The following is a 56133-nucleotide window of genomic DNA, read 5'->3' as shown; positions in this document are numbered from 1 at the left end:
AGGCTGGCGTCCCTGCCAGCAGCAACGAATTACTCTTTTTCGACGTCTTCGTAGCGCGCTTTGGCATCATGCGCTTCTTCTTCCGTTTCGTGCTCGCTGATTAAGGAATTTGGTTTAGGGTGGTCGGCACGTAACTCATAGGACGTGACTTTTTTACCCTCAGGACCCTTTTCTACAGGCACAACTTTCGCTTCACGTGGATACGGTGGTCTGGTCGGCATACTGTGTCCCTCTTATCTCAATAACATTCCACAGGACAGGCCGCTGCCTGTCATGAGGTAAGTATAGACAACACCCACTGAAGCGGGATCAAAGCGGGAAAAATCTGAGGGTTAGCTGGCGCGCGCCAGGGAGAGGGAGAGCAGGATCTCCTCGACCACACGCTCGGGGGACTGCATGGCATTCACCTGATGATGGGCGGCGGCCTGATAGAGATGCGCGCGTTCGCGCAGGACATCGCTCATCTCATCGGCAATCGGACGGCCGGTTAAGGTCGGACGCTGGGCCGCCTCTGGTTCGCTTTGCAGCCGCTCTGCCAGCACCTCCGGAGAGGCGCTGAGCCAGATCACCTGTCCCTGCTCCCGCATAAAGCGGCAGTTCTCCTCGGCCAGAATCATGCCACCGCCGGTGGCTATCACGGTGCGCGGCGCCGTCACGGCCCGCAGTGATTCCGTTTCACGGGCGCGGAACCCCTCCCACCCTTCTGCCGCCACAATCTCGGCCACGCTGCGCTGCGTGCTGAGTTGCAGATGGTGATCGGTGTCGGTGAAGGCGTAGCCCAGCGCCTGCGACAACGCCACGCCGACTGTGGTTTTGCCGCAACCGCGAGCGCCAATCAAAAAGATGGGTAGTGACATCAGGGCCGTTCCTCCGCCTGACCGCGCGATGCGGCTGCATGGTTAGCTGATTAATGCGACGCATCATAACTGGAAATTATTATGGCCTCCACCTGTCAGGCAGGTTTTACGCACTTTACTGCCCTGAATGGCGATAAGTCTTATCTTTTCAAGGGGAAATGCATGCATGATTTGTGCATCAGGGTCTCCGCTGCCCGGCAGAAATGGCGAAAAAGCGGGGCAAAACGGGTCTGGCAATATTTGCTTACCGCCACAGATTTACTTTTCTCTCAGCCGCCCACATATACTGATCACCATCGCCACAGGAGAGTCATCATGCAACGCGAAGAACAACAACTGATCGAAGGGCTGTTCACCCGCCTGAAACAGGCCGAAAGCCAGACCGCGGCACGTGATGCCGCTGCCGAACAACTGATTAACCAGCACCTGCAGGCGCAGCCTGGCGCACCTTACTACATGGCGCAGGCGATCCTGATTCAGGAAGCGGCGCTGAAAAAACTCAATGAGCGGGTATCGGCGCTGGAAAGTCAGCTGGCACAGCAGCAGCAACAGCAGCCCGCGCAGAGCAGTGGCGGATTCCTGTCAGGACTGTTTGGCGGCGGTTCACGTCAGCAGCAGCCTGCTCAGCAACAGCAGCAACCGTCACCCTGGAACAGTGCGCCTCAGCAACCGGCTCAGCCGCAATATGCGCCAGCCCCTGCGTCACGCGGCACCGGCTTCCTCGGCGGCGCACTGCAGACAGCGGTGGGTGTCGCCGGTGGTGTGGTGATGGCCGATATGCTGACCAGCATGTTCCACCACTCACAGCCGGAAGAGATTGTGAACATCATCAATGAGCCACCGCTGCCGGAGGTGAACGATAATCTCAACACCTTTAACGGCGGCGATGACAACCTCAACACCTTCAACGAGGGTAATGACAACGCCTTCCTGGATCAGAACAGCGGCTGGGATAACAATTTTGCCGACAACGGCGACCTTAACGATTTTGGCGGCGACGACTACGACGACGACAGCTTCGTTTAACGTCAGCGTTTCTGCTGTCTGAGCCAGCTATCCAGTTCATTTGCAAACTGCTGGCGGTCACGCGGACTCATTGCCGCGGGGCCGCCGGTCTGCACACCGCTTGACCGCAGGGTATCCATAAAGTCGCGCATCGTCAGCCGTTCCCGTATCGTCGCCGGTGAGTAACGCTCGCCACGCGGATTCAGCGCCGCCGCCCCCTTCTCAATCACCTCGGCCGCCAGCGGAATATCGGCGGTAATCACCAGGTCCCCTGGCTCAACACGTTTAACAATTTCATTGTCCGCGACATCAAACCCGGCAGGCACCTGCAGGGTGCGCAGATAGGGCGAAGGCGGCACACGCAGAAACTGGTTTGCCACAAAGGTGACCGTGGTGGCGGTGCGATCGGCCGCGCGGTACAGCACCTCTTTGATCACATTCGGACAGGCATCGGCATCGACCCAGATAGACATCATCACTCCTTACAGTCAGAGAAGTCTGCGATCTTGCCGGGTTCCCTTTAAATGGCAAATTTAATTTGCGGCACGCTTTCCAGGCTGCACGTGGCTGACTTGTTATTCGGGCTGACTGAAGTAAGCTAGCCGGAAGAAAACGCATAATGTCCTAAGGAGATGGCGATGCTGGCTAAGAAAATCGGGTTTATCGGCGGGGGAAATATGGCGAAAGCCATTATCGGCGGACTGGTCAACAGTGGCAAAATCGCCCCGTCTGATATTTTCGTTTATGACCGCAAAGCAGACACCAACCAGGCGCTGGCAGAGCAGTATGGCATCAACGCCGCAGAGAGTGCTGACGCGCTGGCGCGCGAGGTGGACATTCTGTTTGGCGCGGTCAAACCCAATGTCATCCTGAAAGTGTTAAAAGAGCTGGCAGGCAGCCTGAAGAAAGAGGCGCTGGTGGTGTCGATTGCGGCGGGTGTGACGCTTGATTCACTCTCTTCGGTGCTGGGTTATGACCGCAAAATTGTCCGGGCGATGCCTAATACCCCCTCGCTGGTGAGTGAAGGCATGACCTCGGTCACGCCTAATGCGCTGGTGGAGTCCGCAGAAACCGACGAAGTGGTCGCGATTTTTGAGAGCTTCGGCAAGGCGGCGGTAGTGGATGAGTATCTGATTCACTCGGTCGTGGGCGTCAGCGGGTCCGCCCCGGCCTACGTGTTCATGTTTATCGAGGCGATGGCGGATGCGGCCGTCTCTGGCGGCATGCCGCGCGCGCAGGCCTATCAGTTTGCCGCGCAGACGGTGAAAGGGGCGGCGCAGATGGTGCTGACTACCGGCAAACATCCGGCGGAGCTCAAAGATATGGTCTGCTCTCCGGGCGGCACCACCATTGAAGCGGTGAAGGTGCTGGAAGAGAAAGGGATGCGTTCGGCGGTGATTGAAGCGATGCAGCAGTGCATGGCGAAGTCAGAGAAACTGAGCCGCAGCTAGCAAGCCACGATGAGCAGGGCGGCCCGTCGGTCCGCCCTGCGTTCGGCCTACTCCATCGCTGCCTTGCAGTACGCCACGGCGTCGGCAAAGGTCATGGGTTGCTGCATCCGCTCCACCAGCTCAGCGGTCAGCGTATACATCCCGCACGAGCAGATCGCCGCCAGTTCACCCTGCTGTCCATAACACGCGATAAACTTTTTCTCCTCCAGCGAGCCGAGCAGCTGGAAATTATCCCACTCTCTGGCGTGGCCCAGATACTCATAACGGGTGCCATACTGGGTCGTCCAGAAAAAGGGCACACGTTCAAAGGCGACGTGCTGGTCCAGCATATTTCTGGCGACGGTCTGTCCCTGCTGATGCGCAACACGATAGTGCTCGATGCGCAGCGGCCCCTGCGCCGACGGATACGTCGCGATGTCACCCGCGACCCAGATGTTCTCAGCGACCTTCAGCTCTGCATCGGCCTGCAGGCTGCCATCTTCTGCCAGCGGCAGATCGTGGATAAAGTCGGTGGCCGGTTTCACGCCGGTGGCAAACAGGACGACGGTAGCGGGCAACTGCCGCCCCCCTTTAAGCTGCACACTGCTCACCTGCTGATCGCCCTGCAGGGATTCAATTTCGCCCTGCTCCCATTTCACGCCATTTTTCTGATGCAGCTGATAGAAATAGCGGCCAATCTGATCGCCAAACTGTTTCGCAAAGGGCAGCGTCTGGCGGGCAATCACCGTCACGTCAATGTCACGGTTACGCAGCGCCGACGCCAGTTCGGTGCCGATAAAGCTGTTGCCGATAATCACAATTTTATGGCTGGCATCTACCGCCTGAAGCAGCTGGTCGGTCTGGGCTTTGCTGCGCAGCAGATGCACCCCCTCCAGATCGCTGCCGGGTATATCGGGACGTACAGGTGCCGCGCCGCTGGCGATCAGGAGTTTGTCGAAGGCGAGGCTTTCACCATCCTCAAAGATCAGCCGTTGCTGCTGAGCGTCAAGGCGGCTCACACTGGCCTGAATGCGCTCGACGTGATCCATCACATCCGCTTTCAGCAGCTGCGGTACCTCGCTGATATCCATCTTGCCTGATGGCACAAATTTGGTCAGTGCAGTGCGGTCGTAGGGTGCGTCCGCTTCCCGCTCCACCAGCACCAGACGCCCTTTATAGCCCTCATGCCGTAACCGCCACAGCGCAGCACTTCCCGCCGCGCCGCCACCCAGCACCACGAAAACCGGTGCGTCTGCACCGCTGCCAATAGGCGCGGCGGGCGACATCGCCTCAGGATTGACCAGCACACGCCCCTCTTCAATCCGCAGCGGATACTGTTTGAGATCGGCCAGCGCCAGCGGTTCACACATTTTGCCGTCGGCCAGATTAAATGCGGCTTTGTGCCACGGGCAGACCAGCCGGTCGCCACAGATCGCGCCCTGCTCCAGCGGCGCGCCAGCATGCGGGCATTTCGCCTGGTAAGCACGAACGCTCTCCCCCTCGCGGATCAGTAACACTTCCACCTCACCCAGCGTTTTTTTAACCGGCTGACGCTGCGGCAGGTCTTTCAGATCGACGGTAAATTGATAGTTCACAACGTGGCTCCTTTGACTGTTCCGGTTGGGCGCCGCGCCGTCAGATCCTGCGCAGCGCAAATCCCCACAAACAGTAAGTGTGGCAAAGGAAATTAAAAGCCTGACGCGGAATGTTTGTCAGAAGCGTAACGGGCTGTTACAGCAGGGAATTTAAACGCAGGCCGGAAGGGAAACGGCCACCTGCGTGGCCGGGAGAAACATCAGCTTTTTTTCAGGCACTGGCTCATAAAGGTTTTACGTGCATCACCCGCCAGCTTTTTATCGCCAGCTTCGCCATTGCAGCTTTTCATTTTCATCTGCTGCGGAGACATCTGTGACAGCTTGCTCTCTTTTTTCAGGCATTCACTCATAAAGGATTTGCGCGCATCTCCCTTGAGATCCTGTGATTTGGCATGCTGGTTACAGATCGTCATTCTCTCCTGCTGCGGGGTCTTCTCCGCCGCATTTGCCAGCCCGCTGACCAGCAGGCCCGCCATCATCATTGCCAAAAAACCGACTTTCATCGTGTTATCTCCCATGTGGATGTGTTCTTTCTTATTCTGGCAGCGAATAAACAAAGCGGGAAATGTTTCCGGTCAGCGTGATGGAAAGATCCCATTCCAGAGTGGGACTGTACTGCACGTTTAGCGCGGCTCAACAAATCCATGGCCTGGCCCGCCACCCGGCCCGCCCCAGCCCCCTCCACCGCCGCCGCCAGGAGGCGGGAAAAGACATCCGCTCAGGACAAAACCTAATGCCACAACAGCCGCCAGCTTAACGATTCGTTTCATATCAACCTCAGGGTGAAAAAATCGGGCTGAGTGTATGAAGCCATCAGCGGGGCTGACAAGTGAGATTTCTCTGCATCCTGCCGCTATTCATCTTTGCTGACCAGACTTAACATTTTACAGTCAGTAAGCTGCTCTGTTCTCAACATCCCGACCGGTTTGCAGACGAAACTATTTGTGCAAAACGGGAGGGCGAACGCTTTACAGCCTGGCATTTTTTGCGCATTGTGAGCGCATCACATTTACAGGATACCGACATGACTCTCTCTCAGGCTGCTCTCAGTGACATCCTCTCCCGGCGCGACTGGGAAAACCCGGTAGTGACCTCGCTGCATCGCCTGGATGCCCACCCACCCTTTGCCAGCTGGCGCGATGAAGCAGCTGCGCGTGATGACGCCCCGTCCGCCTCACTGCGCAGTCTCAACGGTGAGTGGGGATTCAGTTACTTTGCGCAGCCTGAAGCGATACCCGCCAGCTGGTTACTGCAGGATCTGCCGGATGCCGGTACGCTTCCGGTGCCGGCCAACTGGCAGATGCACGGCTATGACGCGCCCATTTATACCAACGTGCAGTATCCGATCCCGGTCGATCCGCCGCGGGTACCGGCAGCAAATCCGACCGGATGTTACTCGCTCACATTCAGCATTGAAGCCGCCTGGCTGGAGACGGGACAGACGCGCATTATTTTTGACGGCGTTAACTCCGCCTTTCACCTCTGGTGCAACGGTCACTGGATTGGCTACTCCCAGGACAGTCGGCTGCCCGCCGAATTTGACCTGAGCGAGGTGCTGCGTCCCGGTAAAAACCGGCTGGCCGTGATGGTGCTGCGCTGGAGCGATGGCAGCTATCTGGAAGATCAGGACATGTGGCGCATGAGCGGTATTTTTCGCGACGTCACCCTGTTGCATAAACCCCGGGTTCATCTGGCTGACGTTCAGCTGGAAACCCGGCTCAGCCCGGAATTTTGCCGTGCGGATCTGCGCGCGCAGGTGCGTGTCGCGTTGCCTGCAGCCGTTACCTCGCGCTATCAGCTGCGTCTGACGCTGTGGCAGGGCGAGCAGCAGATTGCACAGTGTCAGCAGCCGCTGGGCAGCGCCATCATCGATGAACGCGGCCACTATCCCGAACGCGCTCTGCTCAGCCTGCCGGTGGAGCGGCCTGACCTGTGGAGCGCGGAGACGCCTCACCTCTACCGCGCCACGCTGGCCCTGCTGGATGAGCAGCAGCAGTTAATCGAGGTGGAAGCCTGGGATGTCGGTTTCCGCCAGGTCACTATCGACAATGGCCTGCTGTGCCTGAACGGCAAACCGCTGCTGATCCGCGGCACTAACCGTCACGAGCACCACCCTGAACGGGGTCAGGTGGTGGATGAGGCGATGATGCGCCGCGACATCATGCTGATGAAGCAGCACAATTTTAATGCGGTGCGCTGCTCGCACTACCCCAATCATCCGCTCTGGTACCGTCTGTGCGACCGGTACGGGCTTTACGTGGTGGATGAGGCCAACATTGAGACCCACGGCATGCAGCCCATGAACCGGCTCTCTGACGATCCGCGCTGGTTTGCCGCCTACAGCGAGCGGGTCACGCGCATGGTGCAGCGTGACCGTAACCACTGCTGCATTATTATCTGGTCGCTGGGCAACGAATCCGGCCATGGCGCAACGCACGACGCGCTTTACCGCTGGGTGAAAAGCAGCGATCCGACCCGTCCGGTTCAGTATGAAGGCGGCGGTGCGGATACCGCCGCGACCGATATCATCTGCCCGATGTACGCCAGGGTGGATCAGGATCAGCCCTTCCCGGCGGTCCCGAAATGGTCACTGAAAAAGTGGATTGGACTGCCGGGCGAAACGCGCCCGCTGATCCTCTGTGAATATGCTCATGCGATGGGCAACAGCTTTGGCGGCTTTGCGAAATACTGGCAGGCTTTCCGTCAGTTTCCGCGCCTGCAGGGCGGCTTCGTCTGGGACTGGGTGGATCAGAGCCTGACCCGCTATGACGATCAGGGAGAGCCCTGGCAGGCCTATGGCGGCGACTTTGGCGATACACCCAACGATCGTCAGTTCTGTATGAACGGGCTGGTGTTTGCCGACCGTACACCTCATCCGGCGCTCTATGAGGCGCAGCGCGCCCAGCAGTTCTGGCACTTCACGGTCGATCCCGACGATCCGCTGAGCTTTACGGTCAGCAGCGACTATCTGTTCCGCCACAGTGATAACGAAGTGTTGCGCTGGCGCATAGAGCAGGCCGGCCAGGTCGTGGCGCAGGGTGATATCCCGCTTGATATCCCCGCGCAGGGCCAGCAGCGGATCACCCTGCCCTCCCCGCCTCCGTTGCAGGGCGAATGCTGGCTGAATGTTGCCGTGCATCAGGTGCAGCCGACCCGCTGGAGCGAAGCTGGCTGGCGTGTCGCCTGGGATCAGTGGGCGCTCCCCTCCGCGCTGGCACTGCCTTCCCTGCCGGAAACCGGTGAGGCACCGCAGCTGCACGATAACGGCCGTGAGATTGTCGTCACCCACCGGCAGCAGCGCTGGCAATTTTCCCGTCACAGCGGCGAACTGGAACAGTGGTGGGTGGATGACGAGCCGACGCTGCTGACGCCGCTTCAGGCGTGCTTTATCCGCGCGCCGCTGGATAATGACATCGGCACCAGCGAAGCGGAACGGATCGATCCCAACGCCTGGTCGGAGCGCTGGAAAGCGGCGGGCTATGACCAGATGCAAAGCCAGCGGATAGCGATTGCGGCCGAAACGCTGACCCAGGCGGTGCAGATTGAGACGCTGCACAGCTGGCACGCCGGGGGTCAGCTCGCCTTTATCAGCCGGATACGTTTTCTGATCAATGCACAGGGGGAGCTGACGCTGCAGCTTTCCGTTGAGCAGTCCCGCGGTTTGCCACCGCCCGCGCGCATCGGGCTACGCTGCGCGCTGGCGACGATCCCGCAGCAGGTGAACTGGCTCGGCCTCGGTCCGCACGAAAATTACCCTGACCGCCAGCTGGCCGCACAGTTTTCCCGCTGGCAGTTACCGCTGGATCAGCTCTTTACGCCCTATGTTTTCCCGGGTGAGAACGGACTGCGCGGCGGCACCCGTGAGCTTGATACCGGCAGCTGGCAGGTCAGCGGGGATTTCGCTTTCTCGCTGAGTCGCTTCAGCCTGGAGCAGCTGCGGGAGACGTCACACCGCCACCTTCTGCGCCCGGAAGCGGGCTGCTGGCTGCATCTGGATGCGTACCACATGGGCGTGGGCGGCGATGACTCCTGGAGTCCCAGCGTCAGTCCTGAGTTTCTGCTGACTCAGCAGCGCTGGCAGACGGAACTGACGATTTGCCAGCCGACGCGGGCAGCACGGTCTTCGGACGACGGTAAACGCGCTTCAGAAACAGCACATTAATCAGCACCACCACGGCGGTGGCAAAAAAGACCCAGCGGAAACCTGCCATCGCCGACACCGCCCCGCCCAGCAGCGGACCGGCAACGTTGCCGAGATACATAAACGACTGGTTGTAGCCGAAGATCCGCCCCGTAATGTTGTCGCGTGAATGGCGCACCAGCAGGGTCTGCACCGCAGGCATCATCGCACCATCGGCGAAACCCAGCAGAAAGCGCAGCACGCCCAGCTGCGTTGCGCTGGTCACAAAGGACATGGCGATAAACAGCAGCAGCGAGATAGCCATCGTCGCCAGCAGAATACGCTGTGTACCAATGCGATCGCCGAGTCGCCCCAGCCGGGGTGCGGCCAGCAGAGCGGACACGCCGGGCAGCGCGGCGATCACCCCGCTGAGAAACGCGATGTTCTCCGCATGGGGCGCCAGCTCCCGCACAAACAGCGTCAGGATGGGGTTAACCGACCCGTTACACATCTGAATCACCAGGGTGGTAAAGAACAGGCAGAGCACCAGTCTGGGGTTATCCAGCGAGCGGAACACCTCACGTCCGCTGAGCTTCTCCTTTTTACTCACCGGGGTGTAGCCGCTCTCTTTAATCAGGAAGAGTGTGACCAGAAAACTGACCAGCAGCAGAGCTGCGGTGACCATGAAGACCATGCGCAGCCCCACCCCGTCAGCCAGCAGCCCGCCCAGCATCGGTCCCAGAATCACCCCGCCAATCTGGCCGGTGGAGACACAGCTCAGCGCCCAGCCGCTGCGTTCACGCGGCACCTGAGCGGCCACCAGCGCCATGGCGTTGGGGATATAGCCGGAGGTCAGCCCCATCAGGGCGCGCAGCAGCAGCAACTGCCAGGCTTCGGTGACGAAAGCCTGCAGCAGGATCACGATCCCCATGCCAGCAGCGGCGCGCAGCAGCATCAGTTTCCGCCCTTTGCGATCGGCCAGGCTGCCCCACAGTGGCGCAACGGCCGCTGAAATTACAAAGGTGATGCTGAACGTCAGTCCCGACCAGAGGCTCAGTGAGGTGCCGCCGGTGACGCCCAGCTGCTCAAGGTAAAGTGGCAGGAACGGAATAATCTGGCTGATTGCCAGTCCGGTAAAAAAACAGCCAAACCAGACCGAGATCAGGTTTATCTTCCAGGGTTCAATGATGCGTGGCATGGGCAGAGGAAGTGAAGAGAAAGAGGGCTGAGTTTAACCCAGGCCCGCTGCGCGTGACCGCCAGAACATGGCAAAAACGGCAAGCATCTTGATTCTGCGCAATTTACGCCGCCGTACAGGTCGCGGATCTGTCGCCTGCCGATCTCCATCCCCCCTCAGCAGGATGGAAAAATATGTCATTGTGTTACTGACAACTGTTTGCTTCGCTTCTATGTTTAAAAAACCGCCAGCCACGGCGGTATAGCGATCGTTCCGATCGGTGTGACGCCCTCCGCAAACAACGGTGCAGACCGTCCGGCTATGCTGAGGCGAACCCGCGTATTGAGTCGATAAACGCCCCTGCACCCGGGTGTAAGGGAGAGGTCTGGGGTTTAGCGGAGGTGGGAAATGAGAGTGCAACCGAACAGCGCCAGCCGCGCTATCACCGACTATTTCAATGGCCCGAACTGGCGGACGCCGCCCGAGTCCGATCTGCTGGCGGTGATTATGCGCGAGATGATGGAAGCGGGTCAGCCCGCCACTAATAAAGCGATTATTGCGCGGGTGATTGAGAAACTGGAAGTCGAAGGGGACGAAACGCAGCTGCAACGTTATCGTACCCTGCTGGCTCAGTTAATCGACGCGCCACCCCGGGCCTGAAGCGGTGGCTTATTTCACCCAGCGCAGCTTATCCGCTTCGCTGATGCTGGCCCGCCCGCTGCTGCGCTGAAACAGGCAGAGCTCCCGTCCACGCTTATTGTTCATCTGACGCTGAGGATAGCGCCCCTCCAGCAACAGAGCGCTGTATCCTGTGCTGTCGTCATACTCAATCGGCTCGCCCAGCACCCTGACTTTGCTCAGGTGACTGGCGTTAATGCAGGCCTGGGTCATCACCTGACGGCTCTGTTGCCAGGCTTCGGCACTGGAGGCCTGCGCCGCTGCACTGCTGAGTAAGGCTACAGAGAGTAGCGCGCCTTTCATCCGTTTCATGTTCGCTCCTGTTACCGCCCGCAGGCGCTAAAAAAATTCCCGCCGGGGCGGGAATAAACAAGACGAGCATTGTCAATCGCGTGATGAGAAGCGCATCGAAATGCAGCACCATTCTCGCCCGCCGTTATGACAAGGCTGTGACACCCAGGCCGTCAGCCGCAATAAACAGAGCTGATGTTGCCGTTTTTATCCGCCAGGAAGTTAAGCCGGTTGAGGTTAAAGTCCATGGTGACGGCAGAGTTATAAGGGATAGGACGCACCAGCTGATCGAAATGCTGTCCCTGCAGTGCGGTTAACGGTTTGCCGACATAGTGCTGAAACTGTGAGGCACCACAGCGATCATTCTCAGGATCCGGCTTCACGCTGGCCGTGTCAGAGTGGGAGGCGGATTGACAGGCGGTTAAGGCAAACAGACCCGCTACCAGCAGCGCTTTTCCATAAAATTTCACGTTTGATCTCCTGTTGGACGTGTAAAACCCTGTCCCCAAGAGTAGCAAAGCGTGCCGGCCAGGCTGAACTCTAAAAAAGTAAAGTTGTTACAGCCGCCGAAAACTGTAAGCGGTGGCGATCACAATTTAGGATTAATCGCACGCACTGCTTAAAAAAGAAACGCCCGGTGGCTACAATTAACTAAGATTATTCTTAGCTCCGGGAGTCCATAATGGAACTGATTATTTTTGTTGTCTGCGCCATGCTGATGACCGTCGTGGCGGTCAAAGTCCGTTAAGCGGACCCAGCCTGATTCTGCGCCGTTCTTTCCAGAAGCGTACTGAACGCAGCCAGCGGCATCGGACGACCGAGGAAGTAGCCTTGCCCCTCTTCGCACGAGAGCTGTTTTAACTGGTTCAGCTGCGCTTCTGTCTCAATCCCCTCTGCCGTAATGGTCAGCGCAAACGCGCGTGCCAGCGCAATAATGCCCGCTACCACTGACTGTGCCTGCTCCGACTCCGGAAAATCTTTCATCCATGAGCGATCGATCTTGAGGCCGTTAAAGGGGTAGGTTTTCAGGTAACCCAGCGCGGCATAACCGGTGCCGAAATCATCCACGGTTAACCTGACCCCCAGCGCCCGTAAGCCCTGCATCATCTCCAGCGCACGCTGCGGATGTTCAAAGGTGACATTCTCTGTGATCTCCAGCTCCAGGCGCGTTGCCGGCAGGCCGCTTCGGGCCAGCGCATCCGCCACCCGCTGCACCAGGTCGCTGGTGCGAAACTCCATCGGCGAGATATTCACCGAGACGTAGCGGTCGCCTCCCCACCCCAGCGCATCTTCACAGGCGCGCATCAGCACCCAGTCACTGATGGTGGCAATCAGTCCGCTCTCTTCCGCCAGCGGAATAAAGTGATCGGGTGTCATCCACTGATCCGGCGCAACCTGCCAGCGAAGCAACGCCTCGGCTCCCGCCAGCTGGCCGCTCAGCAGCTGATAGCGGGGCTGATAGTGCAGGCGAAATTCATTGTTCCTCAGCGCTTTCTCAATGCGGCGTGCCATTTCACGCTTATCCTCGCGCTGGCTGGCCATCTCGCTGGCATACCAGACCCACTGATTGCGCCCTGCTTCACGCGCTTCGGTGAGCGCGATATCGGCCATACGCAGCAGCGTTTCCGGGTGACTGGCATCCTGCGGGACGCAGGCAATGCCCATGCTGACCGTCAGATAGTGGACATGCTGGCCGGTGCTGATCGGCTGCTGAACCTCATGCACCAGCTGAGCACAGCGCTGATCGACCCGCTCGCGGTTCGTTTCACGCAGGACCAGCACAAACTCATCCCCGCCCAGTCGTGCCACCAGCTCCTGAGGCCCCGTGGCGCGCTTCAGACGCTGCGCGATCTGGCTCAGCACCTCATCGCCCGTCGCATGGCCCCAGGTTTCGTTGATCGGCCTGAACTGATCGAGGTCGAGCGTAATCAGCGTCAGCGGCACGATCCCTTCCGGCTGCTCAAGATGCTGGGTCAGAAACTCCTGCAGCTGCACGCGGTTCGACAGGCCGGTTAAGACGTCATGACGCGACAGGAACTGGATACGCGCCTCCGCTTCCATACTCTGCGTGATGTCTGAAACCGTGCCGCGGAATCCGATACGGCGCGTGTCATGCCAGATCGTTTTCGCCACCAGCTGGCCGATACGGCGGTTGCCCTGCGCCGACATAAACTGGCAGCGCAACGGCATCTGCTGCCCCTCCTCCTCCTGGCGCAGCAGCCAGGCGACCAGCGAATGGCTGGGATGGGTCAGCAGCTGATCGATGTGTCGCCCCAGCCAGTGTGACATGTCGTGGCCGGTGACATTTTCAAAGCGCGCGGACAGGTAGATCAGGCGGCCCTTCTCATCCGTCTCCCAGATCCAGTCTGACGCCGCCTCAGCGAGATCGCGAAACCGCGCTTCGCTGCTTGCCAGCTCCTGCTGGCTGATCGCCAGCATGGCGAAGCGCCGGTCTGAGAGGATCGCATTCGAAAGCGCATGGCGGCTGACGCGGCGGGTGATCAGACCAATGATAATCGCCATCAGCGTCAGCAGGGGCAGCAGAAACAGGATCAGGCCCATTCCCGGCATCTTCGGTGTCCAGCGCAGGACAATCGGTTCGCCGTGGGGCAACGGCTGCACCATGCGCGGCTCGCGCAGCGCATCCTCTTCACTGTCGGGCAGACGCAGCTCGCGCACATCCAGCGAGGCACCCAGCGCCTGAAGTTTGGCGGGGGTAAACAGATTCACAAACACCATCACGGATGGCGGCCCCGCCTTTGACGGCGTGTTATCCACTCTTCCGCTGCTGATAGGGGCGGCCACCACGATGGCGGGCAGATGATTGATCTCTGCATCCTGCGTCATGGCCCTGTTGTTCAGCTGACGCGCGGCCGCAATCAGGCCGGGCGTCTGCTGACCCAGCCACGCCTCCAGCGGCGTGTCCGTCAGCTGACCATCAATCACCGTGTAGGTGGTGTGACCTTTGCCATCCACCACGAACACGCCTTCATAGTGATACTCTTCATAAAGACCCGGACCAAAGTTCTCTTCGTCATACGCCCAGGCTTTGTTCACGCTGACGTGAAGATTACGCCACGCTTCTCCCCAGAAGGCATAATCCCGGATATCAGTGGCCATCGCCTCCTGACGACTCTTCCATGCCTGCTGCACCAGCAGCAGATCGTGCTCAGCCGATGTGCTGTTCTGCCGCTGGGCGATGGTCAGCACCATCACCATTGAGAGCAGCAGCACGCCAAACAGCAGCAGCGAAAGCGTACGCAGACTGCGGCGCGTAAAGCGCACAGTGCGGTCTTCAGCAGCCTGTCTGAATGGCGGTGAGGGCGGTGCCGGGGGGTTAAAATTCATTGAAAGTGCTCACTACACAACCAGGTTTTAGTCACGGGCCAGCCCCGTAATACGGGGGGCTGACCAGATAGTTTCCTCAGTTATCGGCCCGCCTGCTCCGGTGTTTAGTCTGCGGCAAAAATAAGCATGCAATATTGTCTCAAGGGCTGACTCGACAGCGATCAGGCGCATTGCTACTATGCGCTAACCTTCGCTGGCAGAGTCGCCTATGAACACCAATTCCGACAGAGTGACCCTGACGCTGTTCTACGTCGGCAGCTTTGTGGTTTATTACCTGGTTACCATGCTGATCACGCTGTTTCCCAACTACAGCGTGCTGCGCAATGACGGACTGCTGGTGCCGGTGCTCTGCCTGTTTGAATTTGCGGTCATCTACCCGCTGTATCGCTTCTACTGCCAGCGCCGCGCCGATCTGCCGCTGGGTGAACTCGGCATGCTGCAGACCCTGCTCTTTACCGGCGCGCTGTTTGTCCTGATGGCGGCCCAGATGCAGTTTATGCAGCCGGAAGGCTGGCTGGTGATGCAGGCCCAGCAGGGACGCAATTCGCTGCTGATTCTGCTGCTCACCGCCGTGCTGCTGGCCCCGGTGTTTGAAGAGGTGCTGTTCCGCGGATTCCTGTTGCAGGGCTTTCTGCTGTGGGCGCCGCGCAGCCGCTTCGCCTGTATGCTGCTGACCTCACTGCTGTTTGCGGTGATGCACACGCAGTATGTTCACTGGCAGACCCTGATCGCCCTGACGCTCTTTTCGCTGCTGCTCTGCTACGCCCGGCTGCGGAGTAACAGTCTTGCCCTGCCTATCTTTCTGCACACCCTGAACAATCTGATTGCGCTGCTGCCCGCCTGGTATTTCGCGGGCTGACGCCTCATCGCCTCTCTGCTGACGCACCGTTTTCCGGCCGTGTCGCGGGCCACCGCTCACACTGACAATGCTGCCCCGGCACGTTTGTCTATACTGGTGGATAAAAAGGGAAAAAAACGTCACAGTCCGGACCAGCAGACCGTGTAAAGGAGAAGAGCGATGTTGATAGGATTTGTGTTGTTAGTGAGCGCATGTGGATATGATGCCTGTGAGGCGCTACCCGTCTCGGAGCGTATCTATCCGACCAAAGCCGACTGTGAAACGATGGCGCACCGTATTCACAAAGTCAGACCGAACGTGGTCCTGCTTTGCGGTGAAGTTCATCGCTGATTCAGGGCCAGTCGCAATAAAGCCGCGCGGCAACATTGCAAGCTGGCGATTTAGCGTACAAAATATAAGCTGTTGTTCACCATTATCGTTGTGAATCCCATGAAAACATCACGTCCCCGTCGTCCTGCCGGACGCTGGGTTTACTATCTTTTGTATGATGGCATTCTGTGGCCCTGCCCTGTCCGCTGGGAGTGGGAGAGCAGTTATGGCGGCTGGCTGCCGTTTTACTACACGCCTACCTTTGAGTTTGTGGTGGGCGATCCGCGTAAGGCTCATCGCATTGCGCGCAGCGACGTGCGGGTCAGACGGCGCGAAGATGCCTTTGTCTGAGCGAAATCTACCGCCACGGCAGCCATGAGGCTGTCAGCAGGAAGTAAATCGCCTCCAGCACGATAATCACCATCAGTAAGATGCCCAGCGTGTGACGACCTGTTCCCTTCATCGGTTCAGGCCCAAATCATCGCAGCCCAGCGTATCAGCAGCAGGGCACCACAGATGCATAACAGCACCAGCACCCTCTTCCACTGTTTTCTGGCCGCCCGGACTCTCATCATCGCGGTTTCCTCTCTGTCAGAAAGCAAAGATGCGCCTCAAGGCGCATCTGTTTCGGTCAACAGCAGGACCGGTTGTGCATAGCGTCGCGCCAGGGCCGCCAGAGGGCGACCCATTACCGGCATCAGTTATTCAGCGTGTAATCCAGTGTGATTTCCGCATTCAGTAACTGAGAAACCGGGCAGCCCGCCTTAGCGTTGTTGATGATTTCATCAAACGCTGACTTATCAATGCCTGGCAGAGAGACGGTGCTGGTCAGCGCCACTTTGGTGATGGCAAAGCCGTCGCCTTTCTTGTCCAGCGACACATCGGCCGTGGTATCAATGCTTTCCGGCTTGTGGCCCGCATTGCCCAGCATCAGCGACAGGGCCATGGAGAAACAGGCCGCGTGCGCTGCACCAATCAGCTCTTCCGGGTTGGTACCTTTGCCGCCTTCAAAACGGGTGTTAAAACCATAAGGCTGCTGGCTCAGCACGCCGCTCTCAGTGCTGACGGTGCCTTTGCCTTTGATATCGCCTTCCCAATGCGCCGAACCTTTCTTATGAATGGTCATCTCATTCCTCCTGTGGGTAAAGAAGCTAAGTATAGACAATGCATTCATTTTCGCAGGCTTAACTCACCGCGCGCGGACGGGGTGAGGCGCTCTGCGGTTCCAGCAGCGCCCCGGCCTGCACCAGCGAATCGCGCGTGATATCCGCGATGGACTTCGCGCCGGTCAGGGTCATGGCAACGCGCATCTCCTTCTCAATCAGGTTCAGCAGGTTTTCCACGCCGCGCTGACCGTGGGTCGCCAGCGCATAGATAAAGGCGCGTCCCAGCAGCACGCTGTCTGCGCCCAGCGCAATCATGCGCACCACATCCAGCCCGTTGCGGATACCGCTGTCTGCCAGAATGGCGAGGTCCCCTTTGACGGCATCGGCAATCGCCGGTAACGCCCGCGCAGACGACAGCACACCATCCAGCTGACGGCCGCCGTGGTTAGACACCACAATCCCGTCGGCCCCGAAGCGCACCGCATCGCGCGCATCTTCCGGGTCCAGAATCCCTTTGATCACCATGGGCCCGTCCCAGAACTCACGGATCCACTCCAGATCGCGCCAGGAGATAGAGGGATCGAAGTTGTTCGCCAGCCAGCCGATGTAATCTTCCAGTCCGGTCGGCTTGCCGAGATAGGCAGAGATATTGCCCAGATCGTGTGGACGTCCCTGCAGGCCGACATCCAGCGCCCACTGCGGATGCGTGACCGCCTGCCAGTAGCGCCGCAGCGCGGCGTGCTGGCCGCTCATGCCGGAGTGCGCATCGCGATAGCGGGCACCCGGCGTCGGCATATCGACGGTGAAGACCAGAGTCGAGCAGCCCGCGGCTTTGGCGCGCTCCAGGGCGTTGCGCATAAAGCCGCGGTCGCGCAACACATAGAGCTGGAACCACATCGGGCGGTTAATCGCCGGTGCCACCTCTTCAATCGGGCAGACCGAAACCGTGGAGAGGGTAAACGGAATCCCTTTCAGGGCGGCCGCGCGCGCCGCCTGCACCTCTCCCCGACGGGCATACATGCCACACAGTCCTACCGGCGCCAGCGCAACCGGCATCGACAGGGTTTCCTTAAACAGGGTCGTTTCCAGGCTCAGTTCTGACATGTTCTTCAGAATACGCTGGCGCAGCGCCACGTCCGACAAATCCTCCACATTGCGACGCAGGGTATGTTCGGCATAGGCCCCGCCGTCAAGATAGTGGAACAGGAACGGCGGCAGGATACGTTGCGCGGCGGCGCGATAGTCACTGGCAGCTGAGATAATCATCAGTCAGATTCCTTAGGGTTGCGTGTGTCGTTATCCGGTAAGCGGGTGATGCGCGCCTGACGCGCTTCATCTTCATGCAGGCTTTTCATGGTGGTGTGAACAAACCCCAGGTGCTGCATCGCCGCCTGGCGGGCGGCGTCGGCGTCGCCCGCGAGAATGGCGTCGAGCAGCGCCTGATGCTGTTCCGTGAGGCGGGCAAAAATCGCAGGCTGGGTATACATCCGCTGACGACTCTGCATGACCGAGGATTGCAGCAGTTCAAAAAAGCCCCGCATGGTCTGCAGCAGCACCAGGTTGTGCGACGCCTCGGCAATCGCCAGATGGAAACGCACATCGGCCTGGGCGGCGAGATCGGGATCGTCACTCTCCTTCAGCTTCAGCGTGGCATCAAAGGCGTATTGCAGCCGCTCTCTGTCGGCGTCGGTGGCGCGCAGTGCCGCATGCCAGGCAGTGCTGGCTTCAATGGCGTGACGCGCCTCCAGAATGTCATAGCGGTAGTCGGGATCGTCATGCAGCAGCTGGCGAATCGGCTCCACGATGCGCTGTTCCGACCAGGGCGCCAGCTGCTGCCGGAGCCAGGTTCCGCCGCCGCGCCGGCTGATCAGCATCCCGCTGCTGATCAGCTGCTGAATCGCCTCACGCAGCGAGGAGCGTGAAACACCGAGTTCAGCCGACAGCTGTCGCTCGGCGGGCAGGCGCATGCCTGGCTCAAGTTGATGGTCGGTGATGTACGCCCGCAGGCGCGTCACCAGCGGGTCTGCCGGGTTTGTCATGGGATCATCCAGGGGAAAACGTAGGCCTGAAGCGTGGTAATGAGACCGACCATACAGGTAAAAATCAGGCTGTGTTTCACGGTAAAGCGGAACAGGTCGGACTCTCTGCCCACCAGCCCGACCGCCGCACAGGCGATGGCGATCGACTGCGGTGAGATCATCTTGCCGGTCACGCCGCCGGTGGTGTTGGCCGCCACCAGCAGGACATCGGAGACGCCAATCTGCTGCGCGGTGGTGGCCTGCAGGGCGGCGAAGAGCGCATTGGATGAGGTGTCAGAGCCGGTCAGGAAGACGCCCAGCCAGCCCAGAAATGGCGAGAAGAAGGTAAACGCGTGACCGGTGTGCGCGAGGGCCAGCGCCAGCGTGGCGGAGAGGCCGGAGTAGTTGGAGATAAAGGCAAAGGCAAGCACCATCCCGATAGAGTAGATGGGCAGCGCCAGCTCCTTCAGCGTGGCGGCAAAGGTCTGCAATCCGGCCCTGGGTTTCATGCGCAGGAAGATCATCGCCGCAATCGCCGCGATCAGAATCGCGGTGCCGGTGGCGGAGATCAGATCGAGCTTATAGAGGGCCGGATAAGGCGTGGCGCTGCTGACCACCGGCGGCACCCGCGCCACCAGCCCATTCAGTAGCGGAACCGGTATGTTCAGCACCCACTCATAGAGCGCGCCGCCCTGGGTGAACAGCGCCTTAAACGGCGGAATACTCCAGAGCGTTACGGTGGCGGTGAGAAACAGGAACGGCATCCAGGCGCGAACGATCTGGCCCAGCCGGTACGTCTGCGGCGGCGTCAGGGCGTCATCCTGCTTCGCCCCGGCATCAGCAAAGCGGAAGATGCGCACCGGCTTCCAGACCCGCAGGAACAGCGTCAGAGAGATCAGCGAGGCGAGCGACGAGATAATGTCAGGCAGCTCCGGCCCCAGAAAGTTGGAGCTGAGAAACTGGGCGACAGCAAAGGAACCGCCCGCCACCATGACTGCCGGCCAGGTCTCTTTTACCCCACGCCAGCCATCCATAATCGCCATAATCCAGAACAGCACAATCAGGGTCAGCAGCGGCAATTGACGTCCGGCCATCTGGCCGATGGCGAAGCTATCCAGCCCGGTGACCTGCCCCGCCACGATAATCGGAATTCCCATCGCGCCAAAGGCGACCGGCGCGGTATTCACGATCAGGCAGAGTCCGGCGGCATAGAGCGGGTTGAAGCCCAGCCCCACCAGCAGCGCGGCGGTAATCGCGACGGGTGCACCAAAGCCCGCCGCCCCTTCCAGAAAGGCGCCGAACGAGAAGCCGACAATCAGCATCTGCAGGCGCTGATCGGGCGTAATCGACAGGATAGAGGCGCGGATAATATCGAACTGGCCGGTTTTAACCGAAATTTTGTAGACGAAAACGGCGGCAACAATGATCCAGGCTATCGGCCACAGGCCGTAGAGAAAACCATACACCACGGCGGCCAGCGCCTGTGCCACCGGCATCTGATAGAGGAACAGAGCCACCAGCAGCGCCAGCACCACAGTCAGGGTGGCCGCCAGATAGCCCTTCATCTTAAGTTTAATCAGTGCAAAGAAGAAAAACAGGATCGGTATCAGTGCGACCAGGCTCGAAAGCCAGATGTTGCCCAGCGGATCGTAGTTTTGTTGCCAGATCTGCATGCCGTTATCTCCAGAGGAAAGATGAGGTGGAACACAGTCGCTGTGCTGCATTCCCTCAGCCCGCCGGATTGGTCAGACCACATCCGGCTTTCGGGGCCTTATGGCTGGAGATAGTTAATGCATTGTTAACTTGTGGCAACAAAAGTTGCGCGATTTTTCTGGTTGTGTGAACCAGGGAAAAATATTGCGCCGATTGGTCTGACCAAAATCAGGGGTTTTCTTCGGGAAAGGCGTGCGGATAACTGCGCGGATGGAAACGCAGATTCAGCGCAATCAGCAGCAGCGTAACCGCCGCCTGCAGAACCCACACGCTGCTGAAGTGGCCGGTAAGCGTGTGCAACTGCCCGGCGATAAACGGCATACTGCCCGCGATAATAAAGCCGACGCCCTGCATAAAGGCGACCAGCCGCGCACCCGCCTGCGGCTGCGCCAGATGATCCAGGGCCAGTACCAGCGCCAGCGGAAACGCCCCGCCCAGTCCTGCGCCCGCGATCCCCGCCCAGAGCCAGGGAGCCAGCTGCGGGGCAAACAGGAAGCCAAGCATGCCGCTGAGCTGCATCGCCAGCGTCAGCAGCAGCAGCGGACGGCGATCGCGCCCCCGCGCCATCAGAGGCAGCAGCAGCGCCCCGGTCACCTGACAGCCGATCATCATGCCGAGCAGTGAGCCGCCCGCCTGCGCAGGCCAGCCGAGCTGATGATAGAAGTCGGGCAGCCAGGCGACACAGATGGCGTAACCGCCGTTCACCAGGCCGAAACTCAGCGCCAGTGTCCAGGCGCGCGGTTTACGCCAGAGGGAAGGCAGCGCTGCCCTCTCCTGGCGGGCGACCGGTCTGCTAGCGATAAACAGCCAGAGCAGCATAGCCAGCACCACCGGCAGCGCCCAGCTGCTCAGCGCGCCCTGCCAGCCAAGCTGCCCGGTCAGCCACGGCGAGATTGCCGCACCGATGCCGCCGCCGCCCATCAGCGCCGCGGCCCACAGGCCGGTGACCCCGGCACTGCGCTGGCCAAAGCGCTGGCGGATCACTCCCGGCATCGCCATCTGCACGATGCCGATGCCCGCACCGCCCGGCAGGGTCGTCAGCACCAGTCCTCGCCCCTCCGTCACAAACAGCCGGCTCGCCAGGGCCAGCAGCAACAGCAGCAGCCCGCCCAGCAGCAGTTTGCGCACGGAAAAGCGCTGCATCAGTGGCGCACTGACGAGGGCAATCGCGCCCATCATCATCATCGGCAGCGCTGGCAGCAGCGACGCCGCCAGCGGTGACAGGCCAATGCTCTGGCGTAACTGGCCGAGCAGCGGGCTGACGGAGGTCATCAGCGGCCGCATATTCAGCCCGGCCAGTACCAGTGCCGCCAGCAGCAGAACGTTATCTCTCTTCATCGGCAATCCATACGTTTAAAAGTTGTCAGCCTGACAGCAGCCGATACTATTGGGAAATGAAATTTTACTCTGCCAGGTAGTGAAAAAATGAATCGTCAGCCGATGTTTACCCCGCAGCAGTTGCTCAGTTTTGTGGCCGTGTGCGAAACCACCAGCTTTACCCGGGCGGCCGACCGGGTGCACCTGTCGCAGTCCACCGTCAGCCAGCAGGTGCGGCGCCTTGAGGAGATGGTGGGAAAGGCGCTGCTGGTTCGCTCCTCGCATCAGGTGCAGATCACCGAAGAGGGCGAGAAACTTTTAGGTTATGCGCGACGGATTATTGCGCTGAACGGAGAAGCCCACGATGTCCTGAGCGATCAGTGGCGCGACGGCGTGCTGCGGCTGGGAGTGCCGGAAGATTTTGCCGCCCCCACCGCCGGTCTGCTGGCGCACTTCAGTCGCGCCCACCCTCAGCTGCGGCTGGATGTGATGAGCGGCATGCAGGTGGAGCTGAGGCGCGCTTGGCAGCGTGAAGAGCTGGATATCATGCTGATTAAGCAGCCCTATGGCGATCGTCCGCTGGCATCGCGGCCGGAACCGCTGCTGTGGCTCGACAGCGCAGAGTGGCCCTGCTTCGAACAGACGCCGGTGCCGCTGGTGCTTTTTCCCCAGCAGGGGCTTTATCGCGATGAGGTGTGTCAGACGCTCGATGCGCTGGGCCGAAGCTGGCGCATCAGTTACAGCAGCGCCAGTCTGGTGGCGCTGGCCGCTGCCAGTGCGCAGGGGCTGGGGCTGACGTTGCTGCCCGCCAGCTGTCGCCTGCCCGGACATCGGGTGCTGGGCCGTGAGCAGGGGCTGCCGGTGATTGATACTTTTGAACTGGCGCTGTTCTGCCGTCATCCACAGGATCCGTTGCAGCGCGCGCTGGCGGAATCACTGGCGGCGTTCGGTCAGCTGCGCTGGCAGTGAAATATCGAATAGTCACCAGTGAGAAATAGCGCAGCAGGGTAAGCCCGCCTTTGTCAGATTAATGGTCTGTTCCCCTGACTGGAGTTTTTATGCCTGTTTCCTCTTCATCGAGCCGCCGTAACTTTCTCGGAAACGGTGTCCGCTGGACCGCCGCAGGCGGCCTGCTCGCTGCGGGTCTCGGCCCGGCCAGTGCCGCGACGACCTCCGCCCCCTCCGTCTCCCACCCTGACACCCCCGCCCCGCTGCCTCAGCAGGATCGCTATCTGCTGCGCAATGTGCGGCTGGAGGAGGGATTTATTCGCGAGGAGGATGAGATCGTCGCCACGCGCACCGGCCGTTACGATATCAGCGTGCGCGACGGCAGCATTGATCGACTGACGCCCGCCGGTCAGGGTGATACGACTCTGCCGTCATGGGATGCGCAGGATGCACTACTGCTGCCCGCCACCCGGGATATGCACATCCACCTTGATAAGACCTTTTATGGCGGCCCGTGGCAGGCGCCCCGTCCCCGTCAGGGCAAAACCATCATGGATATGATTGCCCGCGAGCAGGTGCTGATTCCGCAACTGCTGCCGCACTCACAGGCGCGCGCCGAAGCGTTAATCGCCCTGCTGAACGCCAAAGGCACCACCCGCGCCCGCAGCCACTGCAATATCGATCCGGTCAGCGGCCTGCAGAGTCTGGAACATCTGCAGGCGGCGCTGGCGCGGCACCCCGACTTTCACTGCGAGATCGTGGCGTTTCCACAGCACGGCCTGCTGCACTCGCAGGTCGATGGCCTGATGCGCGAGGCGATGCAGCACGGCGTCGCAAAGGTGGGCGGGCTGGACCCCACCAGCGTGGATGGCGCGATGGAGAAGTCACTGGATGCGATGTTCCGGATTGCACTCGATTATCAGCGCGGCGTTGACATCCATCTGCATGAAACCTCCCCGGCTGGCGTGGCCGCGATCCAGTACATGATCGATACCGTCGCCAGTAACCCGGCGCTGAAAGGCAATGTGACGCTGAGCCACGGTTTTGCGCTGGCGACGCTGGAGGGGAGCGCCCTGAACACAATGATTGAAGGGCTGGCAGAGCAGCAGTTCAGCGTGGCCTCAACGCTTCCCCTCGGCAAACTGACTATGCCGATTCCGCAGCTGCAGGCGGCGGGCGTAAAAGTCATGACCGGCACCGACAGCGTTATCGATCACTGGTCACCCTTTGGCACCGGCAGCATGCTGGAAAAAGCGAATCTCTATGCCCAGCTCTATCGCGGATCGGATGAGTTTTCGCTGTCGCGGGCGCTGGGGATTGCCACAGACGATCGGCTCCCGCTTTCGGCTCAGGGTGAGAGACAGTGGCCGCAACCGGGCGATGAGGCGAGCATGATGCTGGTAGCCGCCAGCTGCTCCGCTGAAGCCGTGGCACGGATTTCACCGGTAGTCGCGACCTTCTCGCGCGGTAAACCCGTGTTTGCGCTGTCATCGGCCTAAAATCGCAGGGCGGATGCCTCGCGCTGAGCCTGCTTAGTCATAGCGGAGAGATCGAGCCTGCTTAGTCATAGCGGAGAGAGCGAGCCTGCTCAGGGAACAGGGTCAGATCGGAAAGTCGCTCAGGCCATCCATGGCCGCTCGGCCCGCGCCGTCCCTGGCGCGGGACGCTTTCCTCTTCTGACCCTGTTCCCTGCGCCTTATACTTCATCATTGCAGCCACAATCATCCTGCCTGTGATCTTACCGTCAATGTCAGTAACTGATGCGTCTGCCGGACGTAAAGCGAAGGGAGCATACGCCTGTAGCAAAGCATAGCGGGCCAGGGATGGCCCGCGCTGAGCCTGCCAGGGATGGCGGTTTTGCGTCTTTGCGGAGGGCGTATGCTCCCTGAAGCCTGCTCTGACAGGAAGCTGAGTGGTATCTCGAAATGGATCGCGCCTGCTCAGGGAAACGACTGCCGGACATACGCCTCCCAGAAACGACAGAGCCTCCACAGGGGAGGCTCTGCATTTACCTGAGCGGAGTGCGTGTTACGCGCTTTTGGCCCATTGTTGATTCGACATTAATTCCATTGCCAGCGCGTATAAGCGACGATCTTCCTGATCACAGGGCTCATCTTCCGCATAACACCCGATCATCGAAGCGATCTTATCCGCAGATAAGCTCTCTCCATGAACGTGAAGTGTCAGTACGGCGCGGCCTACTATTTTAAGCACATTTTCATGTGGTCCCTGGATGCTATTACTCAATGCAAATACCCTCTACCGGTCGTTGTACCAGGAATATGGCGCGCTAAATATAAAGCAATTAGCTCAGGATTTTTATCGGCACCAGGAGTGATATTTTTTAATGATTAATTCTATTACTGGAGTCATGACAAAGGATTTATCTGATTAACAATGAAATAAATTTTTAAAAACGGCAGCTTATAAACCTATGACTGGCCTCATGAAATACCCTTTTTTGATTAGTCGCCTTCGGCACCGGCCAATTAATTAAAAAAAACCACCATTTTCAGGCAAACTTCAGTCTATTCCTAAGCGATACGGCAGAGATAGATTCACCCAGCTAACCATCGAGGTTCCCGTTGCCGTCTGGCGTGCTTTCTGCCAGACTTGCCCCGCAATCATGCCCTACACTTTCAGCCTCAGAGGCCGCGCCCGTGACCGCTTTTTCTACCCTCAATTCGCTTCCCGACAGCCAGCTCGATAACCTGCGCGAGATGGGCTACACCAGCATGACGCCGGTCCAGGCCGCCACGCTGCCCGCCATTCTGCAGGGACGCGACGTGCGCGCGCAGGCAAAAACCGGCAGCGGTAAAACGGCTGCGTTTGGTATCGGCTTACTGCATCACATCGACAGCACCCGCTTTCAGACTCAGGCCCTGATCCTCTGTCCGACCCGTGAACTGGCGGATCAGGTAGGCAACGTGCTGCGCCAGCTGGCACGCTTCACCCGTAACATCAAAGTCCTCACCCTGTGTGGCGGACAGCCGATGAGCGCACAGCGCGACTCCCTGGTGCATCCGCCGCATATCGTGGTCGGCACGCCAGGCCGTATCCTCGATCACATCCATCGTGAAAACCTCAAGCTCGACCAGCTCAACACGCTGGTGCTTGATGAAGCAGATCGGATGCTGGAGATGGGCTTCCTGAATGATATGGAAACGATCATTGAAGCCACCCCCGCGTCACGCCAGACCCTGCTCTTCTCCGCGACCTGGCCTGACGGCATCACGGCTATCAGCACCCGCTTCCAGCGCGACGCGCTCAGCGTGGTGACGGAAGATGTCAGCGAACTGCCCGCTATTGACCAGCAGTTCTTTGAAGCGAGCCACAATGAAAAACTGGGCTTACTGATTGCCCTGCTCAGCGATCATCAGCCCGCTTCCTGTGTGGTCTTCTGTAACACCAAACGTGAATGCGACGATGTTGCCGCGGCGCTCAACGCACGCGACATCAGCGCCCTGCCGCTGCATGGCGATCTCGAACAGCGCGACCGCGAACGCGTCCTGATCCGCTTCGCTAACGGCAGCGGCCGCGTCCTGGTCGCCACCGACGTCGCCGCACGCGGACTCGACATCAAATCACTGGCGATGGTCGTCAACTATCAGCTCGCCTGGGACCCTGAAGTCCACCTGCATCGCATCGGGCGCACGGCACGCGCCGGTGAGCATGGCGTTGCGGTCAGCCTGGTGGCACCCGATGAGATGGCTCGCGCCCATGCGCTGGAAGATTTCCTGCAGCAGAAACTGCCGTGGATCGCGGCCAGCACGCTGAAAAAAGGCAGCAGCAAACCGCTGCCTGCGGCCATGATGACGCTCTGCATTGATGGCGGTCGTAAAGCCAAGATTCGTCCGGGCGACATTCTGGGGGCACTGACCGGTGAGGCGGGGTATCGCGCGGAGCAGATTGGGAAGATTGTGCTGACGCCGACCCATGCCTATGTGGCAATTGAAGCCAGTCAGGCAAAAGGCGCGCTGGTGAAACTCAAGCAGGGCAAAATCAAAGGCAAAACCTGCCGGGCAATTCTGCTGAAGGATTGAAAAAACGGGCGAGGAGAACCTCGCCCGTTTTTATTACGGCTCTTCGATTTGGGTCACGTGCAGCGTGGTCTTATCCCCTTTCCCCTGCACCTTGCCGCTGACCCGCACTTTGTCTTCCGCAGTGTAGGTCTTACCATCAAAGGTTTTCTTCGGCGCGATAATCGGTAACGTTCCGGTGTTGTCGCGGAACTGATAACGTTCACCCTGCTCTTTCTTCACGATGTAGCCTTCCAGCGTCACGTAACCGCCCTGACGGAAGTCGCGGATCTGATCGATATGCGTCTGACCGGTATCTTCAGAGCCTTTATAGCCCGCATCCTGCTTGTGCTGTGGCGGTGGCGTTTCGCCCGCTTTGTATCCACCCTCTTCCGCTGCAACGCCCGCGCTCACCATCACCAGCAATGACGCTAAAATCACTTTTTTCATTTCACACTCCTTTATTGGAAAGGTGTCCATGTTGAACCTTCAGGGTTAAGCCTGGCACATTAATTGGCGATCGTTTTATTTCACCCTTCTCTTCTCACCTTTTTCCGTTTGCTGCCGATAACCTTTACACACCCTATTTCACCAGCTGCGTTAACGCAGAGGCAACCATGGATAATTTTCAAAAAGAGATTGATGAAAGAGCGAACCTCGCGTTATCGAACAAGTTTGAGCTGCTGCTTTTTCGCTTAGGTTCCGATCAGCTGAAAGGCAAGTCCGAGCTGTTTGGCATTAACGTCTTCAAGCTGCGTGAAATTGTGCCGATGCCGGCCATCACCAAAGCCGCTGGCATGCGATCGCCGCTGCTGGGGATGGCGAGTATTCGGGGTCAGTTCATTCCGGTCATCGACCTGCCTGCCGTGGCCGGTTGTGTGCCGGAAACCGGCCTTAACCTGCTCCTGGTGACCGAGTATGCCCGCAACACTCAGGCGTTTGCCGTTGAGTCCGTTGAAAACATCGTGCGTCTCGACTGGAGCCAGGTTCACACCGCGGAAGCGGGTATCGGCGGTCGCAACATCACCAGTATCGCCTGTCTGGACAGTGACAAGCAGAGCAACGAACTGGCGATGGTGCTGGACGTTGAGCAAATCCTGTATGACATCATTCCGTCGGTGCGCGGCGTTGAGCCGGAAGCGGCCCGACCACGCACGTTCAACTATCGCCCTGGCGCCGTTGCGATTGTGGCAGAGGATTCCAAAGTGGCGCGTCAGCTGCTGGAACAGGGCCTGAAGAGTATGGGCATCCCGGCGCTGATGTATAACACTGGCCTGGAAGCCTGGGAAAAAATTAAGCAGATGAGCCAGGACGCGCAGGCAGCAGGCGAGTCGATCCATGACAAAATCGCTCTGGTGCTGACCGATCTGGAGATGCCGGAAATGGATGGCTTTACGCTGACCCGCAACATCAAGCGTGACCCGATTCTGAAGTATCTGCCGGTGGTGATTCACTCCTCCCTCTCCGGCAGCGCCAACGAAGATCACGTGCGCAAAGTCGGTGCCGATGGCTACGTGGCGAAGTTTGAGCTGAACGAACTGTCAGACGTGATTTTCAACGTTCTCGACGCGGCCCGCTAAGCGAACGCGGGCACATTCGCCCGCGTTTACGGCTCACCTGACAAGGAACCGACTATGCACATTGAAACCTTACCCGTTACCCCTGCTCGCCAGAAGCTGCTGCGTGGCCGTTTACGCCAGCTGGCATGGATTACCGCCGTTACTCTGAGCCTCGCATTCTGGGCTGGCCTCTACTTTTTGATTTTCTGACGTTTAAGCCATTGCTTAAACCGGGCTGTCAGCGTTTCTGCTGACAGCCCTTTTTTTTGTCTTAATTTCGCCGCTCAATCATTGTTCATTTTTTCTGATGCTTAGACCCGGTTATTTATTCACGCAACGTTATTACTTAAAAAATATTAAAGGTACACCTGCGTACTCCGATAACTGTATGCGCGAGCCCCCCTTTTTGTCTGCGGTCCTGGCCTCGGGCATCAGCAAGGCACTGCGCACAACGGCAAGGCACCTGATTGTTGATAACTCATTGATTAATATTAAGACGGGAAGAGATTATGTTCATTATCAGTAATATGAAGGTGGGAATACGGCTCGCTGCAGCCTTTGGTATTATTGTCACGCTACTGATCGTCATCGGCGTAACCTCGATAACGAGGATTAACAGTATTAATACGGCGATCGCCTCGATCGTTGACGATCGTTATGTAAAGGTCCGACTGGCCTTTGATGTACGCGACGGTGTTAACGATCAGATTAAATATCTGCGCGGCATGGTGATCGACACGCTGCACCCGGAAAAGAATGCGAAACGCTTTGGTCAGCTGGAAGAGGCGACACAACGCACTAACAACGCCATGAAGAAGATCGAGGCCATTCAGGTCACGCCGGTGGGTAAGAAAAAGATCGCCGGTCTTCTCGCTTCATCGCTGGCCTTCGAAAAGGTGAAAGCCGAGCTGATGGCGCTGGTACAGGCGGGTAATTTTGATGCTGCCAGCACCTATGTGCTGCAATCCATGACCGCCACACAGAATAAATTCCTGCAGGACGCCATCAATTTTGCCAACTCCCAGGACGCGCAGCTGCGCAGTGAGGGTCAGGGCATTATGGATAATGGCCAGTCGGCTATTACGGTCACGCTGATTTTCTCCGCCCTGGCGATTCTGGCTTCCATTGTGCTGGGCTACTTCCTGACCCGCTCTATCGTCCGTCCGCTGGTGGCGGCGGTTGACGTGGCTGAACGTGTTGCCGCAGGCGATCTGAGTTCGCAGATGCAGGTCACCTCGCGTGATGAGACCGGCATTCTGATGCAGGCGCTGCAGCGAATGAACGACAACCTGCTCTCTATTGTGACCGAAGTGCGCACCGGCTCCGACACGATCGCGGTGGCCTCGAATCAGATCTCCAGCGGCAACCTCGATCTCTCTACCCGTACCGAACAGCAGGCCAGCTCGCTGGAGGAGACCGCGTCGGCCATGGAGCAGATGACCTCGACGGTGAAGCACAACGCCGATAATGCGCGTGAAGCCAATCATCTGGTGTCGGCAACCTCCAGCGTGGCGCGTGAAGGCGGCGTGGTGATGGAGCAGGTGATTGAGAAAATGGAAGCGATCGCCCTCTCCTCACGGAAAATTGTCGATATCATCAGCGTTATCGACTCCATCGCTTTCCAGACGAACATTCTCTCTCTGAACGCGGCGGTTGAAGCGGCACGTGCGGGCGAGCAGGGTCGCGGTTTTGCGGTGGTTGCGACGGAAGTGCGCAATCTGGCGCAGCGTTCAGCGTCAGCGGCAAAAGAGATCAAAGTGCTGATTGAGGATTCTGTCGCGAAAGTCGATGAGGGCAGCAAGCTGGTCACACATGCGGGTTCTACTATCGGGGAGGTGGTGAACAGCGTGCAGAGCGTGGCGAACATCATGAGCGAAATCACTATCGCCAGCAGCGAACAGAGCAGCGGCATCAGTGAAATCAACCAGGCGATTACCCAGATGGAAGCGGTGACCCAGCAGAACGCCGCGCTGGTACAGGAAGCCTCAGCCGCGTCACAGGCGCTGCAGGATCAGGCAGAGCGGATGGCACAGGCCATGAGCGTGTTTAACACCGGTAAACTCTCCCTGCAGCCGGTACTGCGTTAACGCCCGAAGCGGCCTGCTGCGGCGGGCCTGTTTCCGAATCGGGCAACAGCAGAAACAAAAAAGGCTGCCAGAGGCAGCCTTTTATTACTGTAAATGCAACAACGCTATATGGCTCACTAGCCTGTCAGAGTGCGCGAGGCTGGCTCTGACTTGCAATCCTCGCCGTGTTCACCTGAACAACAACAGATTTGCAGAAAATGCATTTCGCTCCATGCGGATTGGCTCTTGTGACATCAAAATGTGATGTACGAAACTGTGAGCCATGACAGTGTGGACATTTAAAAGTAATGTTCAGTCCTTAGAGACCAACAACGTTCGCAGCAGCTGGGCCTTTAGCGCCATTTTCTACTGTGAATTCAACTTGCTGACCTTCGTCTAATGAACGGAAATCGGTGCCCTGGATTGCAGAGAAGTGTACGAATACATCTTTGCTGCCGTCCTGAGGAGAGATGAAACCGAAGCCTTTCTCTGCGTTAAACCATTTAACGGTACCGCGAATTTTGTTAGACATGCTTAAATCCTTAATATATCGAGCCTTCCGGCATAATGGCCTGAGAACAGATTTTAATCAGAATGTAAGAGAAGACTCAAAAAGAAGGGATGTCTCGCGACAGACTTAGAGATGAGAACTGCTTTGGTTACTTACTTTGATAGTGTCTGTTAATCAAACCGACGATTCATTAAGCCACACTTAACCAGGTGGCGCAAGCCGCAATTGAAATTAATCTCAAATTGTGCGGCTGCCCGTTTCAGCGGGCCGGCATGCGGGGAAACGTCTCAGCGATGCGTCCCGCATGCCACTCTTCTGCTCTGTCTGCCAGCGTGACTCAGGGTGCCAGATCGCCATTCAGCTCGCTCAGCAGGCTATTGCGCATCCCACCCTCATCAATGGGATCGAGGTTCAGCCAGGTCAGCGTCTGACGCCGGCTTTTCTCATCATAATCGGAGTAGACGCCATGAATATCGCCCTTCTCCGGTGAGTAGAGGATGGCAATCGTCTGCGCCGGACAGTTGTGTGGCTTACATCCCGACAACGCCTGATACTTCACCCCCTTAATGGTGACCTCCGTGGCCGGGGTACTGGTGCCGCCCTGCTTAACCCATGCCGGAAAAGCGTGTCCGGCGATCAGCTTGTGATACGCCTGGCCGGTCTGTTTGTTCTGGATAAAATCAAACAGATAGGTTGGGGCCGCGGCACTCGCGAACAGCGGAACGGCAGCCAGCACCGCCGCGATAACGCCTCTTTTCATCCTCTTTTTCTCCTCATATCTGGGTTTTATCTGCGCTGACCATGACCTTATCGGTTTTACCGCGCGCTGTCAGTATCGCCGGGGTGCCGTTACGGTTTCTGACGGCCGATCAAAAAAAGGGCGAGGCCGGAGCCTCGCCCAAAACATGCCGATCATCAATCGTAGTAAGGGACCTTGCGGTCAACGCCGTTGATATTGATCAGCACAAACCCCGTTGGCGCGGTCTTGTTGGCGGGTGTTCCCGCTGCGGTAGCGAGTGTAACCACGCCTTTTTCGTTGGCCCCGATGCCCGCCAGTCCGTTGTGCATGCCGAAGCGTGCCGCGGGTTTCAGGGAGCCGACTTTGGTGACGTCTGTCACCACGGACATGTCGGACTGGAACAGCGAGCAGGAGCCGGTGTCGAAACGGGTCGGCCCGGTGGTCTTCAGGTTGAACATCGTCTCGCCGCTGTTGGCTTTCAGCTTGACCCAGATAACGGCATAGGTGGTCCCTACCCGGCCATAGCGGATGTCCAGCACCGACGGCTGCCCCATGTGGTACGCATCGGCCCAGACCGTCTCCAGACGCTGCAGGTTGATCAGCGTCTTACCCGTACCGACGACGTTAACCGGCGAACCGGCGGTGCCGGAGGGCGTGGTGGCGTCCGCTTTCCCGATTAACTCCATCACCCACTGCTGGTTAGGCGCCGGGAAATAGAGCTGACCCAGCCGATACCAGTTATCGGTGTCGGTGTTGTTCACCACTTTATAGCCGCTGTAATAGCCAGCGCGCAGCGAACCGGTCAGGAAGGAGCCGTAGTTTTCATCCCGACGATAGCCATATTCAAAGGTCGACAGCCACTTATTGCCGGCCACGTCATTGGTGATTTTCGCCCCGGCCTGCAGGTTGATATGACGCATCAGGACGCGGGCATTGTTGAGATTGAGCGGCGTGCCGCAATCTTCAATGTTGAGCGTATCGATGGTCCAGCCGCCGTCCGACAGATCCCCCGGGTTGGTGGTGTGCTCAATCCAGACGTTGCGCATGATCCCCTGAGTCACGCGCGGCATATAGAGCGTGGCGTCGCCATAGCCCGACTGGAAGTTGGCGTTGCACAACTCAATCGCAGTTGAGTGGTCCCAGTTCCCCTTCGGTGTGTTTGACCAGCCAACATCAAACACGCGTGAGAAGGTGCTTGAGCTGTAGATCTGATCAAACTTGCTGTCGAGCGTATCCTGCAGCTTAAAGACGGTTCCGCCGGTGCTTTGCGCCTTGAAGCAGAAGATATTGACGATCTGGCCGCCCACAATCGTGTTTTCAAAGAACGGCTGAACGTTGCTGCACTGCTCTGGCGTGACGGTGACTTTGGCAGTGGTGTCGACGGTTCCGGCATTAGCCTGTCCATGCCAGCAGATGCCTTTGATAACGATCCGGCGCGCATTAACCTTAAACACCGTATTGGCGCTTTTGTTGGAAATGATGGTGGTCCGCGGTGACGATCCGAGATCGCTGTCATCTCCCTGGATACCAAAAAACGCCGTCTCCGTCGCGCTGAGATCGATGGGTGAAATCAGGAAGCGGCCACCCGGAAAACGCACCGGCAGCGATTTCACGTAGGTGTTATAGCTCTGTGTCCATGCCAGCATCCGCATAAAGGCGTCGGTATCATCGGTGACACCATCCCCTTTCGCGCCGAAGTGCAGAATATTCACTTCAGTGGGATCGTTGATGGTGCGCTTCCAGTAGAAACCGTTCCCCACCGCCACCGTACCCCCATCATCCTTCAGCGGGGTGGTGCTGAGGAAGCCGACAAAATCAGCGCCGCCACGGAAGCTGGAATCTTTGTCGTAATAGCGTTTCAGGCTCGCCACTTCACCTGATTTTGATGGGACTGTGGTACGCAGTTCAGCAAAAGAGTTAACTTCGATCATAGAATCCTCCTCAGGATTACCGGGATATCGCGCTGACCATCAGCGCACTACTTCGCCGCAGCCGGATGGCCGCAAAGGGTGTCCCACATGTCGTTGTGGGTGTTGATGGCGCGCACCGTACGAACGTCCATTTTTTGCGCGTCATCGCCGTAGGTATAAAGAGGGGAAAAAAGAACGCAGGCAGAGTCGGTGATCGCCACCGGCTCAGGGTTTGTGGTATTTCGACTGCTGCAGCTTGTCGCGAGCAGCAGCGTCATCAAGGCTGTGGTTATCAGTCGCCACACGGTTAGCCTCCTCGCGGTTATGTTGTTGCTGTTGCGCCACCGCAGTCACGCGGGCCGCCTCCTGTTGCGCGTTATCGACGTCGTTCCGCGCTTTTTGCTGCACTTTGCCCACTTTCCTGCCACCAAAATAAGTGGCCCCAAGGGCCGCAATCACGGCGGCCAGCGCGGCAAGCCAGTGCCAGCCGCCGCCCAGTAATGTTGTAATCAGCGTCATGGCTGCGTTCCTCCGGCCTTCTGCTTCTCGTTCAGCAGGTTTTTCTGACGAACAAACTGGGCGATGACGCCCATCGCCACCATGAAGGCGCCGACCAGCCCCAGATAGTTGTGCGGCAGAATCGTTTTGACGTCCTCCGGCAGCACGCTCCAGGCATCAACGGCGGCAGAAGGAAAGGATTGCGCCCAGGCGCTGAGCATCGATCCCAGCGACGCCAGCCAGACTGACCAGGTTCTGAAGAGCAGGCGGGCGTGCGAGACAAACTGGAGGGTGGTGAAACGCTGCAACAGCAGCAGGATGATGATCGCCGTCAGCACGGCGACCAGAAACATGAGCCATCTCATAGCAACCCCCTGTAAACCGCATAGGTTCCGCTGCGCATCATCTCGGCGTGACGTCTGGCCCGGCCCGGTGTCTGACGGGCCCACAGGCTGTTCATCATCGCGTCCGCCGCCTCATCAAACTTCTCAGCCACAATGGCGCTGAGCATGTTTTTAAACTGCATGACCCCGTCGACGCCCAGCTGATACGCCATGCTCAGCAACACATCGGTGCGGGCGTCATTGCACTTTGCCAGCGCGTTACGCAGCAGTTCCCGGCTCTGCATCTCCTGAATTTTGTTTTCGAGAATGCACTGCTTCCAGACATCTCCGACGCGCCGTGGCACCCGGAACGCATAGTTGTTCAGCGAGGCGCCCTTGGGTCCGATGCGGATGCCACCGGCTACCGTGGGGAACCCCAGCGTGTCGAGGTAAGGCGCGTCGACATACCCTTCTTCAAAGTTCAGTACTGCGATTATCTGGCTCATAACGACTCCTCAATGACGGGTTAAACCCATTCAGCCCTGTGAACAGAAATACATAACGCCCACTGATCATTACCCTGTCCGGCGCAGCAGAATGCCCTGCTCACCCTGCAGCAAAACTGAACAGTAATTCAGCAGATTACGCCCAGCGAAAGCTGGAGAACGCAAAGCGTTATCCGGAACGAAAAGGTGTGTTTTTTTGCGCTTCAGCTCACGGCGTAGAGATGGACGTGAGGCAGACAGCAGTTGTCGAAAGCGGGAGTCTCTTTGCTGATGATGCGGGGTGCAGTAATCGCGCGATCCACGCGCGGGATAACCTGACGCTGGCAGATTTGTTCTGCGCGCCGCAGGGCAGGTGTTTCAGCTGGAGAGTTCAGGGCCTGGTCGATACTCTGTTTCAGGCTGCTGAGAGGTTGGCGCCGCCGATGGCGACGAGTACGTGCGTTGCCCACAAAAACGCTTTTGCCATAGTGAATTATCGCCATAACTCCTCCTGTGAATGAGTCTTTGGCGATGGGGTGGCAGGCGCGAGCTTTCGGCGAACCGAACGGGCCCGAATGTCGCGATTCACGATCGCACGCTCGCCCCCCGGCTGCGTAAGCAGCCAGGTGGAAAGTAAGCGAAGGGGAAATAAACGGCATCTGACGACGCTGCATTTTGCGCATCCACCCCATCCCAAAGTTCACTGACTTTTGGGTGGTATGATTCGCGCTTGTGCAGCGCCTCAATTGTTTAAGAGCGGCTCATCCCTGAAAGAACGGCGTTGTTCATCCATATCCAAATTATTAACAGGTTCTTATGCATTATCAAACACTGTTGGTTAATTTTTTATTTACCGCTGGTTAAATTTATGAATTTATGCCGATTATTTTTTTGCGGCCCGCCTGAGAAACGCCATAAAGGCGGGCTCAGCCGAGGATTTGATACTGTCGCGCCTGGCTCATGATCACTTTTGCCAGAACCTTCAGGCTGGTGACGTCATCATGATTGAGATACCAGGTCTCATAACGTTTATTGTCTGATATTACAGCAATTTTCTTATGCTGAAGTTGCAGACGCTTGAGGTAGAGCTGCTCATCAAGGGTAAAGATGTAGATGCCGTCGCCATCAAACATCCGCACGCTGATATCGACAAACAGCTGATCGCGCGGCGCAAAGGTGTCCGCCATCGAGTCGCTGTTAATCGCGATTAACCGGATGTTTTCCGCCGGGCGACCGTTGAACAGCACCCGCGCCTCATCCGGACCATATTCAATCGCCTGGATGGTTTCGACAAACTCGTCCCGCGCGGGCAGGCCCGCCGCGCTGCGCTGACCAATGTCCAGACTGTCCACCCGGAACACATTTTTCCGTGCGGCAAACGTGTTCAGCGTCACCGGCTCTGCGGGTTGATCCATCCCATATTGCAGCCACTCCACCCGGACGCCCAGCAGCTCGCTGAGCGCCAGTAAGTTGCCATCATCAGGCACTGACTGCGCGTTAAACCACTTCCACACTCCCGGCGTTGAAATTTTACAGCCCTGCTTCTGCAGGGCGCTGGCAACCTGTTTGTTCCGTCCATGTCCGGCAATGCCGGCACTCTCACAGGCCGCTATCAGCCTGGCGGTGAAAGCTTGTTTTGTACTTTCTTTTTTAACCATTAGTTAATAATCAGCCATAGAAGAGATACTGGATGTTATTTTCATTATTGCTACCAGTTCATTTTATATTACCGCTCGTTTACTACCTAACCGCTTTATCAAGCGTTCCTGATTATCATTATCCGCCTCAGCCTGCGACGGGACAAAAAATATTGCCTCAGGCCGCATAGCGCCTTGTGTTTCAGGAATGTTCCGTAAGAAATTGCGTGAAATTCAGCCAGCAATCTGGCCTGCGATGAGGTGACCGGAACGGAATTGAAACTGAAGCGCAGAAAATCCTATCTTTCACTGGCCCGAAAAAGAGACGCTAAAAAAAACGGGAGCCTGTGAAAGACTCCCGTTTTGTTAAAAATTATCGCAATTATGAGCGGAGCGTATCGTCGCCCCAGGCTATCCATTTATAGGTGGTCAGCGCCTCTAATCCCATCGGACCGCGCGCATGCAGTTTCTGCGTACTCACCGCCACTTCAGCTCCCAGACCGAACTGCCCGCCATCGGTGAAGCGGGTGCTGGCGTTGACATAGACGGCTGACGAGTCAACCTGGCGTACAAAGCGCATTGCTTTGCGGGTGTCGCGGGTCAGAATGGCATCCGAGTGCTGCGTGCCGTGCGTGCGAATGTGATCAATCGCCTCATCCATATTCGCCACTAACCGGACGTTGAGATCCAGCGACAGCCACTCGTCGTCATACTGCTGCGGATTGACCAGCGAGACCGATGCCGGCCCCTGCTGCAGCTGCGTCAGCACGTTGCTGTCAGCATGCAGCGCGATCGCCTCCTGCGCCATACGCGCGCTGAAAGCGGGCAGGAAACGATCGGCCATAGCCTGATCCACCAGCAGGGTCTCCAGCGAGTTACAGGCGCTGGGACGCTGTTTCTTGGCGTTGACGATCAGATCAAGCGCCGGTTCGATCGCCATCGTCTCATCAATGTAGATATGGCAGACGCCGATGCCGCCGGTGATCACCGGAATGGTGGAGTTTTCCCGGCACAGCTTGTGCAGGCCAGCTCCGCCGCGCGGGATCAGCATATCGACGTAACGATCCAGCTTCAGCAGCTGATTCACCAGTTCACGATCGGGGTTCTCAATGGCCTGGACAATTGCCGCCGGTAGTCCGTGCTGTTGCAGCGCCTTCTGGATCACCCGCACGGTGGCCGCATTGGTGCGCCAGGTCTCTTTTCCGCCGCGCAGAATCGCGGCGTTACCGGTTTTCAGGCAAAGGCTGGCAACATCCACGGTGACGTTTGGCCGCGCCTCATAAATCACGGCTACCACACCCAGCGGCACACGACGACGTTCGATGCGCAACCCGCTGTCGAGCTGCCCGCCATCAATGAGCTGGCCAACCGGATCGGCGAGCTGGCAGACTTTGCGCACATCGCTGGCCATGCTGCTCAGCCGCTCCGGATTGAGCGTCAGCCGATCCATCAGCGCGGCGCTCATGCCATTCTGACGCGCATCGGCTAAGTCCAGCGCGTTAGCCGCCAGAATCTCAGCGCTTTCCGCCTCCAGATAGTCGGCAATGGTCATCAGCACCTGGTTCTTCTCTGCCGTCGACAGATCGGCCACGGTATACGCTGCGGCACGCGCCGCTTTTCCCATCTCTTCAAGCATTGTCCGCTCCTTAACTGACGATCATGTCGTCGCGGTGAACCGCCACCGGGCCATATTCATAACCCAGAATGTCGCTGATCTGCTGGCTGTGATGCCCGGCGATCATCCGCATTGCGTCGCTGTTGTAGCGTGAAACCCCATGGGCGATGTCCCTGCCCTGCAGGCTGCGAATGCGGATCACTTCACCGCGCGAGAAATTTCCCTGGATGGCGCGGATCCCTTTCGGCAGCAGCGAGCTGCCGCGTTCGATAATGGCCGCCAGCGCACCATCATCGACGGTCAGCTCACCGGCCGGGGGGGCCCCGAAAATCCAGCGCTTGCGGTTTTCCAGCGGCGATTGCTGCGCATGGAAGCGCGTGCCCACCGGTTTCCCCTCAATCACATCGCTGATCACGCCGGTGCGGCTGCCTGACGCGATGATGACGTCGATGCCGGCGCGGCAGGCCACATCCGCGGCCTGAAGCTTGGTTGACATTCCGCCGGTGCCCAGCCCGGAGACGCTGCCGCCTGCTAAGGAACGTAACGCGTCATCAATCACATGGACATCACTGATCAGCTCAGCGTCGGGATTATTGCGCGGATCGGCGGTGAACAGTCCCTGCTGATCGGTCAGCAGCAGCAGCTTGTCGGCTCCGCCAAGCATCGCCGCCAGCGCCGAGAGGTTGTCGTTGTCACCCACTTTGATTTCCGCGGTGGCGACGGCGTCGTTCTCGTTGATGACCGGCACAATGTGATTGTCCAGCAGCGCACGCAGCGTGTCGCGGGCATTGAGGAAGCGTTCGCGGTCTTCCATGTCGGCGCGGGTCAGAAGCATCTGGCCGATATGGATACCGTAGATAGAGAAAAGCTGTTCCCACAGCTGAATCAGACGGCTCTGCCCCACCGCAGCCAGCAGCTGCTTTGAGGCGATGGTCGGCGGCAGTTCGGGGTAGCCCAGATGTTCGCGTCCGGCGGCCATTGCGCCGGAGGTGACGATCACAATGCGGTGGCCTGCGGCGTGCTGCTGCGCACACTGCCGAACCAGTTCCACCATGTGCGCCCGATTTAACCGGCGCGATCCGCCGGTAAGAACGCTGGTACCCAACTTGACCACTAAGGTCTGACTGCCACTCATATTTCCTGCCGTAGTGAAAAATTTTTACGAAAGGACGTTTTAACAGGAGTCGATAAGGAAGCCAACAGCCAGCGGGGGAAAAGCACGAAATTAGGCGGACAGGGGCGTAGACCAAAAGTTCACCGTTAACAAGAAATCAGGAAAAGCGTCATAAAAAGTTCATCTCTGACGGGTAAAAAGTCGGTGCTTTACAAAAACTTTCATTTTTTTACGGCGTTCACACGGCGCTCACATTGGGATTGATAGCAAATGAAGAAAAGCACACTGGCCATGCTCCTCTCTACGCTGATGCTGGCTTCTGCCGCGCAGGCTGCCGAAATCTATAACAAAGATGGCAACAAGCTGGACCTATACGGCAAAGTGAAAGCGGAACATTACTTCAGCGATAACGCCAGCGCAGATGGTGACAAGTCCTATACCCGTATCGGCTTTAAAGGTCAGACACAGATTAATGACCTGATGACCGGTTATGGTCAGTGGGAATATCAGTACAACGTCAATAATTCCGAAGGCAGCGACGCCAACAATGGCAATAAAACCCGCCTCGGTTTTGCCGGTCTGAAATTTTCGCAGTACGGTTCGGTGGACTATGGCCGCAACTACGGTGTGCTGTATGACGTTGAGGCCTGGACCGACGTATTCCCGGAATTTGGCGGTGACGGCACGGCCCGTTCAGATAACTTCATGACTCAGCGCGCCACCGGCGTCGCCACTTACCGTAATAACAACTTCTTTGGTCTGGTGGATGGACTGAAATTTGCGCTGCAGTATCAGGGCAAAAACGACGCCACCAGCGCCAACAGCCGCACCGATATTAACCGTCAGAACGGCGACGGTTACGGCGCCTCACTGGGCTATGCGCTGGGTGATAGCGGCGTGAGCCTGATGAGTGCCATCACCTCCTCTGACCGTACCAACCAGCAGCAGGCGCGCGCCTATGGCGGCGGTGACCGTGCCGACTCCTGGGGCGCAGGCGTGAAGTATGATGCCAACAGCGTCTACCTGGCGGCGATCTACACCGACACCCGCAACATGACGCCCATCAGCGGCACCAACCGCAACACGGGCGCCTCCGTTGCGGGCGCAGCCAACAAAGCGCAGAACATCGAACTGGTGGCGCAGTATCAGTTCGATTTCGGCCTGCGTCCGTCTATTGGCTATGTGCAGACCAAAGGCAAAGATATCGAAAACGGTATCGGCGATGTGGATCTGGTGAAATATATTGACGTCGGTGCGACCTATTACTTCAACAAAAATATGTCGGCCTTCGTGGATTACAAAATCAACCAGCTGGATGATGACAACGCGCTGTCGCTCAACAACGATGACATCGTCGCGGTGGGGATGACTTACCAGTTCTGATGTGGCGGTTGTGGCACCGGGAGGCGGCACGCCGATCACAGCATAAAAAAAGGGCGGGTTTTCACTCGCCCTTTTGTTGTTTGCACGATCTGACTCAGGCTGCGGTGAGATCGAGCCCGCTCAGGGAACCGGGTCAGAACGGAAAGTCGCTTAAGCCAATCCCTGGCCGCTCGGCCCGCGCCGTCCCTGGCGCGGGACGCTTTCCTTTTCTGACCCGGTTCCCTGCGCATCAGGTTTCGTTATCGCGGCCAGTTTCACTCTGCTTCAGGCTTCTCAGCACGCTGACGACGAGGTCAGGCCGCCCTTTTCCGCTGACTCAGGCGCTCAGCTTCACCGGTTTCTCATCGAAGTCGCTGGCCGGAATAAGGTCCAGATCTAACTCCTTCAGCATCGCCTTCAGACGGGTATGGAAGTTACGTAAGGTCTCCTCCACGCGCGCCGCGTTCTCTTTGCCCTTGATGGTTGCCACCGACCAGTCACCCTCTTTATCGAACAGGCCGATGTGGTAGACATAGGTAAAGTGGTCAGCCTGCGCTTCCAGTTCCATCCACCAGCCCCAGAACTCACGCAGTTCCGGTGCGGGTTTCACATTAACGCAGGCAGCCAGGCAGTCGAAGAAGAAACGGGTTTCGCCACATTTCCCATCGCGAATATAAGGTCCAAGCTCGGTAAAACGCTTAAGCAGGCGACTGCGGGGATGACCACTTGGTAACGTCATGCTGATTCTCCATTGGTTTTGACCGCTATACAGCCCTGATTTCCGGGCAGCCCGGAAAAATTCCGCTACTAGTTGTAGCAAACAGTGAAAATTTTGCCAGTTACCTTTTTAAACGCTTCTCCAGCCAGTCGCAAATCTCATTCAGCGCTTTGTCGAAACTGGCCATCACCGGCTTCACCGGAATCAGCAGGGCTTTCCCGTCCGATGAGGAGCGGGCGATCAGCCTGCTCTCCTCCTCCGGGCTAAAGAGGTCGTTTTGCCAGTAGCCCGACAGCATCGGCGTGGGCGTGCGACGTCCCAGCAGTCCCTGAGTTTTCAGCGAATAGCGATTGAGTTCGGTGCGCAGTGCGCTGTCAGAGGCGGTGGCCATGCCGAGACGGCTCGCCAGCATGTCCATGTACATATCCGGGATCTTATCCTGCAGCGCCGTCTGCGTCAGCAGCGCGTGTACAATCGGCCCCAGACAGGCAACGCCCCGCAGCCGCTGCGATTCAAGATAGGCCAGCCGAACGGCCACGTTGGCACCAAAGCGGTAACCAAACGCCGCCACACGCGTATGATCGACCCAGGGCACAGTGGTCAGGTCACGCAGCACCTGCTGATGCAGGAAGCTGGTGTCCTGATTCAGCGTCCATTTCACCGAGTTACCCACGGACGGCACGTCAATGGTCAGCATCGCGATGCCGCGAGGTGCCAGATAATCATGGAAAAGACGGTAGTGATCGCTCTGTAACGAGTCGAGCGCGCCGCAGAACAGCACGGTGGGATAAGGGGCTTCGACGCCGGGCGGCATGTGCAGAAAGCCGGTGACCGGGCTGCCGCCCGCGATGGCGAAGGTCAGGGTCTTCAGTTCACCGGGCAGGCGCTGCGTCGCCTCTTCATAGGCGCGATTGGCCAGCGTCTGTGCCTGATCGGCCAGCTCATCCCCTTTTATGTAGGGATAGGCGGCGACGCTGTAAAGGTGCGCCGCATGCAGCCAGAAGTCGCCTGCCTCACTGTCGTCGCCAGATTCCAGCGCCTTCTGCTGCCAGATCCCCGCCTGTCTGCACCACTCGAAATGCCAGTTGCCGCTGCGAAAACCGATTACCGTATCGAGCAGCGTCTCATCGGTATGCTCAACCTTGCTGATGGCGATACGAGCCAGCACTTCGCTGATCTCCTGCGGCGTCAGGCCGCGCCAGGTCCACATCAGCTTATTCAGCATCCGATACCAGCCCCGCTGGCTCTCTCCGTCCAGCGTGGAGTGCACATCCGGGGTGGCATGATGCTGACGACGCACCAGGGAAGAGGTTTCAGGATGTTTGAAGCGGGGTTTGAACAGCTCCTCGCTAAGGTTTTTGCTCGTCATTCTCACTTCTCCTGCAACAGAAACGGCGATGGCTAAGTGTACTGTACGGCAATTCGGGGTGCGAGGCTCAGAAAGCACAACGCCCGGAAAACCGGGCGTTGTGACGTGAGGGTATCGCAATCAGCTTTTTACAATCGGCGGGATGTAGACCACGCCCATATCCCACGGCTGCTCGATCCAGGTATCCTGCGGGATATCGACGATGTAATCGTCAACCAGTGAACGACCGGCCGGTTTCGCGAAAATGGTGCAGAAACGCGCTTTCGGGTACATCTCACGAATCGCCTGCGCCGTTCCGCCGGTGTCCACCAGGTCATCGATCACGATGAAGCCTTCACCGTCGCCTTCTGCGCGCTTCAGCACTTTCATTTCACGCTGATGATCGTGGTCATAGCTGGAGATGCAGACGGTATCGACATAGCGGATACCCAGTTCACGTGCCAGCAGCGAAGCCGGTACCAGACCGCCACGGCTCACCGCGATGATGCCTTTCCACTGTTCAACAGGCAGCAGACGCTGGGCGAGTTTACGGGCATGAATCTGAAGCATGTCCCAGGTGACGACGTATTTTTCGCTCATAGAATAGAAATCCCAGCCAACCGAAGTGGCTTAAAAATGTGCAACGGGGAAAAGGTTGCGCGAGATTATAAGGAGTTGACGCGCTAAAAACCAGCACCCGCGCGCTGGTTGCGGCTTTTTAGCGCGTCCGGGAGCGCACCCGGTGAAAAACAGTGATATTCTCGGGCCTGGCTCGTCAGATTCTCTGACGGCGATTTTTCACTGGAAACTCGCGATGTCCGGCCTCGCCGGTACACTGACACAGGAGACCTGTCGTGTCTGAATTGTCTCAACTCTCTCCACAGCCGCTGTGGGATATTTTCGCTAAGATCTGCTCTATTCCTCACCCCTCTTTTCACGAAGAAGCGCTGGCGAGCTACATCACCGGCTGGGCTAAAGAGCAGGGCTTCTGGTGTGAGCGCGATCAGGTCGGCAACATCCTGATTCGCAAGCCCGCCACCGCTGGCATGGAAAACCGGACCCCGGTCGCGCTGCAGGCGCACCTCGATATGGTGCCGCAGAAGAATAACGACACCGTGCATGACTTTACCAAAGACCCGATTCAGCCGTGGATTGATGGCGAGTGGGTCAAAGCGCGCGGCACGACGCTGGGTGCCGATAACGGCATCGGAATGGCCTCAGCGTTGGCGGTACTGGCTGACAACAGCCTGACCCACGGCCCGCTGGAAGTGCTGCTGACCATGACCGAAGAGACCGGCATGGATGGCGCATTCGGTCTTCAGCCCAACTGGCTGCAGGCCGAAATCCTGATCAACACCGACTCTGAAGAGGAAGGTGAGATCTACATGGGCTGCGCGGGCGGGATCGACTTCGTCTCCTCCCTGCCGCTGACCCGTGAGGCCGTGCCTGCTGAGTTCCAGACCCTGAAGCTGACGCTGAAAGGGCTGCGTGGCGGTCACTCCGGTGCCGATATTCACATGGGCCTCGGCAATGCCAACAAGCTGCTGGCGCGCTTCCTGGCGGCCCACGCGGCTGAACTGGATCTGCGTCTGCTGACCTTCACCGGCGGCACACTGCGCAACGCCATTCCGCGCGAAGCCTTTGCCACCGTTGCGGTTGAAAGCCACAAAGCGGATGCGCTGAAATCAGCAGCAGCGCAGTTCCTGAGCGCCATCCAGAACGAGCACGGTATCAAAGAGCCGAACATTGCCCTGGTCACCGAGCCACTGGCGCATCAGGGTGCCGCCCTGAGCGCTGACAGCCGCGATCGCTTCCTGAACCTGCTGAACAGCACGCCAAACGGCGTGATCCGCAATTCAGACGTGGCGAAAGGCGTGGTTGAAACGTCACTGAATATCGGTGTGGTGACGATGGAAGAGGATCACGCCGAGATCAACTGCCTGATCCGCTCGCTGATCGACACGGGCCGCGATTATGTGGTGCAGATGCTGACCTCGCTGGGCCAGCTGGCCGGTGCGCAGACCAAAGCGAAAGGCGGCTACCCTGGCTGGCAGCCGGATGCGGACTCCGCCATCATGGCGCTGACCCGTCAGACCTACATCGCCCTGTTCGACAAGACGCCGAACATTCAGGTGATCCACGCCGGTCTGGAGTGTGGTCTGTTCAAGAAGCCTTACCCGAACATGGATATGGTGTCGATTGGGCCGACCATCACCGGGCCGCACTCGCCTGATGAGCAGGTGCATATTGAAAGCGTTGGCCTTTACTGGAAACTGCTGACCACCCTGCTGAATGTGGTGCCAGAAAAGTAATCCGGTCGTCAGAAAAATGAACCAGGCTCCGGCCTGGTTTTTTTATGCCTGCCACTTTCCCCCAGCATAATTCGCTGCCTTCTTTTCGTTTTCCCCCGCTATTCCGCCATGTTCCCGCGCTTCGCTGGTTATAGCCGCCATTATGTCCGGATGTCTGGATGGCTAATAAGATTTCGTGCTAGCTTATGCGCTTTCGGCTGTTGCCGCGCCTGAAGGTTCAGGAAAAAATGCGGCCACTCATTCTTCAGGAGAGTCATCACATGCCAGGGTTAAATTGCCTTGAGATGCGTAACATCTCCATCGCTTTTGGCGGGTTTGCCGCGCTATCGTCGGTGGATTTCCGCAGTGAAGGCCATTCGGTTCATGCGCTCACCGGTGCGAACGGAGCGGGCAAATCCACGCTGATGGCGATCCTGTCCGGCGCGCACAGCCACTACAGCGGCGAGATCCTGCTTGATGGCCAGCCGGTCTCCATTCGCACACCGCGCGAGGCTAAGCAGCTGGGCATTCATCTGGTTCAGCAGGAAGTGGATGTGGCGCTGGTGCCGCAGCTCAGCGTGGCGGAAAACATCCTGCTGGACCGTCTGGCCGAGCCGGGTCACCGCTATCGCTGGGGAGAGATCCGCCGTCAGGCGCGGGCGCTGCTGGCTCAGCTCGATGTGGTGCTGGATGTTAACCGGCTGGTGGAGCGCTGCACGCTGGCGGAAAAGCAGCAGATTCTGTTAGCGCGGGCGCTGTCGCACCACTGCCGCTTCCTGATACTGGACGAACCCACCGCCCCGCTGGACCAGCATGAAAGTGAGCGACTGTTTACCGTGGTGCGTCGCCTGCAGGCCAGCGGCATCGGCGTGGTCTTTATCTCTCACCGCATCCATGAACTGAAAGCCATCTGTGACCGTCTGACGGTGCTGCGCGACGGCCGCCTGATCGAAACCGGCCCGATGGCCGCGCTGAGCGGAGAGCAGATTGTTGAGAAGATGCTGGGTCATCAGCTGACCGACATCTTCCCGCCGCGTCGTCCACAGCAGGCGCAGCCGCTGCTGATGGCGGTAGAGGGACTTCACGATGCGCAGCGGCTGCAGGCTATCTCGCTGCGCCTGCACAAAGGGGAGATTCTGGGGATTGCCGGCCTGGCCGGCGCGGGGAAAACCGAACTCTGCAAAGCCCTGTTCGGCGCCACACAAAGTCGCGTCAGCCGGGGTGAACTGCACGGTCAGCCGTGGCAGCCCCGCTCGCCGCACGATTCGGTCAGCCGTCGCATGGCGCTGGTGCCGGAGGAGCGGCGCAAAGAGGGCATTTTCATCGATGAGTCGGTCGCGATGAACCTCAGCGTCAGCGCGGATGACAGCTTTTCGCGCTGGAGCCTGTTTGGTCATCGTCAGGCGTGGCGCTGGGCCGAGCAGATTATCCGGCAGCTGCAGGTGCGCACCACCGGTCCGGCTCAGACGCTGCGCCGCCTGTCGGGCGGCAATCAGCAGAAAGTGGCGATCGGTAAATGGCTGCGCAATAACGCCGACGTGCTGATTTTCGATGAGCCGACCAAAGGCGTCGATATCAAAGCCAAAACCGAACTGTTTACCCTCATCGACAGCCTGGCGCGGGAAGGGAAAGGGATTATCTACGCGTCGGGTGAATTTTCTGAACTGGTCGGCTTATGCGACCGGATTTGCGTGCTCTGGGATGGACGCATTGTGGCTGAACTGGCTGCAGACGACGTCACCGAAGAGACGCTTTTGCTCTATTCCACCGGAGGAACCCCTGCGTGAGCAGCAAAGAGACCCATCTTAAACTGACCGCCACCCCGTGGCATCACCAGCTATTCGACTTTCTCTATAAATGGGGCATGCTGCTCACGGTGGTGATCCTGATCGCCGCTTTTGGGCTGGCTTCCGACAGCTTCCTTGAACCCAATAACATCATCAACATTCTGCGTTCGATCGCGATTGTGACGGTCATTGCTGTTGGCGTCTCCATCTCCCTGACCGTCGGCGGCTTTGATCTGTCGGTCGGCTCGACCGCCTCGCTGGCTAACGCGCTGGTGATTTCACTGTTTGTCTGGTACGGCTTTGGCACCACTACCGCAATCCTGATCACCCTGGCACTCTGCACGCTGGTCGGGCTGTTCAACGCCTTCCTGATTGTGATCCTGCGCATCCCCGACATGCTGGCGACGCTGGCGACCCTCTTCGTGATTCAGGGGGTGGCGATGACCTACAGCTTCGGCGGGTCGATCACCGAGAACATGGTGCTGCCGAGCGGTGATATGGCGGAAGGCACCATTCCGGCGGCGTTTGGCCTGCTCGGTCAGGTGCCGACCATTGTCATCATCATGCTGGTGGTAACCGTCGCGGCACAGCTGGCGCTCTCCCTGACCAAACATGGTCGCCGGATGTATGCGCTGGGCGGCAATCCGGAAGCGGCGCGCCTCTCCGGCATCCGCACCACCCGCTACCGGGTACTGGCTTACGTCATCGCCTCCCTGCTGGCGGGCCTGGGCGGCATTCTGCTCGCCTCGCGCATCGGTTCATCCCAGGTCAATGCCGGCAGCGGCTACCTGATGGATGCGGTCGCGGCGGCGTGGATAGGCTTCTCACTGGCGGGCTCCGGTAAGCCGAATGCGCTCGGCACGCTGGTCGGCGCGGTGATCCTGGGCGTGCTGCAGAACGGCCTGGTCATGCTCTCTGTGCCCTACTACGCCATGGACATCATCAAAGGGCTGGTGCTGGCTTTAGCACTGGCGATCACCTATATCCAGCGCCGCTGAGGCGCGTCTACCGGAGTTGATAACAATGCAAAAAATAACGCTCTCGCTGCTGGCCCTGAGCCTGCTGAACGCCAGCGCCGCCTTCGCGGAGACCGTCACGCCGGTGCCTGCGGCCATCGCGGGTCATGACGGCCCCATCCGCATTGCGGTGATCCGCAATCTCGGCTCCGATGACAACACCACCCAGTTTGTTGCCGGTGCCATTCAGCAGGGTCGCCAGCTTGGCTTTAAGGTCAGTACCTTCCTCAGCAACGGCGACGACGCGCGCTTCCAGGACTTCGTTAATCAGGCGATCAGCCAGAAGTATGACGGCATCGTGCTGTCGCACGGAAAGGCGCCCTACGCCAGCGGGCTGGTGAAGCGGATTGCCGATGCAGGCATCAAACTGTCGGTGTTTGATACCCCGGTGGAGAGCCCGATTCCCGGCGTCACCGTTACCGCTCAGGATGATGCCTCGCTGGCGCAGCTGTCGCTGGGCCAGCTGATCAACGATTTCCACGGCAAGGCGAATATCGTCAAGCTGTGGGTCGCCGGTTTCCCGCCGATGGAGCGCCGTCAGGTGGTGTATGAAAAACTGCTGAAAGAGAATCCGGGCATTCATCAGCTGGAGTCGATTGGGGCCGTTTCAACTGACGTGCAGGGCGACACCGCCAACAAGATTGGTGCGATTCTGGCGAAATACCCGAAAGGCAAAATCGACGCGATCTGGGGAGCCTGGGATGCGTTCAGCCAGGGGGCTTACAAGGCGCTGCAGGAGAATGGCCGGACCGAGATCAAGCTCTATAGCATCGATGTCTCGAACCAGGATTTGCAGCTGATGCGTGAGAAAAACAGCCCGTGGGTGCAGACGGTGGCGGTCGATCCTAAAACCATTGGCGCGGTCAATATGCGGCTGGTGGCGAAGAAGATTGCCGGTGAAGAGACACCAGCAACGTATCAGTTTAAAGCGGCGTCAATCTCTCAGCAGCAGCTGAACAGCCAGCCTGGCGCGGTGAACGTCGCCTCGCTGAACAAAATCATTCCGGGCTGGGGCAGCAATGAGGATTTTGTCGCACCGTGGTTCGCCACCCTGGCCGCGAAATATAAGAAATAATCTGGCGTCAGCCCTGCCGGCGGGTGAGGCTGACTTATAAACCCAGCAGGAGCTGACGTTCCAGCTGGGGATCCACCATCGTCACGTGCAGTCCCACCAGCCGCACACCACGCCCGGCGCGGCGCTCATCCCAGGTCTTACGGGCGATGGCGATCATGTCCTCTTTATTCAGCACCGGCCAGATATGCTCCTGGGTGGTCTGCTGAAAATCACTGAACTTCAGTTTGACGCCCTGACGCGCCACCTGTCTGTCGGGTCGGATCTGCGTCAGCCGGCGGTCGAGTTCGGCATAGAGAAAATCGATGATCTCCAGGCAGGCCTCCCAGTCGCTGATATCTTCCGCCAGCGTACGTTCGACCCCCAGCGATTTACGCTCGCGCTCAACGATCACGCCGCGCTCATCAATGCCGTGGCTGCGCTCCCACACCACCCGGCCAAACTTGCCAAAGCGCTTCAGCAGCTGCGCTAAATCGGCCTTCTGCACGTCGCCACAGGTCACCAGCCCCATCTCTTCGAGCTTCTTTGCAGAGACTTTGCCTACGCCGGGGATCTTCGCCAGCGGCAGCGTCAGTAAAAAGTCAGGCATCTCTGCCGGGGTGATAACACACTGCCCGTCCGGCTTATTCAGGTCGGAGGCGATCTTGGCCAGAAACTTGATCGGGGCGATGCCGGCCGAGGCGGTCAGCCCGGTTTCACGGTAAATCGTGGCGCGGATCGCCTGCGCCATCAGCGTGGCCGAGCCGTGGCAGTGCGGGCTGTCGGTCACATCCAGATAGGCTTCATCCAGCGAGAGCGGTTCAATCAGCGGGGTATAGCGGGAAAAGATTTCGCGGATCTGCGCGGAGGCTTCCTTATAGGCGTCGAAACGCCCTGGCAGAAGGCGCAGATGCGGGCATAGCTTCAGGGCCATGCCGGTCGGCATTGCGCTGCGCACACCAAATTTGCGGGCCGGGTAGTTGGCGGTGCTGATGACCCCGCGACGTTCGCGGCTGCCACCGATGGCGATCGGGATGTCGCGCAGCTGGGGATTATCACGCATCTCCACTGCGGCATAGAAGCAGTCCATATCGACATGAATGATTTTACGCATACCCCCCTCCGGCACTGGATAAGTATACAGCTGACAGGGGTAACTGCAATATTTGTTGCCCGGGCGAATAAAGTTTACAAATTTCTGGCCGAATAACCTTCAGTAAATCGCGAATTTGGCCGACGCCGTCTTGCTAAAAAAACAGACAATGTTTAATGTTGCGCTGCGGTAGCGGATAGTTCCGATAATGCCAACAAAGACGCAAAATTTGTGTCATGTTCTCTTCACCTCAAGGTATACACAGCATGGGCAAAATCGCACTCCTGTTTGCGATGATTTTACTGCCAGCCCTCAGCATGGCAATGACACCCGAACCCGTTCAGTCAGCGGCACCGGTCAGCAAAGAATTAAAGAAGCAGTTACTCGGCACGCCGGTCTACATCCAGATCTTCAAGGAAGAACGCACGCTCGAACTCTACGGCAAAATCGGTAACGAATATCGCCTGCTGGATACCTACCGCATCTGCAACTTTTCTGGCGGCCTCGGCCCGAAACGCCGTGAAGGCGATTTCAAAAGCCCGGAAGGTTTTTACAACGTGAAGCTGAATCAGCTGAAGCCCGACAGCCGCTTTTATCGCGCCATCAACATCGGCTTCCCGAATCAGTACGATCGCAATCAGGGTTACAGCGGTAACTACCTGATGATCCATGGCGACTGTAAGTCGATTGGCTGCTATGCCATGACCAATGCCTATATGGATGAGATTTTTACCTATGTGAATGCCGCGCTGCGAAACGGCCAGCAGGATGTCAGCATCAGCATCTATCCGTTCCGCATGACCGACAGCAACATGCAGCGTCACCGCTACTCCACCTATGCCAGCTTCTGGCAGCAGCTGCAGCCGGGATACGCTTACTTTGCGAAGTATCACCAGCCGCCGATGGTCAATGTCGCCAGCGGGAAATATGTGATGAACAGCAGCCCGGCACCGGTTTTAGCCAGTCCCGAAGCCGCTTCCCGTTCATTCCTGGCGCTCTCCAAGGCAGAATAACGCCCATTCACCTGGCGCAATCCGCTGCCAGGTTTCATTGGCCGTCAGAGGCTGCGTTGCAATCACCGTCACCACGTCATGCGGCGTGGTGTGCTGCTGAAAATCAACTTCCACATCCTGATCGAGCAGCTGCGCCCGGCCAAACGGGGCGCGACGGGTGATCCAGAAAAGGTTGGTCGAGCAGAAGGCCATCAGATAACGTCCGTCTGACAGCAGCATGTTAAATACCCCCTTCTGCCGCAGCGCGGTGGCCAGCTCGCCAATGAAGCGGAACACCGCCGGCCAGTTGCCCGGCGTGCGCGGATAGCGTGTCGCCAGCTGATGCAGGATCCAGCAGAACGCCTTCTCACTGTCCGTTTCCCCCACCGGCCGGAATGTGCCGGTCTCCAGCTGCTTATAGCCCTTCAGCTGCCCGTTGTGCGCATAGGTCCAGTTGCGGCCCCACAGCTCGCGGGTGAACGGATGGGTATTCTCCAGCGACACCTGCCCGCGATTTGCCTGACGGATGTGCGCCACCACCGAATGCGATTTGATCGGGTACTCCTGCACCAGACGCGCAATCGGAGAGTTAAAGCTCGGCAGCGGATCTTTAAACGTACGGCAGCCTTTATCTTCGTAAAAGGTAATGCCCCAGCCATCTTTATGAGGCCCGGTTCCCCCGCCCCGCTGAACCAGTCCGGTAAAGCTGAAACAGATATCCGTGGGAACATTGGCGCTCATCCCGAGCAATTCGCACATAGCCACCGCCTCTGATTAAGCGGCCCCCCGTCAGACAGGAGGCCAGCGCAGTTACTTCACCATCTCTTTTTCGACCAGCAGCATCAGGATGTGGATCACCTTAATGTGGATCTCCTGAATGCGATCGGCATAACCAAAGTGTGGCACCCGGATCTCAATATCGGCACTGCCTGCCATCTTACCGCCATCTTTGCCGGTCAGGGTGATCACTTTCATCCCCTGCGCACGGGCGGCTTCAACCGCTTTAATGATATTGGCAGAGTTGCCCGACGTTGAGAGGCCCAGCAGCACGTCACCCGGACGCCCTACCGCTTCCACATAGCGTGAGAAGACGTAGTCGTAGCCAAAGTCATTACTGACGCAGGAGAGATGGCTGACGTCAGAGATGGCAATCGCCGGATAGCCAGGACGATTTTCACGATAGCGGCCGGTCAGCTCTTCGGCGAAATGCATCGCATCACAATGGGAGCCGCCGTTACCGCAGGAAAGCACCTTGCCACCCGCCTTGAAGCTGTCAGCCAGCAGCACCGCAGCACGTTGGATCGCATGAATATTGGCGTCATCGCTGAGGAATTTATTCAGCGTATCAGCAGCTTCATTAAGCTCAGAGCGGATGATGTCCTGGTACATAGGGATGTCCTTTATAAGAAGAGGTTAATCGCAGCAAGTTTAACGGAATGGCCGGTCAGCGCAAAGCTTCATGCCACGCCTGACCCGGCGGTAGCGGTGTGGATTCCGACACCGGTTGTCGAGTAAAACGGCAAAAATCCGTTTTTGTGAGGCAGGTTGTAATTGCGATGTAAACAAATTGATAAATCCGCCCGGCTGCTCTAAACCTCTCTACATAACAGGTCAGACCTCTTACTACTTGCGGAGTGGTTCACTATGATGGTTGTTTCGATACTTGCCACGGTGGCGCTGATTGGCGCCCTCTTCTATCACCGCCTGTCGCTGCGGACCGCCAGCGCGATCCTGCTGCTGTGGACCGCCGCGATGGCGGTCGCGCATCTCTGGACGCCGTGGCTCCTGCTGCCGCTGGCGATCCTGCTGCTGCCGTTCAACCTGCCGTCGCTGCGTCGCAGACTCTTTTCACAGCCGATGTTACAGCGCTTCCAGCAGGTGATGCCGCCGATGTCCCGCACCGAGAAAGAAGCGATTGATGCGGGCACCACCTGGTGGGAAGGCGATCTGTTTCAGGGCAAGCCGGACTGGCAGAAGCTGCATAACTACCCGCAGCCACGCCTGACGCCGGAAGAGCAGGCTTTTCTTGACGGCCCGGTTGAAGAGGCGTGCCGCCTGGCGAACGATTTCCGGATTACCCATGAGATGGCCGACCTGCCGCCGGAACTCTGGGCCTACCTGAAAGAGCATCGTTTCTTCGCGATGATCATTAAAAAAGAGTATGGCGGACTGGCCTTCTCCGCCTATGCGCAGGCCTGTGTTCTGCAGAAACTGGCGGGCGTCTCCGGGATTCTGGCGATCACGGTGGGTGTACCCAATTCACTGGGTCCGGGCGAACTGCTGCAGCATTACGGTACCGAAGCGCAGAAAAACCACTATCTGCCGCGACTGGCGCGCGGTGAAGAGATCCCCTGCTTTGCGCTGACCAGTCCGGAAGCGGGGTCAGATGCGGGGGCGATCCCGGATACCGGTGTGGTCTGCATGGGTGAGTGGCAGGGTGAGCAGGTGCTGGGCATGCGGCTGACCTGGAACAAGCGTTACATCACCCTGGCCCCGATCGCGACCGTGCTCGGCCTGGCCTTTAAACTGACTGACCCGGATCATCTGCTGGGCGATAACGCCAGCCCGGGCATCACCTGTGCCCTGATCCCGACCAGCACGCCGGGCGTGGAGATTGGTCATCGCCACTTTCCGCTCAACGTGCCGTTCCAGAACGGGCCGACGCGCGGCAAGGATATCTTTGTGCCGATTGACTTTATCATCGGTGGCCCGGAAATGGCCGGACAGGGCTGGCGGATGCTGGTGGAGTGTCTGTCGGTGGGCCGTGGCATTACGCTGCCCTCCAACTCAACCGGCAGCCTGAAGAGTGTGGCGCTGGCAACCGGCGCTTACGCGCGCATCCGTCGTCAGTTCCGGCTCTCTATCGGTAAGATGGAAGGGATTGAAGAGCCGCTGGCGCGCATTGCCGGTAACGCCTATGTGATGGACGCTGCGGCCACGCTGATTACCGCCGGGATTATGCAGGGTGAAAAACCGGCGGTGCTGTCGGCGATTGTGAAATATCACTGCACCCACCGCGGCCAGCGCGCCATTATTGACGCCATGGACATTGCCGGCGGCAAAGGCATTATGCTGGGTAACAGTAATTTCCTGGCACGCGCCTATCAGGGTGCGCCCATCGCCATCACGGTGGAAGGCGCGAATATCCTGACCCGCAGCATGATTATCTTTGGTCAGGGGGCGATCCGCTGCCATCCGTATGTTCTGCAGGAGATGGCCGCCGCCGCCAGCAACGATGTTAATGCCTTCGATGATGCCCTGTTCAGTCACATCGGCCACGTCGGCAGCAGCACCGTGCGCAGCCTGTGGCTGGGATTCACCGCCGGACGCACCAGCGCCAGCCCGACCCGCGATGCCACCCGTCGCTACTATCAGCATCTGAACCGCATCAGTGCCAACCTGGCGTTGCTCTCAGATGTGTCGATGGCGGTACTGGGCGGCAGTCTGAAACGCCGCGAGCGCATCTCGGCGCGCCTGGGCGATGTGCTGAGCCAGCTCTATCTTGCCTCAGCCACCCTGAAACGCTATGACGATGAAGGCCGTAATGAAGCCGATCTGCCGCTGGTTCACTGGGGCGTGCAGGATGCCCTGCATCAGGCGGAGGTCGCGATGGACGATCTGCTGCGCAACTTCCCGAACCGGCTGGTTGCGGGTGCCCTGCGCATGGCTATCTTTGCGGGCGGACATCACTGCCCTGCCCCGTCTGATCGTCTGGATCACCAGCTGGCAAAACTGCTGCAACAGCCGTCAGCGACCCGCAGCCGTCTGGGCCGGGGCATCTATCTGACGCCGGGCGAGAATAACCCCGCCGGTCAGATGGAACAGGCGCTGCAGGAGGTGATGGCAGCCGAAGTGATTTATGACCGCCTGTGCAAACAGACAAAGCAGCATCTCTCCTTCACCCGTCTGGATGCGCTGGCGAAGCGTGCGCTGGAGCAGGGCTGGATCGATGCGAAGGAAGCAGAGGTGTTGCAGCGTGCTGAAGCCAGCCGTCTGCGCTCCATCAACGTGGATGAGTTTGAGGCAGATGCACTGGCGGTGCCGGTGGCGGAGAAAGCGCCTCAGCCTGCGTCGCGCACCAGCGAGGCGGCGTAGGGTTCAGGCCGGTGTGATGGCCGCACCGGGTTGCTGAACTTATGCTTCCTGAGCCAGCTCTGTTTCAGAGGCCGACATCATGTCGGCCTTTTTTATCCCGCCTGGCGGATGCGGGCAATCAGCGCATCCACATCTTCCACGTGATCGGCAGCCAGGATCAGCGTACGTCCCAGGTTGATCGCGTTACCAATGCAGTCCGTGCGCATCGCCGGATCGGCAATCAGCTTCATATCCGCCACGTGGGACATCCCCACCGTGCGCCGAATCAGTTCGGTGCCGCAGTAACCGATGGTGTCAGCCCAGACCTTGCGCAGAAACGCCGCCGCATAGCCGGGCCAGGACAACGCCTCATCGCGGGTTTTCTCTGCCGCCAGCGCCAGAAAGTGCGAAGCAAACGTCGACCAGAGACGATGGACATCACTCAGCCGCTGCTCGCGCGCATCGGCTGCCTCACGCGGAGCCAGCAGCCCCGGCAGCGCGCAGTAGTTAATCAGCAGGTTGCCAATCGCCGTTCCGACATCAAACCCAATCGGGCCAAAGTAACCGAACTCCGCATCAATTGCCTTCAGGCTGCCATCAGCCACGAAAATCGAGCCGCTATGAATATCGCCATGCAGCAGCGCTTCGGCATGCGCAAAGAAGCGATGCTTCAGCCCGCCGACGGCAATGCGCAGCGCATCGTCGTTACGCAGGCTGGCGACCAGCGGCTCAAGCGCATCAGGGTAGCTGTTACGCTCATGATCGGTGTAGGGATCGTTAAAGAAGAGATCTTCAGTGATTTCACACATTTCCGGATTAATGAAACGCGCCACTTCCGCCTTTTTCTGATGCGGATGCAGAACGAAATCGGAGGTATGAAACAGGGTCTGTGCCAGATAAACGCCTAACTGCGCTGCGGCTTCCGGGTAGTAAGCGCCCTTCACCAGCTCGCCGCGCCAGATACGATGGCTGGAGAGATCCTCCATCACCATCACCGCCAGCTCCGCATCATAATGCGTCACCTGCACCGTATGCTGCGGACAATATTTATAGTGCTCAACCAGGGTCTGCGCTTCCAGCCTCGCCCGATCCAGCGTCAGCGGCCAGGACTCCCCGACGCAACGCACATAGGGCAACGCCTGCTTGACCACCAC

55 protein-coding genes (1 of these 55 running past the window's edge) are annotated in these 56133 nt (G+C 58.5%); 20 read left to right on the top strand and 35 right to left on the bottom strand.

Going from position 1 to position 56133, the window contains the following annotated elements; all coding sequences use genetic code 11:
- Positions 1-29 precede the first annotated feature (29 nt).
- Complete coding sequence (locus tag AC6I7A_RS04160; RefSeq protein ID WP_009091809.1) at positions 30-221, bottom strand: YaiA family protein; 192 nt, start codon at positions 219-221, stop codon at positions 30-32.
- 111 nt (positions 222-332) lie between these two features.
- On the bottom strand, positions 333-857 hold the full coding sequence (aroL, locus tag AC6I7A_RS04155; RefSeq protein WP_046101332.1) for a shikimate kinase AroL: 525 nt from the start codon (positions 855-857) through the stop codon (positions 333-335).
- Between the two features lie 315 nt (positions 858-1172).
- Between aroL and AC6I7A_RS04150 the strand changes: the two genes are divergently transcribed.
- Positions 1173-1883: a DUF2076 domain-containing protein gene (locus tag AC6I7A_RS04150; protein ID WP_009091814.1), complete on the top strand. Its 711-nt coding sequence runs from the start codon at positions 1173-1175 to the stop codon at positions 1881-1883.
- Positions 1884-1885: 2 nt separating this feature from the next.
- Here AC6I7A_RS04150 and AC6I7A_RS04145 read toward each other — a convergent pair whose 3' ends face one another.
- Positions 1886-2335 (bottom strand): YaiI/YqxD family protein, encoded by a 450-nt coding sequence (locus AC6I7A_RS04145; protein WP_009091816.1) that lies wholly within the window; start codon positions 2333-2335, stop codon positions 1886-1888.
- A 165-nt stretch (positions 2336-2500) separates the two neighbouring features.
- Here AC6I7A_RS04145 and proC point away from each other — a divergent pair, with 165 nt between their 5' ends.
- Positions 2501-3313, top strand: a complete 813-nt coding sequence (gene proC / locus AC6I7A_RS04140) for a pyrroline-5-carboxylate reductase (RefSeq protein ID WP_046101330.1) — start codon at positions 2501-2503, stop codon at positions 3311-3313.
- A 47-nt stretch (positions 3314-3360) separates the two neighbouring features.
- On the opposite strand, the gene AC6I7A_RS04135 is transcribed toward proC, so the two are convergent.
- The 3 genes from AC6I7A_RS04135 to AC6I7A_RS04125 all read right to left on the bottom strand — a co-directional run bounded on the left by AC6I7A_RS04135 (position 3361) and on the right by AC6I7A_RS04125 (position 5657).
- Positions 3361-4887 (bottom strand): FAD-dependent oxidoreductase, encoded by a 1527-nt coding sequence (locus AC6I7A_RS04135; RefSeq protein ID WP_058956381.1) that lies wholly within the window; start codon positions 4885-4887, stop codon positions 3361-3363.
- A gap of 200 nt (positions 4888-5087) precedes the next feature.
- Entirely contained in the window at positions 5088-5390 is a 303-nt protein-coding gene (locus AC6I7A_RS04130; protein WP_058956416.1) for a PsiF family protein, read from the bottom strand.
- Positions 5391-5510: 120 nt separating this feature from the next.
- Positions 5511-5657 carry a hypothetical protein gene (locus AC6I7A_RS04125; RefSeq protein WP_195910792.1) on the bottom strand — a complete coding sequence of 49 codons (147 nt, stop codon included), beginning with the start codon at positions 5655-5657 and terminating at the stop codon, positions 5511-5513.
- Between the two features lie 254 nt (positions 5658-5911).
- On the opposite strand from AC6I7A_RS04125, the gene AC6I7A_RS04120 reads away from it, so the two are divergent.
- On the top strand, positions 5912-9049 hold the full coding sequence (locus tag AC6I7A_RS04120; RefSeq protein ID WP_058956382.1) for a beta-galactosidase: 3138 nt from the start codon (positions 5912-5914) through the stop codon (positions 9047-9049).
- On the opposite strand, the gene AC6I7A_RS04115 is transcribed toward AC6I7A_RS04120, so the two are convergent.
- The gene (locus AC6I7A_RS04115) at positions 8931-10205 is read right to left on the bottom strand and encodes a multidrug efflux MFS transporter (protein WP_072215455.1); all 1275 of its coding nucleotides are present in this window, start codon (positions 10203-10205) and stop codon (positions 8931-8933) included. The genes AC6I7A_RS04120 and AC6I7A_RS04115 overlap by 119 nt on opposite strands.
- A gap of 387 nt (positions 10206-10592) precedes the next feature.
- Between AC6I7A_RS04115 and AC6I7A_RS04110 the strand changes: the two genes are divergently transcribed.
- On the top strand, positions 10593-10844 hold the full coding sequence (locus tag AC6I7A_RS04110; protein WP_009091829.1) for a biofilm development regulator YmgB/AriR family protein: 252 nt from the start codon (positions 10593-10595) through the stop codon (positions 10842-10844).
- A 9-nt stretch (positions 10845-10853) separates the two neighbouring features.
- Here the strand turns inward: AC6I7A_RS04110 and AC6I7A_RS04105 are convergent, their stop codons facing one another.
- The 3 genes from AC6I7A_RS04105 to AC6I7A_RS04095 all read right to left on the bottom strand — a co-directional run bounded on the left by AC6I7A_RS04105 (position 10854) and on the right by AC6I7A_RS04095 (position 14501).
- Complete coding sequence (locus AC6I7A_RS04105; RefSeq protein ID WP_046101327.1) at positions 10854-11174, bottom strand: hypothetical protein; 321 nt, start codon at positions 11172-11174, stop codon at positions 10854-10856.
- Between the two features lie 152 nt (positions 11175-11326).
- The gene (locus tag AC6I7A_RS04100; protein WP_058956384.1) at positions 11327-11623 is read right to left on the bottom strand and encodes an I78 family peptidase inhibitor; all 297 of its coding nucleotides are present in this window, start codon (positions 11621-11623) and stop codon (positions 11327-11329) included.
- A gap of 274 nt (positions 11624-11897) precedes the next feature.
- Positions 11898-14501: a bifunctional diguanylate cyclase/phosphodiesterase gene (locus AC6I7A_RS04095; protein ID WP_009091833.1), complete on the bottom strand. Its 2604-nt coding sequence runs from the start codon at positions 14499-14501 to the stop codon at positions 11898-11900.
- A 208-nt stretch (positions 14502-14709) separates the two neighbouring features.
- On the opposite strand from AC6I7A_RS04095, the gene AC6I7A_RS04090 reads away from it, so the two are divergent.
- The 3 genes from AC6I7A_RS04090 to AC6I7A_RS04080 all read left to right on the top strand — a co-directional run bounded on the left by AC6I7A_RS04090 (position 14710) and on the right by AC6I7A_RS04080 (position 16020).
- Complete coding sequence (locus tag AC6I7A_RS04090) at positions 14710-15360, top strand: CPBP family intramembrane glutamic endopeptidase (RefSeq protein WP_009091835.1); 651 nt, start codon at positions 14710-14712, stop codon at positions 15358-15360.
- A 159-nt stretch (positions 15361-15519) separates the two neighbouring features.
- Positions 15520-15690: a hypothetical protein gene (locus tag AC6I7A_RS04085; RefSeq protein WP_009091837.1), complete on the top strand. Its 171-nt coding sequence runs from the start codon at positions 15520-15522 to the stop codon at positions 15688-15690.
- A 99-nt stretch (positions 15691-15789) separates the two neighbouring features.
- Complete coding sequence (locus AC6I7A_RS04080; RefSeq protein ID WP_046102016.1) at positions 15790-16020, top strand: hypothetical protein; 231 nt, start codon at positions 15790-15792, stop codon at positions 16018-16020.
- Positions 16021-16136: 116 nt separating this feature from the next.
- Here AC6I7A_RS04080 and yniD read toward each other — a convergent pair whose 3' ends face one another.
- The 6 genes from yniD to AC6I7A_RS04050 form a co-directional block, all read right to left on the bottom strand.
- The gene (gene yniD / locus AC6I7A_RS04075; RefSeq protein ID WP_230200810.1) at positions 16137-16244 is read right to left on the bottom strand and encodes a small membrane protein YniD; all 108 of its coding nucleotides are present in this window, start codon (positions 16242-16244) and stop codon (positions 16137-16139) included.
- 122 nt (positions 16245-16366) lie between these two features.
- Positions 16367-16795 carry an OsmC family protein gene (locus AC6I7A_RS04070; RefSeq protein WP_046101325.1) on the bottom strand — a complete coding sequence of 143 codons (429 nt, stop codon included), beginning with the start codon at positions 16793-16795 and terminating at the stop codon, positions 16367-16369.
- A 58-nt stretch (positions 16796-16853) separates the two neighbouring features.
- Positions 16854-18041 carry an FMN-dependent L-lactate dehydrogenase LldD gene (lldD, locus tag AC6I7A_RS04065; protein ID WP_058956385.1) on the bottom strand — a complete coding sequence of 396 codons (1188 nt, stop codon included), beginning with the start codon at positions 18039-18041 and terminating at the stop codon, positions 16854-16856.
- Complete coding sequence (gene lldR / locus AC6I7A_RS04060; RefSeq protein WP_009091846.1) at positions 18041-18814, bottom strand: transcriptional regulator LldR; 774 nt, start codon at positions 18812-18814, stop codon at positions 18041-18043. The genes lldD and lldR overlap by 1 nt, the downstream gene beginning before the upstream one ends.
- Positions 18811-20466, bottom strand: coding sequence for an L-lactate permease (gene lldP / locus AC6I7A_RS04055; protein WP_058956386.1), 1656 nt, complete (start codon positions 20464-20466; stop codon positions 18811-18813). Before lldP ends, lldR begins: the two co-directional genes overlap by 4 nt.
- A 208-nt stretch (positions 20467-20674) precedes the next feature.
- Positions 20675-21844 (bottom strand): cyanate transporter, encoded by a 1170-nt coding sequence (locus AC6I7A_RS04050; RefSeq protein ID WP_058956387.1) that lies wholly within the window; start codon positions 21842-21844, stop codon positions 20675-20677.
- Between the two features lie 87 nt (positions 21845-21931).
- Here AC6I7A_RS04050 and AC6I7A_RS04045 point away from each other — a divergent pair, with 87 nt between their 5' ends.
- The 3 genes from AC6I7A_RS04045 to dbpA all read left to right on the top strand — a co-directional run bounded on the left by AC6I7A_RS04045 (position 21932) and on the right by dbpA (position 26814).
- Positions 21932-22792, top strand: a complete 861-nt coding sequence (locus tag AC6I7A_RS04045) for a LysR family transcriptional regulator (RefSeq protein WP_009091854.1) — start codon at positions 21932-21934, stop codon at positions 22790-22792.
- An 89-nt stretch (positions 22793-22881) separates the two neighbouring features.
- A complete protein-coding gene (locus AC6I7A_RS04040; RefSeq protein ID WP_058956388.1) occupies positions 22882-24270 on the top strand; it encodes an amidohydrolase in 1389 nt (462 codons plus the stop codon).
- 1161 nt (positions 24271-25431) lie between these two features.
- A complete protein-coding gene (gene dbpA / locus AC6I7A_RS04035; protein ID WP_046101317.1) occupies positions 25432-26814 on the top strand; it encodes an ATP-dependent RNA helicase DbpA in 1383 nt (460 codons plus the stop codon).
- A gap of 33 nt (positions 26815-26847) precedes the next feature.
- Here dbpA and AC6I7A_RS04030 read toward each other — a convergent pair whose 3' ends face one another.
- On the bottom strand, positions 26848-27240 hold the full coding sequence (locus AC6I7A_RS04030; RefSeq protein ID WP_009091859.1) for a YgiW/YdeI family stress tolerance OB fold protein: 393 nt from the start codon (positions 27238-27240) through the stop codon (positions 26848-26850).
- A 167-nt stretch (positions 27241-27407) separates the two neighbouring features.
- Between AC6I7A_RS04030 and AC6I7A_RS04025 the strand changes: the two genes are divergently transcribed.
- The 3 genes from AC6I7A_RS04025 (at position 27408) to AC6I7A_RS04015 (ending at position 30436) form a co-directional block, all read left to right on the top strand.
- Positions 27408-28370, top strand: a complete 963-nt coding sequence (locus AC6I7A_RS04025) for a chemotaxis protein (RefSeq protein WP_009091860.1) — start codon at positions 27408-27410, stop codon at positions 28368-28370.
- Between the two features lie 54 nt (positions 28371-28424).
- A complete protein-coding gene (locus tag AC6I7A_RS04020) occupies positions 28425-28559 on the top strand; it encodes a hypothetical protein (RefSeq protein ID WP_255348909.1) in 135 nt (44 codons plus the stop codon).
- A 299-nt stretch (positions 28560-28858) separates the two neighbouring features.
- Positions 28859-30436, top strand: a complete 1578-nt coding sequence (locus tag AC6I7A_RS04015; RefSeq protein WP_046101315.1) for a methyl-accepting chemotaxis protein — start codon at positions 28859-28861, stop codon at positions 30434-30436.
- Between the two features lie 124 nt (positions 30437-30560).
- Here AC6I7A_RS04015 and ymcF read toward each other — a convergent pair whose 3' ends face one another.
- From ymcF to proB, 11 genes are all read right to left on the bottom strand, one after another.
- Positions 30561-30731: a cold shock small protein YmcF gene (gene ymcF, locus AC6I7A_RS04010; RefSeq protein WP_153009165.1), complete on the bottom strand. Its 171-nt coding sequence runs from the start codon at positions 30729-30731 to the stop codon at positions 30561-30563.
- A gap of 3 nt (positions 30732-30734) precedes the next feature.
- Positions 30735-30947: a transcription antiterminator/RNA stability regulator CspE gene (gene cspE / locus AC6I7A_RS04005; RefSeq protein ID WP_009091867.1), complete on the bottom strand. Its 213-nt coding sequence runs from the start codon at positions 30945-30947 to the stop codon at positions 30735-30737.
- 316 nt (positions 30948-31263) lie between these two features.
- Positions 31264-31686: an Ivy family c-type lysozyme inhibitor gene (locus AC6I7A_RS04000; protein ID WP_052722459.1), complete on the bottom strand. Its 423-nt coding sequence runs from the start codon at positions 31684-31686 to the stop codon at positions 31264-31266.
- 155 nt (positions 31687-31841) lie between these two features.
- On the bottom strand, positions 31842-33596 hold the full coding sequence (locus AC6I7A_RS03995) for a putative phage tail protein (protein WP_058956389.1): 1755 nt from the start codon (positions 33594-33596) through the stop codon (positions 31842-31844).
- A gap of 204 nt (positions 33597-33800) precedes the next feature.
- Positions 33801-34094 carry a hypothetical protein gene (locus AC6I7A_RS03990; RefSeq protein WP_009091873.1) on the bottom strand — a complete coding sequence of 98 codons (294 nt, stop codon included), beginning with the start codon at positions 34092-34094 and terminating at the stop codon, positions 33801-33803.
- Entirely contained in the window at positions 34091-34438 is a 348-nt protein-coding gene (locus AC6I7A_RS03985; RefSeq protein WP_046101313.1) for a DUF7940 domain-containing protein, read from the bottom strand. Before AC6I7A_RS03985 ends, AC6I7A_RS03990 begins: the two co-directional genes overlap by 4 nt.
- Entirely contained in the window at positions 34435-34902 is a 468-nt protein-coding gene (locus AC6I7A_RS03980) for a glycoside hydrolase family protein (protein ID WP_009091877.1), read from the bottom strand. The genes AC6I7A_RS03985 and AC6I7A_RS03980 overlap by 4 nt, the downstream gene beginning before the upstream one ends.
- Before the next feature lie 203 nt (positions 34903-35105).
- Positions 35106-35384, bottom strand: a complete 279-nt coding sequence (locus AC6I7A_RS03975; RefSeq protein WP_058956390.1) for a transcriptional antitermination N peptide — start codon at positions 35382-35384, stop codon at positions 35106-35108.
- Between the two features lie 423 nt (positions 35385-35807).
- Positions 35808-36539 (bottom strand): S24 family peptidase, encoded by a 732-nt coding sequence (locus tag AC6I7A_RS03970; RefSeq protein WP_009091882.1) that lies wholly within the window; start codon positions 36537-36539, stop codon positions 35808-35810.
- 361 nt (positions 36540-36900) lie between these two features.
- Complete coding sequence (gene proA, locus AC6I7A_RS03965; protein ID WP_058956391.1) at positions 36901-38154, bottom strand: glutamate-5-semialdehyde dehydrogenase; 1254 nt, start codon at positions 38152-38154, stop codon at positions 36901-36903.
- Between the two features lie 10 nt (positions 38155-38164).
- A complete protein-coding gene (gene proB / locus AC6I7A_RS03960) occupies positions 38165-39268 on the bottom strand; it encodes a glutamate 5-kinase (protein WP_009091886.1) in 1104 nt (367 codons plus the stop codon).
- A gap of 249 nt (positions 39269-39517) precedes the next feature.
- On the opposite strand from proB, the gene ompC reads away from it, so the two are divergent.
- A complete protein-coding gene (ompC, locus tag AC6I7A_RS03955; protein WP_009091888.1) occupies positions 39518-40630 on the top strand; it encodes a porin OmpC in 1113 nt (370 codons plus the stop codon).
- Between the two features lie 316 nt (positions 40631-40946).
- On the opposite strand, the gene crl is transcribed toward ompC, so the two are convergent.
- The 3 genes from crl to gpt all read right to left on the bottom strand — a co-directional run bounded on the left by crl (position 40947) and on the right by gpt (position 43275).
- Entirely contained in the window at positions 40947-41348 is a 402-nt protein-coding gene (gene crl / locus AC6I7A_RS03950) for a sigma factor-binding protein Crl (protein ID WP_058956392.1), read from the bottom strand.
- A 100-nt stretch (positions 41349-41448) separates the two neighbouring features.
- Positions 41449-42696, bottom strand: a complete 1248-nt coding sequence (gene frsA, locus AC6I7A_RS03945) for an esterase FrsA (protein WP_058956393.1) — start codon at positions 42694-42696, stop codon at positions 41449-41451.
- Between the two features lie 120 nt (positions 42697-42816).
- On the bottom strand, positions 42817-43275 hold the full coding sequence (gene gpt / locus AC6I7A_RS03940) for a xanthine phosphoribosyltransferase (protein WP_009091894.1): 459 nt from the start codon (positions 43273-43275) through the stop codon (positions 42817-42819).
- Between the two features lie 254 nt (positions 43276-43529).
- Here gpt and pepD point away from each other — a divergent pair, with 254 nt between their 5' ends.
- The 4 genes from pepD (at position 43530) to AC6I7A_RS03920 (ending at position 48844) form a co-directional block, all read left to right on the top strand.
- Complete coding sequence (gene pepD / locus AC6I7A_RS03935; protein ID WP_009091896.1) at positions 43530-44987, top strand: beta-Ala-His dipeptidase; 1458 nt, start codon at positions 43530-43532, stop codon at positions 44985-44987.
- Positions 44988-45247: 260 nt separating this feature from the next.
- Complete coding sequence (locus AC6I7A_RS03930) at positions 45248-46753, top strand: sugar ABC transporter ATP-binding protein (protein WP_058956417.1); 1506 nt, start codon at positions 45248-45250, stop codon at positions 46751-46753.
- Positions 46750-47751 carry an ABC transporter permease gene (locus tag AC6I7A_RS03925; RefSeq protein WP_009091899.1) on the top strand — a complete coding sequence of 334 codons (1002 nt, stop codon included), beginning with the start codon at positions 46750-46752 and terminating at the stop codon, positions 47749-47751. The genes AC6I7A_RS03930 and AC6I7A_RS03925 overlap by 4 nt, the downstream gene beginning before the upstream one ends.
- A gap of 25 nt (positions 47752-47776) precedes the next feature.
- A complete protein-coding gene (locus AC6I7A_RS03920; RefSeq protein WP_046101305.1) occupies positions 47777-48844 on the top strand; it encodes a sugar ABC transporter substrate-binding protein in 1068 nt (355 codons plus the stop codon).
- Between the two features lie 34 nt (positions 48845-48878).
- Here the strand turns inward: AC6I7A_RS03920 and dinB are convergent, their stop codons facing one another.
- Entirely contained in the window at positions 48879-49934 is a 1056-nt protein-coding gene (gene dinB, locus AC6I7A_RS03915; protein WP_058956394.1) for a DNA polymerase IV, read from the bottom strand.
- A 245-nt stretch (positions 49935-50179) separates the two neighbouring features.
- Here dinB and dpaA point away from each other — a divergent pair, with 245 nt between their 5' ends.
- Entirely contained in the window at positions 50180-50926 is a 747-nt protein-coding gene (gene dpaA, locus AC6I7A_RS03910) for a peptidoglycan meso-diaminopimelic acid protein amidase (protein WP_046101303.1), read from the top strand.
- Here the strand turns inward: dpaA and AC6I7A_RS03905 are convergent.
- Together AC6I7A_RS03905 and lpcA are read right to left on the bottom strand one after the other, a co-directional pair.
- The gene (locus AC6I7A_RS03905) at positions 50897-51664 is read right to left on the bottom strand and encodes a class II glutamine amidotransferase (RefSeq protein WP_009091903.1); all 768 of its coding nucleotides are present in this window, start codon (positions 51662-51664) and stop codon (positions 50897-50899) included. The genes dpaA and AC6I7A_RS03905 overlap by 30 nt on opposite strands.
- A gap of 51 nt (positions 51665-51715) precedes the next feature.
- Positions 51716-52294, bottom strand: coding sequence for a D-sedoheptulose 7-phosphate isomerase (gene lpcA / locus AC6I7A_RS03900; RefSeq protein ID WP_009091904.1), 579 nt, complete (start codon positions 52292-52294; stop codon positions 51716-51718).
- 255 nt (positions 52295-52549) lie between these two features.
- Here lpcA and fadE point away from each other — a divergent pair, with 255 nt between their 5' ends.
- Positions 52550-55000, top strand: coding sequence for an acyl-CoA dehydrogenase FadE (gene fadE / locus AC6I7A_RS03895; RefSeq protein WP_058956395.1), 2451 nt, complete (start codon positions 52550-52552; stop codon positions 54998-55000).
- Positions 55001-55092: 92 nt separating this feature from the next.
- Here fadE and mtnK read toward each other — a convergent pair whose 3' ends face one another.
- A protein-coding gene (gene mtnK, locus AC6I7A_RS03890; RefSeq protein ID WP_058956396.1) for an S-methyl-5-thioribose kinase crosses the window boundary here: on the bottom strand, positions 55093-56133 show its 3' portion. Its footprint extends 159 nt past the window's final position; the window shows 1041 of its 1200 coding nt (coding positions 160-1200); the start codon falls outside the window, past its right edge; the stop codon is at positions 55093-55095.

This window comes from Type-F symbiont of Plautia stali, from assembly GCF_059731105.1.
The sequence above is the reverse complement of the archived record's forward strand: the minus strand, read 5'-3'. Positions and strand labels throughout refer to the sequence as shown.

Bases quoted from the DNA above. Each gene is read 5' to 3' on its own strand.
- AC6I7A_RS04050 (WP_058956387.1), bottom strand. From the start codon at position 21,844: ATGAAGAGAGATAACGTTCTGCTGCTGGCGGCACTGGTACTGGCCGGG.
- lpcA (WP_009091904.1), bottom strand. From the start codon at position 52,294: ATGTACCAGGACATCATCCGCTCTGAGCTTAATGAAGCTGCTGATACG.
- AC6I7A_RS04020 (WP_255348909.1), top strand. From the start codon at position 28,425: ATGCACATTGAAACCTTACCCGTTACCCCTGCTCGCCAGAAGCTGCTG.
- lldP (WP_058956386.1), bottom strand. From the start codon at position 20,466: ATGCAGATCTGGCAACAAAACTACGATCCGCTGGGCAACATCTGGCTT.
- proB (WP_009091886.1), bottom strand. From the start codon at position 39,268: ATGAGTGGCAGTCAGACCTTAGTGGTCAAGTTGGGTACCAGCGTTCTT.
- AC6I7A_RS03905 (WP_009091903.1), bottom strand. From the start codon at position 51,664: ATGTGCGAATTGCTCGGGATGAGCGCCAATGTTCCCACGGATATCTGT.
- AC6I7A_RS04095 (WP_009091833.1), bottom strand. From the start codon at position 14,501: ATGAATTTTAACCCCCCGGCACCGCCCTCACCGCCATTCAGACAGGCT.
- AC6I7A_RS04040 (WP_058956388.1), top strand. From the start codon at position 22,882: ATGCCTGTTTCCTCTTCATCGAGCCGCCGTAACTTTCTCGGAAACGGT.
- frsA (WP_058956393.1), bottom strand. From the start codon at position 42,696: ATGACGAGCAAAAACCTTAGCGAGGAGCTGTTCAAACCCCGCTTCAAA.
- AC6I7A_RS04110 (WP_009091829.1), top strand. From the start codon at position 10,593: ATGAGAGTGCAACCGAACAGCGCCAGCCGCGCTATCACCGACTATTTC.
- AC6I7A_RS04045 (WP_009091854.1), top strand. From the start codon at position 21,932: ATGAATCGTCAGCCGATGTTTACCCCGCAGCAGTTGCTCAGTTTTGTG.
- lldD (WP_058956385.1), bottom strand. From the start codon at position 18,041: ATGATTATCTCAGCTGCCAGTGACTATCGCGCCGCCGCGCAACGTATC.
- AC6I7A_RS04070 (WP_046101325.1), bottom strand. From the start codon at position 16,795: ATGACCATTCATAAGAAAGGTTCGGCGCATTGGGAAGGCGATATCAAA.
- AC6I7A_RS04080 (WP_046102016.1), top strand. From the start codon at position 15,790: ATGAAAACATCACGTCCCCGTCGTCCTGCCGGACGCTGGGTTTACTAT.
- AC6I7A_RS04090 (WP_009091835.1), top strand. From the start codon at position 14,710: ATGAACACCAATTCCGACAGAGTGACCCTGACGCTGTTCTACGTCGGC.
- AC6I7A_RS04030 (WP_009091859.1), bottom strand. From the start codon at position 27,240: ATGAAAAAAGTGATTTTAGCGTCATTGCTGGTGATGGTGAGCGCGGGC.
- AC6I7A_RS04025 (WP_009091860.1), top strand. From the start codon at position 27,408: ATGGATAATTTTCAAAAAGAGATTGATGAAAGAGCGAACCTCGCGTTA.
- AC6I7A_RS03970 (WP_009091882.1), bottom strand. From the start codon at position 36,539: ATGGTTAAAAAAGAAAGTACAAAACAAGCTTTCACCGCCAGGCTGATA.
- AC6I7A_RS03930 (WP_058956417.1), top strand. From the start codon at position 45,248: ATGCCAGGGTTAAATTGCCTTGAGATGCGTAACATCTCCATCGCTTTT.
- AC6I7A_RS04015 (WP_046101315.1), top strand. From the start codon at position 28,859: ATGTTCATTATCAGTAATATGAAGGTGGGAATACGGCTCGCTGCAGCC.
- proA (WP_058956391.1), bottom strand. From the start codon at position 38,154: ATGCTTGAAGAGATGGGAAAAGCGGCGCGTGCCGCAGCGTATACCGTG.
- AC6I7A_RS04125 (WP_195910792.1), bottom strand. From the start codon at position 5,657: ATGAAACGAATCGTTAAGCTGGCGGCTGTTGTGGCATTAGGTTTTGTC.
- AC6I7A_RS04145 (WP_009091816.1), bottom strand. From the start codon at position 2,335: ATGTCTATCTGGGTCGATGCCGATGCCTGTCCGAATGTGATCAAAGAG.
- dpaA (WP_046101303.1), top strand. From the start codon at position 50,180: ATGGGCAAAATCGCACTCCTGTTTGCGATGATTTTACTGCCAGCCCTC.
- AC6I7A_RS04150 (WP_009091814.1), top strand. From the start codon at position 1,173: ATGCAACGCGAAGAACAACAACTGATCGAAGGGCTGTTCACCCGCCTG.
- AC6I7A_RS04085 (WP_009091837.1), top strand. From the start codon at position 15,520: ATGTTGATAGGATTTGTGTTGTTAGTGAGCGCATGTGGATATGATGCC.
- lldR (WP_009091846.1), bottom strand. From the start codon at position 18,814: ATGACAAACCCGGCAGACCCGCTGGTGACGCGCCTGCGGGCGTACATC.
- yniD (WP_230200810.1), bottom strand. From the start codon at position 16,244: ATGATGAGAGTCCGGGCGGCCAGAAAACAGTGGAAGAGGGTGCTGGTG.
- gpt (WP_009091894.1), bottom strand. From the start codon at position 43,275: ATGAGCGAAAAATACGTCGTCACCTGGGACATGCTTCAGATTCATGCC.
- aroL (WP_046101332.1), bottom strand. From the start codon at position 857: ATGTCACTACCCATCTTTTTGATTGGCGCTCGCGGTTGCGGCAAAACC.
- AC6I7A_RS04000 (WP_052722459.1), bottom strand. From the start codon at position 31,686: ATGAAAAGAGGCGTTATCGCGGCGGTGCTGGCTGCCGTTCCGCTGTTC.
- AC6I7A_RS03990 (WP_009091873.1), bottom strand. From the start codon at position 34,094: ATGACGCTGATTACAACATTACTGGGCGGCGGCTGGCACTGGCTTGCC.
- proC (WP_046101330.1), top strand. From the start codon at position 2,501: ATGCTGGCTAAGAAAATCGGGTTTATCGGCGGGGGAAATATGGCGAAA.
- crl (WP_058956392.1), bottom strand. From the start codon at position 41,348: ATGACGTTACCAAGTGGTCATCCCCGCAGTCGCCTGCTTAAGCGTTTT.
- cspE (WP_009091867.1), bottom strand. From the start codon at position 30,947: ATGTCTAACAAAATTCGCGGTACCGTTAAATGGTTTAACGCAGAGAAA.
- AC6I7A_RS03980 (WP_009091877.1), bottom strand. From the start codon at position 34,902: ATGAGCCAGATAATCGCAGTACTGAACTTTGAAGAAGGGTATGTCGAC.
- ompC (WP_009091888.1), top strand. From the start codon at position 39,518: ATGAAGAAAAGCACACTGGCCATGCTCCTCTCTACGCTGATGCTGGCT.
- AC6I7A_RS03920 (WP_046101305.1), top strand. From the start codon at position 47,777: ATGCAAAAAATAACGCTCTCGCTGCTGGCCCTGAGCCTGCTGAACGCC.
- AC6I7A_RS04115 (WP_072215455.1), bottom strand. From the start codon at position 10,205: ATGCCACGCATCATTGAACCCTGGAAGATAAACCTGATCTCGGTCTGG.
- AC6I7A_RS03975 (WP_058956390.1), bottom strand. From the start codon at position 35,384: ATGGCGATAATTCACTATGGCAAAAGCGTTTTTGTGGGCAACGCACGT.
- AC6I7A_RS03985 (WP_046101313.1), bottom strand. From the start codon at position 34,438: ATGAGATGGCTCATGTTTCTGGTCGCCGTGCTGACGGCGATCATCATC.
- AC6I7A_RS03995 (WP_058956389.1), bottom strand. From the start codon at position 33,596: ATGATCGAAGTTAACTCTTTTGCTGAACTGCGTACCACAGTCCCATCA.
- AC6I7A_RS04120 (WP_058956382.1), top strand. From the start codon at position 5,912: ATGACTCTCTCTCAGGCTGCTCTCAGTGACATCCTCTCCCGGCGCGAC.
- AC6I7A_RS04130 (WP_058956416.1), bottom strand. From the start codon at position 5,390: ATGAAAGTCGGTTTTTTGGCAATGATGATGGCGGGCCTGCTGGTCAGC.
- AC6I7A_RS04160 (WP_009091809.1), bottom strand. From the start codon at position 221: ATGCCGACCAGACCACCGTATCCACGTGAAGCGAAAGTTGTGCCTGTA.
- dinB (WP_058956394.1), bottom strand. From the start codon at position 49,934: ATGCGTAAAATCATTCATGTCGATATGGACTGCTTCTATGCCGCAGTG.
- fadE (WP_058956395.1), top strand. From the start codon at position 52,550: ATGATGGTTGTTTCGATACTTGCCACGGTGGCGCTGATTGGCGCCCTC.
- AC6I7A_RS04105 (WP_046101327.1), bottom strand. From the start codon at position 11,174: ATGAAACGGATGAAAGGCGCGCTACTCTCTGTAGCCTTACTCAGCAGT.